This window comes from Amycolatopsis sp. NPDC114484, from assembly GCF_055633755.1.
On record NZ_JBVKDQ010000004.1, the window covers coordinates 227,017 to 284,231 of the forward strand.

A 57,215-nucleotide genomic window follows, 5' to 3' on the forward strand; every position below is an offset into this window, starting at 1 on the left:
GATTGACGGGTGGGGGATGAGTTGGTTGCTGGGGTTCCGGCTGGGCGTGGTGGCTCGGGGTTGGTGGGCTGGGCGTGGAGTTTGTGTGCTGGCGTTTCGGGGTTCGGGCCGGGTGTGGCGGCTCGGGCTTGGCGGGCGGAACGTGGAGCTGTTGTGCTGGGGTTTCGGCGTTCCGGCTTGATGCGGCGGCTTGGGGTTGGCGGCGGGGGATGGGTTGGTTGCTGGGGTTTCGGCTGGGCGTGGTGGCTCGGACTTGGCGGGCTGGGCGTGCAGTTGTTGTGCTGGCGTTTCGGGGTTCGGGCCGGGTGTGGCGGCTCGGGCTTGGCGGGCGGGAGACGAGTTGTTGTGCTGCCGTCTCGGGGTTCCGGCTGGCCGCGGCGGCTTGAGCCTGGCAAACGGGGAGAGGCGTTGTCGTCCTGGTGCATGGCGGGCTGCGGGGCCGGACGGAGCGGCTGAGCCGTTGTGATCGCAGGGTTTCCGGGCGAGGCGAGACGGCGCGGTGGACAAGCCGGGGCGAGGAGCGGCCGGATCGCCCGGCGGACAAGCATGCGGAGATCGGGAATCCGCCGCACCGCAAGGGGTGGCGCGGCCTCGATCCGGAAGAGCTTGCGGCAGCGGGAAGACAGCGTTTCCCGAGGTAGGCGGGCTGTGAAGGCGGCGAAAAGAACCCGCCGGATTGCTGATAAGACAGCAGTTCCAGGCCGTCCTGACCCGCGCCGAGACGGGCCGGGAAGGCAATCGAATACGGCCCCGAGAGCTAATCGACGCCCGGAGATAAATCCCCGCCGGGGGTAATTAAACCCCTCGAACCTGTCTCGGACGTCGCTTATGCCGGGACCCGGCGATAAGTCCTGAGCGCCGCTGAGCAATACCGGTCTCTATAGAATCCGAGGCTCGTCGAATGGAGACGAGAAGGGCCCGGCGCGGCCGAAGCGACGCCGGGCCCCGCGAAAAGATCAGCCTGCCGCAGGCACCGGGGCGGGAAGCGGGCTCGGGTAGTAATCCGCGCCCACCAGAACCGGTCCGTCGTCGCCGGGAGAGAACGACAGGACCCACAGCGAGCCCTTCTTGCTCGGCACCACCCCGTCGCGGGCGGCGGGCAGTTCCAGGCCGTCCCGGTCCGCCAGTGCGCTCACCAGGTCCGGGATCACCCCGCCCTGGCTGCTGATCAGCGGAGTGCCCCCGTCGGCCGCGATCGCCAGCAGGCGGCGGATTCCCAGCAGCGGGTCGGGCCAGTAGCCCTCCTCCGACAGCAACGGCTCGTGCCGCACCTCGACGCCGAGTGCGTCCGCGACGCCGCCGACGGTCTGCACGCACCGCAGCCGCGGCGCGGAGAACACCCGGTCGGGGCCGAAGAGCGGCAGCAGGTCCCGCAGCGCCGCCGCTTGGCGCTGACCGGCCTCCGACAGCGGACGCAGGTCGTCGTCGCCGGTCCAGTCTTCGCGTTTGCCTGCTTTGGCGTGGCGCACCAGCAACACGGTCGTCGGCGCGGGCGGGAGGGCGCAGAACTCGCGCAGCACCCGGACATCAGCCGGCCGGGTCAGCAACTGCTCGGCCGCGATCGGGTCCAGCCAGCGCAGTTCGTCGACCTCTTCATTGGGCTCGAAGGCCCCGGAAACGGCTTCGCCGCTGAAGTAGTCGACGCTCTTGCGCAGCAGCCGCCCGTTGTTCTTCGCGGGCACCTCGTACCTCGTCTGCGCGACATAGCGGCCCAGCACCGCGCGGAACCCGGTCTCCTCGGCGATCTCGCGCACCGCGGTGGCCGCGATCGTCTCGCCGGGGTCGACCTTTCCCTTCGGCAGCGACCAATCGTCGTAGCGGGGCCGGTGCACGAGGGCGACCTCGAACCCGGCCCCGGCGCGGCGCCACAGCACCGCGCCGGCGGCCCGGACGTCCACGCTCATCCGACGGCCCCGTGCCGCTTCGCGAGTTCGAGCTGATGGTCGCGCACCTGCGAACCGGCGGCCGGGAACGGCTGCCATTCGCCCGAGGAACTGAGCACCCAGCAGCGCGTGTGCGGGTCGAGCGCCGAATCGAACACGTCGTCCAGCTGCCGCGTCAGCCTCGGGTCCTTGACCCGCACCAGCGCCTCGATCCGGCGGTCGAGGTTGCGGTGCATCATGTCCGCGCTGCCGATCCAGTGCGTGCCGCCCGCGCGGAAGTGGAACATCCGCGAATGCTCGAGGAACCGGCCGAGGATCGAGCGGACGCGGATGTTCTCGCTCAGTCCCTCGACGCCCGGCTTCAGCGAGCAGATCCCGCGCACCACCACGTCGACCGGAACCCCGGCCTGCGAAGCGTGGTAGAGCGCGTCGATCACCTGCTCGTCGACGAGCGAGTTGCACTTGATCCGGATGCCCGCTTCGAGCCCGGCGCGCGCGAGTTCGATCTCCTCGCCGATCGCGCGCACGATGCCGCGGCGGATGCCGTGCGGCGACGTGAGGATCGTGCGGTAGGTGTCCTGGCGCGAGTAGCCGGTGAGGACGTTGAACAGATCGGTGATGTCCGCGCCGATGCTCGGGTCCGCGGTGAGCAGGCCGAGGTCTTCGTACAGCCGCGCGGTCTTCGGGTTGTAGTTGCCGGTGCCGATGTGGCAGTAGCGGCGGATGGTCGAACCCTCCTGCCGCACCACCATCGACACCTTGCAGTGCGTTTTGAGGCCCACCAAGCCGTACACGACGTGCACGCCCGCGCGTTCCAGCGTGCGCGCCCAGGTGATGTTGGCCTGCTCGTCGAACCGCGCCTTGATCTCCACCAGCGCCACGACCTGCTTGCCCGCCTCGGCGGCGTCGATCAGCGCGTCCACGATCGGCGAATCGCCCGACGTCCGGTACAGCGTCTGCTTGATCGCCAGCACCTTCGAATCGGCCGCGGCCTGTTCGATGAACCGCTGCACGCTCGTGGAGAACGAGTCGTACGGGTGGTGCACCAGGACATCGCCTTCGCGCAGCGTCGCGAAAACGCTCTTGGGCGTCTCGCGTTCGCCGAACGCCGGATGCGTCGCGGGCACGAACGGCCGGTCCTTCAACTCCTTGCGGTCGACCCCGGCCAGCTGGAACAGGCAGGTGAGGTCGAGCAGCCCGGGCACCTCGACGACGTCCTCGGGATCGACTTCCAGCTCGCGCAGCAGCAGTTCGAGCATGTGCTCGCTCATGTCCTGCGCGACCTCGAGCCGCACCGGCGGGCCGAACCGGCGCTGCGCCAGCTCGCGTTCCAGCGCCTGCAACAGGTCCTCGTCGCGGTCTTCCTCGACCTCGAAGTCGGCGTTGCGGGTGACGCGGAAGACGTGGTGCTCGGTCACCTCCATGCCGGTGAACAGATCGCTCAGGTGCGCGGAGATGAGTTCCTCGAGCGGCAGGAAGGTGGCTGCCCGGGTGGCGCGTTCGGTTTCCACGCGCATCAGCCGCGGCACGTTGCTCGGCACCTTCACGCGCGCGAACCGTTCGAGCCCGCCTTGCGGATCCCGCACGGTGACCGCGAGGTTGAGCGACAGCCCCGAGATGTACGGGAACGGGTGCGCCGGGTCGACCGCGAGCGGCGTGAGCACCGGGAAGATCTGCTCGGAGAAGTAGCTCGACAGCCGGAGCTGGTCGGCTCCGGAGAGGTCGGCCCAGCCGACGATCCGGATGTCCTGCTCGGCCAGCTGCGGGCGCAGGTGGTCCTCGAACGCGGCGGTGTGCCGCTCGACCAGGTCCTGGTTGCGCTTGGCGATGTAGTCCAGCTGTTCGCGCGGCGTGAGCCCGTCCGCGCTGCGCACCGACAGGCCGGTGCCGTCGCGCCGTTTCAGCCCGGCGACCCGGACCATGTAGAACTCGTCCAAATTGGACGCGAAAATGGCGAGGAACTTGGCCCGTTCGAGCAGCGGCTGCGATTCGTCCTCGGCCAGCGCGAGCACGCGGGCGTTGAAGTCGAGCCAGGAGAGCTCGCGGTTGAAATAACGGTCGTCGGGAAGCGACTCGACGGCGGTGGGCGCGGACGTGACGGCGGGAGGGGCCGAGGGAACGGAGCGGAATTCCTCGCCGCTCTCGGTCGTGGTCCGGCGCGATCGCACGGCGGCGGGCGGCGCGGCGGGCTTCTTCGCGGTGGTGCGCAGCGCGCTCGAAGCGGAGGTCTTGCGCTTGGCCGGTTTGGCGTTGTCTTCCGAAGCCGCCTTGGGTTTCGCCCGACGGGCCGCGGCGGCGTCGTTGTTCCCGCGCGAGGTCGCCTTCCCTCCCGCGGTGCGCGGGGCCGGGGACGAGGGGGATGCGCTGCTGCCGCTCTTCACGCGCCGCCGGGCCGGAGTGCTGCCGTCTTCTGTGCTCACGCTGCCCATTGTTCACTACGAAGCCGCGGTTTGCGCAGGCCGCGATGAAGGTCGAGTGAACACGTCAGCGCGAATGGGCCCGTTCGGCCGGGAGCAATGCCGCGGTGCGCTTCCCGAGACCGAGCTTCGCGGCGTGGCGGAGATCATCTTCGGTGTCCACGTCGCTGCGCAGCGACGGCAACGCTTGGGTGAGCGGAATCGCACCGGACGCGCGATGCAGTTCCGCGGAGCCGGAGCCGAACCGCGGGTCGAGAGGTTTGCCCGGCGCGGACAGCAACAGCGTGGTCCCGGTGCCCTGCCGGTCGAACACCACCGCGCGGCGGCCCGCGGCTTCGGTCAGCGCCTGCTCCAGATCCACCGCGCGCAACGCGGGGAGATCCGCTTGGATCGCGCCGACTACTCCGTCCGGCGCGTCCGCGCGCAGCAGCTCCGCGCCGTGCCGCAACGCTTCGTTGAGCCCGCCGCCCGCGGGCTCGGCGACCAGTTCGACGCCGAGACCGGCCAATTCGGACAGCGCGGCAGGCTCGGCGGTGACGACGAGCACGCGCCGGACCCCGGCGACCGACGTGACCGCGGCCAGGGTGTCGCAGGCCAGCGCCAGCACCAGCTCCGCGTGCCGGTGCGCGGCGACCGCCCCGCGCAGCCGGGACTTGCCCGTGCCCGGCGGTTTCAGCGGCATGACCAGGTCTGCGTCCACCTGTCCATCTTTACCCGAAACCGGCCGCGCGCGCGGGTGAGCGCACCCTCCCTGGACTGCGCGAACCGGCGCGCGGCAGGATCACCCGGAGCAGAGGCGACCCGAGGAGGAGAACTGTGGCACGGCGTGAGAAGGGCGGATTCTGGGTGGGGCTGGCCGCCGCCGCGTTCTACCCGATGACCGCGATCGGCAAGCGGGTGTACCTCGGAGCGGAGAAAATCCCCCGGCAAGGGCCCGCGGTGCTGGTGATGAACCACATCTCGCACCTCGACCCGCCGGTCGACGCGGTGTTCGTGCACCGGCAGAAGCGGGTGCCGCGGTTCTTCCTCAAGGCGAGCCTGAAGGACGTGCCGGTCTTCGGCCGGATCGTGACCGGGTCCGGGCAGATCCCGGTGGCACGCGGGTCGAGCGCGGCGGGCGACAGCCTCAAGGCCGCGCACCAGGCGCTCGAAGACGGCAAGGTCATCGTGATCTACCCCGAGGGCACCATCACGAAGGACCCGCTGGGCTGGCCGAAAGAGGCCTACAGCGGCGCGGCGCGGCTGGCGCTGCAGAACGACGTGCCGGTGATCCCGATCGCGCGCTGGGGCACGAACCAGATCTTCAACGGCTACACCAAGAAGTTCACGCCGTTCCCGCGCAAGACGGTGACGCACCTGGTCGGGGATCCGATCGACCTGTCGCGGTTCCGCGGCGGGAACCCGCGCAGCGCCTCGACGCTGCGCGAGGTCACCGCGGTGATGATGGACGAGGTCACCCGTCTGCTGGCGGAGATCCGGCACGAGGAACCGCCCGTCAAGAAGCCGGAAACGGACACCGGGACCGAGACGAAGAAGCCGGAGGACGGTGCCTGATGGCGGGTTTCGCCGCTGACGTGCAACGGGTCACCGTGCTCGGCGCGGGTTCGTGGGGCACCGCGTTCGCGAAGGTGCTCGGCGACGCAGGCCGGGACGTGACGATGTGGGCGCGGCGGGAAAGCGTCGCGGAGGAGATCCGGGAGCGGCACACCAACGAGTCGTATCTGCCGGGAACGACGCTGCCGGAGCGGATCACCGCGACGGCCGACGCGGCCGCGGCGCTGGACGGCGCGCAGGCCGTGGTGCTCGGGGTGCCGAGCCAGAGCCTGCGCGCGAACCTCACCGGCTGGCAGCCGCTGCTGCCGCCGGACGCGATCCTGGTCAGCCTGGCCAAAGGCGTGGAACTGGGCACGCTCAAGCGGATGAGCGAGGTGATCGCCGAACTCGCTCGCGTCGCGCCGGGCGAGATCGTGGTGGTGTCCGGGCCGAACCTGGCCCGCGAGATCGCCGAGGGACAGCCTGCCGCCGCGGTGCTCGCGTGTGCCGATCACGAGCGGGCGAAAGCGGTGCAGCAGGCGACGTCGAACCAGTATTTCCGGCCCTACACCAACACCGACGTGGTGGGCTGCGAGCTGGGCGGCGCGTGCAAGAACGTGATCGCGCTCAGCTGCGGGATGGCCGCCGGGATGGGCCTTGGCGCGAACACGATGGCGACGCTCATCACGCGCGGCCTCGCCGAAATGGCGCGGCTCGGCGCGAAACTCGGCGCGGACCCGCTGACCTTCGCCGGTCTCGCCGGGCTCGGCGACCTGGTCGCGACGTGCTCCTCGCCGTTGTCGCGCAACCGCACCTTCGGCGAACGGCTCGGCCGCGGCGAAACGCTGGCCGAGGCGCAGGCGGCGACCGGCGGGCAGGTCGCGGAGGGCGTCGCGTCGTGCTCGTCGATCCGCGAACTGGCGCAGCGGCACGGGGCCGACATGCCGATCACGGAAGCGATGTACCGGGTGTGCCACGAGGGCGTCGACCCTCGGCAGGCGGGCGCGGAGCTGCTCGGACGGTCGCGGAAGCCGGAGTGGCGCTGAGCCTCGTGCGTGGCGGCGCCGGTTAGCACCGGGATTGCCGCTCACGAGGTCGGGACGGGCCTGGGCGGGCACCGGGGAGTGTGAACCCGCGCTCACCGGAGCGGTCCAGGGGATGAGACGGGTTGACCGGGCGGTCCGGGGCTGGTTCTCTGTGCGGCATGCTGACGTGCCAGATGACGATGCGGCCGGGGTCTTCCGACCTGCGCCCCGTCATGGGCGTGTCGTGTCGCTGTTGTCGGTGAACCTAGCCCCGGCCCAGCTCGACACCCATCTTCTTCCCGTGAGGACTTCTTTTCATGTTCGCCGTTCCGGACAACACCCTGCTTCGTCCCGAGAACCCCGCCCTGCGCCACCCGGTCCGCGTCGCCGTCGACGTGGCCGCCGACCGGGAACGCTGGGGAGCCCTGTTGCGCTACGACCCCGACGAGCGGTTCTCGGCGCTGGTCGAACGCACTGAGGACCAGGAGATCTGGCTGCTCAGCTGGCTTCCCGGCCAGTACACCGACCTGCACGACCACGCCTTCTCGACCGGTGCGTTCACCGTCGTCTCGGGCAGGCTGACCGAAACCGTCTCGCGGCGCGCCCCGGGCGGGCGCGCGGTGACCGAGGTGCACGGGCTGTCCGCCGGGCAGTCGCGGGTGTTCGGGCCGGGCTACGTGCACGAGGTGCGCAACGACGGCCCGGACCCGGCGATCAGCGTGCACGTCTACCGCCAGGGCGGCCGGCAGATGCGGTCGTACCAGGCGAATCCGGTGGACGGCCCGTCCCGGCTGTGATCAGCGGTCGAGGTCGCCGCGCAGCCTGAACTGCCGCTCGATCTCTTCCCGGCCGACGCCCGCCGCCAGCAGAACCTGCAGCAGGATCCGCGATTTCCGCGGGCACAGCCAGCCCGCCATCGTCGCGCCCATGCGGATCAGGCTCGATTCGGAGCCGTGGAACCCGTACGTGCTGCGGAAAGTCGGGCCCGCGCCGGTCCGGGACGCGACGACGACCGGCACCTCAGCGGCCGCGATCACGTCCGCCGTCGCCGTCGACACGTGCCCCACGCCGTTGGCCGCGACCACGACGCCGCGCGCACCGCCCTTGAGAACCATCGACAGCAATTCGCCCGAATCGTCGAGCCCTGATTCCAGCAGCGGAACGAGATCGACCTTCTCGGCTCCCGGCAGCACCGGCAAACGCGGCGGCGACGGGTGGAAGTAATGCACCGCTGCTTCCGCGACCATGCCGAGCGGACCCGCGGGCCGCGACGAAAACGTTTCGACGTGGCTGGAATGCGTTTTCCGCACCCACCGCGCGGCGTGCACGTCGTCGTTGAACGCGACCAGCGCGCCCCGGCCGCGGCTGCGCGGATCGGCGGCGACGGTGAGCGCGGCGAGGATGTTCGCCTGGCCGTCCGGGCTGGGCAGGCTCGGATTCCGCATCGCGCCGGTGATCACCACCGGCGCGTCGGACGGCCACGTGAGGTCGAACAGGTACGCCGTTTCCTCCAGCGTGTCCGTGCCCTGCACCACCACGAAACCGTCCGCGCCCGCCTCGATCTGCTCGAGGCCCCATTGCCGGGTCCGCGCGAGCGTCGCGTAGTCCATCGACGAACTCGACAACCCGGCGAGCGTCGCCGCGGTGACCTCCATCGGCAGCCGGGAACCGAGGTCTCCCAGCAGGTCCTCGGCGCTCAGCCGCGGCACGACGCCGTCTTCGATCGAACGTCCGGGAGCCATCGAGATGGTGCCGCCCAGCGCGGCGACGGCGATGCGAGTCATGCCCCGCACTCTATGCGGGGCGCCGCGCCTGCAGGGTGTAGCTCGCGGCGATCCGGCGCGGGTTGCCGCGCAGCCGCCATTCGCCGTTCCCGGCCTCTTCCATCTCGTGCGGCAGCGCGTTCCACGCCGCGGTGTCGTGCTCGGTCAGCCCGGTCAGGATCAGGTCCTGGTCGAGCAGCGCGGTGACGATCTCGCCGAGCGAATGGTTCCAGCTGTGCGTGGTCGTCGTCTTCACCGGTTCGTCCGTGTCGACGTAGGTGGTGTCGTCGCTGAACACGAGGGGTTCGTCGTGCTCGAAGTAGTCGTACTTCGGCCACGCGCGTTCGGATTCTTCGTCGAGCGTCCACAGCATCGGGTGGCCTTCGCGCAGGAAAAGCCGTCCGCCCGGCCGCAGCAGCCGCGCGACGACCTCCGCCCACGGCGCGATCTTCGGCAGCCAGCAGAGCGCGCCGATCCCGGTGTACACCAGGTCGAACTCGTTCTCCCCGAAGACTTTCACCGCGTCGTAGACATTCGCCTCGTGGTAGTCGATGTCCGCGCCGGTGGCGTCCGCGAGCTTGCGCGCCTCGGCGAGCGACGCCGGGGAAAGGTCCAGACCAGAGACCTTGGCCCCGAGCCGGTGCAGCGACAGCGTGTCCGTGCCGATGTGGCACTGCAGGTGCACGGTGCGCAGCCCGGAAACGTCGCCGAGGCGCGGCTGGTCGAAGCGCACGATCTGGCTCAGGTGCGCGGGATCGGCCTTGAACTTGTCGAACTCGTAGTACGCCGAGCGCGCGTGGATCGGCGCCCGGTCGTCCCAGTTGGCGCGGTTGATCTCGAACGAATCGGTCACGCCATCTCCGCCGCGCTGCGCTGCACGCAGAACTCGTTGCCTTCCGGGTCCTGCAAAACGACCCAGCCGCTGCCGTTCTCGCGGCGATGGTCGGAATGCAGCGTCGCGCCGAGCTCGAGCAGCCGCTGCACCTCTTCGTCGCGGGTCCCGTCGTCCGGCTTCAGGCAGACGTGCAGCCGGTTCTTGATCGTCTTGGGCTCCGGAACGGCGATGAACAGCAACGTGACGCCGGAATCGAGCGTGACGCCGATCTCCGGGTCGCCTTGCCGGTCGTCCTCGCCGACCGGGCGGCCGGTCACCTTGGTCCAGAATTGAGCCAGTTCCCACGGGTCGGCGCAGTCGACGGTGATGTTGTCCACGTACGAAGTCATCGGGCTCCTTGTGCCAGGGTTGCTGCCGGTTCGGAGTCTGCCCGGATTGCCCGAAGCGCGCGAGCGCTTTCCTGTCGAGTAGCTGTCAGCTGGGGGTTCGGCTCGCGCGCCCGCGCGGACGTCGCGGAGGATGGCAGGGTGGAGAACCCGAACCCGGTGCGGCTGCTCGTCGTGGACGACGAGCCGCACATCGCCGACCTGGTCGCGACCGTCGCCCGTTACGAGGGCTGGCAGGCCGTCACGGCCGGGTGCGGCGCCGACGCGCTCGCGCGCGCCGCGGAGTTCGCTCCCGACATCGTCGTACTCGACCTCATGCTGCCCGATTTCGACGGTTTCACCGTGCTCGACAAGCTGCGCGAGAAGCACGACACGGTCCCGGTCGTTTTCCTGACCGCGAAGGACGCGACCGCCGACCGTATCGCCGGTCTCACCCGTGGGGGTGACGACTACCTCGTCAAGCCGTTCTCCGTCGAGGAATTGATGGCGCGGCTGCGCGCGGTGCTGCGACGGACGTCCGAAAAACCGGAGACCCGCACGGTTGTACTGCAGGTGGGCGACCTCACGTTGGACGAGGAGACGCACGAAGTCCGCCGCGGCGGTCAGCTCGCCGAACTGACTCCGACCGAGTACGAGCTGCTGCGTTACCTGATGCGGCGCTCGCCGGCGGTGCTCACGAAGGCGCAGATTCTCGATCACGTGTGGGAGTACGACTTCGGCGGACGGTCCAATGTGGTCGAACTCGCGATCTCGCGGTTGCGGCGCAAGCTCGACACCGAGGCGGAACCGCTGATCCACACCGTGCGCGGCGTCGGGTACTCCGTGCGACAGGCGGAGCGGTGAACCGGATCGGGCGCTGGGCTCGCCGGTGGTACCGGGCTTGGCGCGCATCGAGGCTGGGCACGCGGCTGGCGTTCGGGCTGGGCGCGCTTTCGCTGGTGGTGTTCGCGATCGTCGGCGCGCTGACCGTCGAGCTGATGCACGACTACCTCAACCGGCGCCTCGACGAGCAGCTCAAGACCAGCCAGGTCGCGCAGGTGCCGCATCTGCGCGAATCGAAGGACAATCCGGAAGCCGTCTACTCCTGGTACTCGGCGGTTTTCGACGTGCGGGAAGGACATGCCGTCCCGCAGCCGGGCAGCACGCTGCCCAACGACGTCCGGCCGCTGGCGCAGGTCGCCGAAGAGGCGGTCGGCGGCGACCTTTTCCGCACGATCGCCTTGCCGGGCCAAGGTTCTTACCGCGTGCGGGCCTGTCCGGTGGCCACCTCTCAGACCGGGACCGGCACCGTGCTGCTGAGCGCCGCGCCGCAGGCCGACCTCGACAACACTGTGCAGCAGTTGATGTTGATCGAAGTGCTCGCGTTCCTGATCGCGCTGGCGATTCTCGTCGTCGCCGGGCGAGTGGTGCTGCGGCGTGGATTGCGTCCGTTGTCGGACATGGCTGGTACCGCGCACGACATTGCTTCGCACGACCTCACCGCCACTGCGGATTTGCCAGTGCGCGCGTCCGGCACTGGCGGCGGTGCGGAGGTGGAGGAGCTGCGGACGGCGTTCAACTTGATGTTGAGCCACATCGAGTCCTCGCTGGCCGCGCGTACCGAGGCGAACGATCGGCTGCGCCGGTTTGTCGCTGATGCTTCGCATGAACTGCGCACACCGTTGACGTCGATCCGCGGCTACGCCGATCTTTTCCGTTACGCCGCCGCGAATGAGCCCGAGGAGCGCGAGGCACACCTGGAGAAGATCCGGGCCGAGACCGCGCGGATGAGCGTGCTGGTGGACGATTTGCTGCTGCTCGCCCGTCTTGACGCGCGTGACGTCGAACCGCCGGTGCGTCCGCGGCGAATGGATCTCACCGAGATCGCCGCGGCGGCCGCGGACGCGTTCCGGGCCGGTCGTCCGGGGTATCCGCTGACGGTGTCGATTCCGGAGGAACCGGTGCTGCTGCACGCGGATCCGGCGCGGCTGCGGCAAGTCCTGGACAACCTGCTCGCGAACGCTGCGGTGCATACGGCCGAAGGAACTCCGGTCGAGCTGGCGGTGACGGTGACCGGCGGAATGGCCGTCGCCACCGTCACCGATGCCGGGCCGGGGATTTCGCCGGAGGACCAGCAGCGGATTTTCGACCGGTTCTACCGCGTCGACAACTCCCGCACCCGGGCCGCTGGCGGCACCGGGCTGGGGTTGTCGGTGGTGCATTCGCTGGTGGTCGAGCACGGTGGGACGGTTTCGCTGGACAGCCGCCCCGGCCGGACGGTGTTTATCGTGAAGTTGCCGCTGTCTTCGTGACGCGTGCGGTGACGTGTTCGGGCACGGTCCAGTCCGAGGGCAGGTCAGCGGACGGTTCCGGTTCGCCGAACACCGTGCGCACCGGCAACACCCCAGCCCAAGCGGCGTTCGCCGTGACGTCTTCCGGTTCGTCGTCGGGTCCTTCGGCGCGAAGCTTCACCGACGCTTCGGTCAGGTCGAGCGCGATGACCGAAACCGCGGCGAACTCCTTCTTGTTCACCGCGCGCGCGTGTTCCCACGAACCGGGGGAGAGGTGGTCGGTGAGCACGTGCAGGCCGCGCATCTTCTCGTCCGGGTCGGTCACCAGCCGGGCCCGGCCGAGGATCACCGCGCTGCGGTAGTTGACCGAGTGGTTGTTCACCGAGCGGCAATAGACGATGCCGTCGAGCAGGGTCACCGTCACGCAGACGTCAGTTTCCCCGGCGGCGGCTCGCAGACTGGCCGCGCCCGTGGAACCATGCAAGTACAGGGTGTCGCCGTCGCGGCCGTATCCGGTGGGCAGCACCAGCGGGACGCCGTCGCGGACCACGCCGAGGTGGCAGATCAGCGCCTCGTCGAGCACAGCGTGCAGCGCGGCGCGCTCGCTGGCGGCGCGGTGGCGTTTGCGGCCGAGCGTGGTGCGTTCGGTGGGCGAAAGGCTGCTCATGCGTTCAGTGTGCGGCGGGCAAGTGGCTACGTTGAATGTCCACTTCTTCTACACTTGAGAAGTCCACTTCGCTGTTACGGAGGTCCGCCGTGTCCTACGCCGACACCGCCCTGCCGGTCAGTCTCGACCGCGACGCGGCCACCCCGCTGGCCGTGCAGCTGGCCGACGCGCTGCGCGAAGCCGCGGCCGGCGGGCACCTCCGCGGCGGCGATCGGCTGCCGTCCACGCGCGCGCTGGCCGAACGGCTCGGTGTCTCGCGCACGGTCACTTCCGCCGCGTACGAGCAACTTCACGCGGAGGGCTGGATCGCCGGGCGACACGGCTCCGGCACCTATGTGACCACTCCGCCGACCCGTGCCGCCGCGTCCGTCACGGTGCCCGGTTCGCTCCTCGCGGAGCCGGAATCGAGCCCGGTGCTCGACCTCACGCCGGGCGCGCCGTGGGCTGGCGGACTCGACCGCGCGGCGTGGCGGCGAGCGTGGCGGGCAGCCGCCGATCCCGAGCCGCTCACGCGCGCGCATCGCGCCGGGCTGCCGGAATACCGCGCGACTGTGTCGGAACACCTGCTGCGCCACCGCGGTCTGGCCGCGGGCTCGGTGCTCGCGACCGGCGGTACCACCGCGGCTGTCGTGGAACTCGCTGCAGCGGTGTTGCGCCGAGGCGCGGTCGTCGCCTTCGAAGAACCGGGTTATCAGCGTGCGGTGCAAGCGTTCCGGCAGGCCGGGCTCACCGTCGTGGGTGTGCCGGTGGACGAGGAAGGCCTGCGTCCGGACGCGATTCCCGCCGGTGCGCGCGCGGTTTACTGCTCGCCCGCGCATCAATACCCGATGGGCAGCCGGATGAGCGCGGCCCGGCGCGTGCAGCTCGTGGAACGTGCTCGGGCGGAAGGCATGCTGGTCATCGAGGACGACTACGACGGCGAGCTGCGCTTCGACGTCGCCCCGCTGCCGATGCTGGCCGCGCTCGCCCCGGATGTCGTCGTGCACCTCGGGACCACCAGCAAAATCCTCACCCCGACGCTCGGCGCGGGCTGGCTCGTCGCGCCCGCCGCGGTGGCTGATTCCGTTCTGGCGTACCGAGATCTCACCGGCACGCGTCCGTCGCCGGCGGGACAGCGGGTGCTGGTCGAACTGGCCCGGACCGGCGATCTGGGACGGCATCTGCGGAAGCTGCGCCGGGAAATGGCCGAACGCCGGACGGTTCTGGTGGCCGCGCTGTCGACCGCCGGGATCCCGTTCGTCGGCGACGACGCCGGTGCGCATCTGGTGGTGCCGACGGAAAGCGCGGAGGCGGAGGCACAGTTGATCGCGGCGGCGGAACGGCATGCGATCCGGCTCGACGGGTTGGCGCGCCATTTCGCCGGAACGCCGACGGTGCACGGCATCGCGCTCGGGTACGCGGGCTGCTCGCGAGAGGCGTTGATGGCCGCGGTGCCGACGCTGGTCGATCTTCTCCGCTGAACCGGGGGCCAGCCTCACCTTCGGTCCGCTGGTCAGCTTCATGGTGCCGGATCCGCTGCTCCGCGAGGCTTTTGCCAATCAGTTCGGAGCGGCACTGTGACGACCGGCGCGGTCGGCTCCGACGTGACGCCGCAGTCGCCGTTTCTCCTTGGCTCGCTGAGCAAATCGTTCACCGCACTGGCCGTGATGCGAAGCGCACCGTCGACCTCTACGAGCCGGAAACCACGCTGGAGCACGGGGTCCGCGCACTCGCCGACGCCCGCCGCGAGGGCCTGATCGAGGGCTCGTCGGCGCTGTTCGGGCTGAACGTGCCGATGGAAACGCCGGATTTCCCCGGCGCCCGGCCTGACAGCTACCTGGTTTCCACCGCCGAGGACCTCAGCCACTACCTGACCTTCCAGATGACCGGCGGCTACCGTGGCATCCGCCCGCTGTCCGCCGACAGTCTGCGGTTGATGCACAGCACGGCGGTCCCGACCGGCGAAGACCACGCGATCGACGGCATCGACCACTACGGATTCGGCTGGGGAACCGGCACTCTCCACGGCCAGCCGGTGGTCCGGCACGACGGTGATCTGACCCGCACCCTCGCGATGCTCGCGGGCACACCGGCCCCGGAAGTCGGCAACGGCTTCCTGCTGACCCACGGCGTCATCGACGGCGTCGCCCTCCTGGCCCTGGTCGCGATGGTCTTGGCGACCCACCGACAGCTCCGCCGCGCTCGGAAGCTGCCGGACCTCCTGCGCGACAAGGGTTTCCGCCGGGCGGCAGTGCGCCCGCTGGTCGGACATCTGGTGGCAGCGGCGGCGGTGTTCGTCGGCTCAGCTACGGCGGCTGGTTGCCGTTGGACGTGGCGTTCCAGACGCTGCCGAACTTCACCGTCCTCGTGCTGGCCGCGATGACGTTCCTGGTGGTGTGCGGGACGGTGTGGTTAGCACTGGCCTCGGCCCGCCGGACTCGCCGACCAGCGGCTCGACCAGCGCAGACACCCCCGGCGCGCGCTGACGGCGAGGCTCACCCGGTACGGTGACCGGCTATGAGCGCTGAAAAGATCCGGGTCGCGGTCGTGTTCGGTGGCCGCAGCAGCGAGCACACCATCTCGTGCCTGTCCGCGGGCAGTGTGATCTCGAACCTGGATCCGGATCGCTTCGAGGTGCTCCCGGTCGGCGTCACGCCGAGCGGCGGCTGGGTGCTCGGCACCGGCGACCCGAAGCAGCTCAGCATCCAGGGCCGCGAGCTGCCGACGGTCGAGTCCGGCCGCGCGCTCGTGCTCGCCGGTGACCCGACCAGCCGTGAACTGCGCACCGTCGACCCGGGCCAGGCCACCGAGGTGCTCGGCACCGTCGACGTCGTTTTCCCGGTGCTGCACGGCGCCTTCGGCGAGGACGGCACCATCCAGGGCCTGCTCGAACTCGCCGACATTCCCTACGTCGGCCCCGGCGTGCTCGCCAGCGCGGCGGCGATGGACAAGGAATACGCGAAGAAGCTGCTCGCCGCGGAAGGGCTGCCGGTCGGCACCTACGCCGCGCTGCGCCGCGGACAGTCCACTTTGGCCGAACCGGACCGGGAACGCCTTGGCCTGCCGGTGTTCGTGAAGCCCTCGCGCGCCGGTTCGTCGGTCGGCATCTCCCGCGTCGCGGACTGGGCCGGCCTGGACGCCGCGATCGAGCTGGCCCGGCGCACCGACCCGAAGGTGCTCGTCGAGGCCGCGGTGCGCGGGCGCGAGGTCGAATGCGGCGTGCTGGAGTTCCCGGACGGCCGCGTCGAGGCGTCGCTCCCGGCCGAGATCCGGGTGCTCGCCGAGGGCGAGGACGCCTGGTACGACTTCGAAACCAAGTACCTCGGCGAGGACGCCGAGCTGGACATCCCGGCCAAACTGGACGACGCGCTCACCGACCGGCTGCGCGCGATGGCCGTCGAGGCGTTCCGCGCGCTCGACTGCCAGGGGCTGGCCCGCGTCGACTTCTTCGTGACCGAGGAGGGCGACCTGGTGATCAATGAGGTCAACACGATGCCCGGCTTCACCACGAAGTCCGCCTACCCGAAGATGTGGGAGGTGACCGGGGTGGACTATCCGACGTTGTTGTCGACGCTGATCGACACCGCGCTCGCCCGGGGCACCGGCCTGCGCTGACGATCGAACCCGGACCCCTGGCCCGGGAGGGAAAGGGAACCAGCGCGTGCAGATCGCATCCCGGCTCGACCGGCTCCCGGTCACCCGGCGGCACCGGTACTTCGTGGCAGTGGTCGGCATCGCCACCTTCTTCGACCTCTACGACCTGTTCCTCGCCGCGACCATCAGCACCGTCCTCACCAAGGAGTTCGGCGTCACCCCGACGACGCTGAAGTACGTCCTGGCGTCGGCGTTCGTCGGCGCCTTCGTGGGCGCGGTGTTCCTCGGCAGGCTGGCCGACCGCTTCGGCCGGCGGCGCGCGTTCCTGCTCACCCTCGGCCTGTACTCGGTGTTCACGCTGCTCGGCGCGTTCAGCACCGACGTGTGGATGCTGGTGATCTGCCGTTTCATCGCCGGGATCGGCATCGGCGCGGAACTGCCGGTCGCCGACGCTTATCTCGCCGACCTGCTGCCCGCCCGCGCTCGCGGCCGCGCGACAGCCTGGGCTTACACGATCGGCTTCTGCGGTGTCCCGGCCGCCGGATTCCTCGCCCGCGCGCTCGTCGGCCACGCACCGCTCGGCATCGACGGCTGGCGCTGGCTGTTCGTGATCGGCGCGTTGGGCGCGGCGGTCGTGTGGGCGTTGCGGTTCACGCTGCCGGAATCGCCGCGTTGGCTTGCCGCACAAGGCAGAATCGGCGAAGCGGACGAGGTCGTGCGCAAGCTCGAGGCGAGCGCGCCGCAGCCGTTGCCCGAACCGGAGCCGGAACCGCCCGCGCCCGAACCGGTGAGTGCCTCGGCGTTGCTGCGGCCGCCATGGTTCCGCCGCACAGCGATGCTGTACGTGTTCCAGCTGCTGCAGTCGTTCGGCTACTACGGTTTCGGCTCGCTGGTGCCGATTGTGCTGGCGGCCAAGGGTTTCGGCCTCGTCAGCTCGCTGACCTTCGCCGCGCTCACCTTCCTCGGCTATCCGATCGGCTCCGCGCTGTCCATCCCGATCATCGAACGGCTGGAACGCAAGTGGCTGATCGTCGCGAGCGCGGCGGCGATGGCGGTGTTCGGGCTGGCGTTCGGCTACGCCACGTCCGGTGTGCTGATCGCGGTGTTCGGGTTCTGCTACACCGCGGTCAGCAACGTCTTCTCCAACGCCTTCCACACCTACCAGGGCGAACTGTTCCCGACGTCGCTGCGCGGCACCGCGGCCGGCTCGGCCTACGCGCTGTCCCGGCTGGCGACGGCCGCGATGCCGTTCGTGCTGCTGCCGATCCTGCACTCGGCGGGCGCGACGACGATGTTCGCCGTGGTCGCGGGTGCGATGGTGCTGCTGATGATCGACGTGGCGGTGCTCGGGCCGCGCACCACCGGCGAATCGCTGGAGACGATCGCGGCTAGAACTTCAACGGCTTGACCGGCAGCTTCGCCGCGATCGCGTCCGAAATGGCCTGCAGCGGACCCGTTCCCGCGCTCGCCGGGACGGTCAGCGCCAGGTAGACCGGCCGGTCGACGGCGTACCAGGTGGCGGAATCGCCCTGCTCGATCTGCAGCCACTGCACCTTGTTGACCACGCGCAGCGGCGAGGTCTGGGTGAGGTCCGGCGGGCGTTCGAGGCCGCAGCGCAGCACGACCGGATCGGGTTCGCCCCACGCGACGGTGGCCTTCGGCGCGGGTTCGGCGAGCGTGCGCGGCGACAGTTCCTTGCCGTTCGACGTGAGCGTGGCCGGGATCCCGGCGATCAGCTTCGCGCAGTCCGGCGACCCGGCCTGCGGCGCGGGAACGGAAACGAGCGCGAGCGGCTGGTTCGGGCCGGGCTGTCCGGAGGAGCTCTTCGTCAGCGCGACGACCGCGACCGCGACCGCCAGCGCGGCCACGAGCAACGACGCGGTGACGAGGACGACCTTCGGCGGGGCCCCGGTGTCGGTGTCTGCCACCGCCTCAGTGGACCACGGCTCAGAGATGGACGACCGGGCAGGTCAGCGTGCGCGTGATCCCTTCCACGTTCTGCACGCGGGCGACGACGAGCTGGCCGAGCTGGTCCACTGTGTCCGCGGCGGCGCGCACGATCACGTCGTACGGGCCGGTGACGTCCTCGGAGCTGGTCACGCCCGGGACCCCGGCGATCTCCGCAGCCACCGCGGCCGCCTTGCCGACCTCGGTCTGGATGAGGATGTATGCGTGGACCACGGCGTGCCCTTTCGTCGGTGGCGATCGAGTCGAGGTAGGAACGGTGTAGGCAACGTAGCGCCAGCCCTGGGAAAAACCTAGGGGATCCGATAGTCGGTGGCCGATCCGACACAGGCGAGGGAAACAGGAGGTGACCGGTGTCACCGGACGAGCACTCGGTGGCCGGGACGGGCGAATTCGGCCTGATCCGGCGGGTCACCGAAGGACGCGCGCAGCCCGCGTCGACATTGCTGGGCCCCGGCGACGACGCGGCGGTCGTCGCCGCGCCGGACGGCCGCGTGGTCGTGACGACCGACGTGCTGGTGCACGGCGTGCACTTCCGGCTCGACTGGTCGAGCCCGGAACAGGCGGGCCGCAAGGCGGTCGCGGTGAATCTGTCCGACATCGCGGCGATGGGAGCGAAACCGACGTCGGTGGTCGTCGGGCTGGCGTGCCCGGCCGACACCCCGGCGCGGGTCGTGACCGAGATCATGGACGGCATGTGGGCCGAGGCGAAGACGGCGGGCATCGGGGTGTCCGGCGGCGATCTCGTGAGCGCGGACCAGCTCGTGATCAGCGTCACCGCATTGGGCGATCTCGAGGACCGCGAACCGGTGACCCGCTCCGGCGCGCGCCCCGGCGACGTGCTCGCGGTGTGCGGACGGCTCGGCTGGGCCGCGGCCGGGCTCGCGGTGCTGCGCCGCGGATTCCGGTCGCCGGTCGGCGTGGTGAACGCGCAGCGCTGCCCGGAACCGCCGTATGCGGCCGGTCCGCAGGCCGCGCTCGCCGGCGCGACCGCGATGATGGACATCTCCGACGGCCTGCTCGCCGATCTCGCGCACCTGGCCGCGGCGTCCGAGGTCGGGCTCGACGTGCAGACCGCGTCGCTGGAGGTGTCGACGCGGCTCAAGGAGGTCGGCAGCGCGCTGGGCGCGGACCCGCTGCAGTGGGTGCTGACCGGCGGCGAGGACCACGCGCTGGTCGCGACGTTCCCGCCGTTCGACGACCTGCCCGAGGGCTGGCGCAAGATCGGCGTGGTCACCATGCCCGGCTCCGGGGTCACTGTGGACGGCAAGGAGTACGACCAGCAAGGCGGCTGGGAGCACTGGCAGCAGTGATCCTTCATTAGGCTGATCGCGTGGACATCCGTGCCGTCGCCTTCGACCATCCCGACGCCGTCAAGCTGATGGCCGAGGTGCAGCTGGAGTACGTGCGCCGTTACGGCTCCGAGGACGAGACCCCGATGGACCCCGCGCAGTTCGCACCGCCGCGGGGCCTGTTTCTGGTCGGGTACCTGGACAACGTCCCGGTGGCGTCCGGCGCGTGGCGCGCGCACGACGGTCCCGCGCCGACGTTCCGGCCCGGCGACGTCGAGCTGAAACGGATGTACGTGGTCGAATCCGCGCGGGGCCGCGGGTTCGCCCGCGCGATGCTCGCCGAACTGGAACGCACCGCGATCGCCGCCGGACGCCGCCGCGTCGTGCTGGAGACGGGCACCGAACAGCCGGAGGCGATCGCCCTCTACCGTTCGTCGGGTTACGTCGAGATCCCCGCTTTCGGCTACTACGAGGACATGCCGGAAAGCCGGTACTACGGCAGGGATCTCGTCCGCGACTGACTGGCACCCACGACCCGGAGGCGGCATTGGCCATCTACGCGCTCGGCGACCTGGTCCCGACCATCCACCCGGACGCCTACGTCCATCCCGACGCCACGGTGATCGGCGACGTCCGGATCGGACCGCGCGCGTCGGTCTGGCCGCAGACGGTGCTGCGCGGCGACCACGGGTACATCGAGATCGGCGAACGCTCGAACGTGCAGGACGGCTGCGTCATCCACTGCACCGCGCGGCATCCGACGATCGTGGGCCCGTCGTCGGCGGTCGGGCACGCGGTGCACATCGAGGGCGCGAGGATCGGCACCGGCTGCCTGATCGCGTCGGGTTCGGTGGTGCTGAACGGAAGCGTGATCGAGGACGGCGGCATGGTCGGCGCGGGCGCGGTGCTGTCGTACGAGTCGACGGTCGGCACCGGCGAGATCGCGCTGGGAGTTCCGGCGAAAACGCGGCCGAACAAGTCGTTTTCGGAAGACCAGATCGCTGCGGTGGTGGATTCCTATGTCCGGCGCGGGGCCCGGTTCCGGGTCGAGTTGCGCAGGCTGGACCCGCCACAGTGACCCCGGGCATGTGCCGCTAGGCTCGCGGGCCGTGACTGGACGACCGCTGGACGAAATCGTCGAAGCCGGCTGGGCGAAGGCCCTTGAACCAGTGGCCCCGCAGGTAGCCGCGATGGGGGAGTTCCTCCGCGCCGAGATCGCCGCGGGCCGCACCTATCTTCCCGCGGGCGAGCACGTGCTGCGCGCGTTCAAGCAGCCGTTCGACGACGTTCGCGTGCTGATCGTCGGCCAGGACCCGTACCCGACGCCCGGGCACGCGGTCGGGCTGAGCTTCTCGGTGGCCCCGGACGTGCGGCCGATCCCGAAGAGCCTGATCAACATCTACCAGGAGTACTGCGAGGACCTCGGCCACCCGACGCCCGCCAACGGCGACCTGACCCCGTGGGCGGAGCAGGGCGTGCTGCTGCTGAACCGGTCGCTCACCGTGCAGCCGCACAAATCCAACTCGCACCAGGGCAAGGGCTGGGAGCAGGTCACCGAGCAAGCGATCAAGGCGCTCGCCGCGCGCGGCGGACCGCTGGTGGCGATCCTGTGGGGCCGCAACGCGCGGAACCTGCGGCCGATGCTCGGCGACGTGCCGTGCATCGAATCGGCGCACCCGAGCCCGCTCTCGGCGCGCAACGGCTTCTTCGGGTCGCGTCCGTTCAGCCGGGCGAACCAGCTTCTGGTCCAGCAGGGCGCGGAACCGCTCGACTGGAAACTTCCCTGACGCGGCGTGTCCAGTTCCGGCGATCGGCGCCGACCACCAGGGTAAGCAACGACTGAAACCCTGGAGGAACGCCATGACCGCCACCGTCACGTCCGCCGACGGCACCCCGATCGCCTTCGACACCTACGGCTCGGGTTCGCCGGTGCTGCTGGTCGGCGGCGCGGTGAACGACCGGACGACCGTCGCCGCACTGGCCGCCGTGCTGGCCGACGCGGGATTCACCGCGATCGCTTACGACCGGAGAGGCCGCGGCGACAGCGGCGACGCGCCGGTCTACGCGGTCGAGCGCGAGATCGACGACCTCGAGGTGCTGATCGAGGCCGTCGGCGGATCGGCCGCGCTGTTCGGCCACTCGTCCGGCGCGATCCTGGCCCTGGAAGCGGCGGCGCGCGGCCTGCCGGTCACGAAGGTGGCGGTGTACGAACCGCCGTTCATCGGCGACGACCGCCCGCGTCCCGCCGAGGACCTGGTCGACCGGGTCAGCGCCCGCCTCGCCGACGGCGACCGGGACGGTGCGGTCGAGCTGTTCCTGGTCGAGGGCGCCGGGACCCCGGCGGAGATCGTCGAGTCGATGAAGGCCGCGCCGGTGTGGGGCTGGTTCGTCGGCCTGGCGCACACGCTGCCCTACGACCTGACCGTCTGCGGCCGCGGCAACCGCCTGCCGACGGACCGGCTGGCGGCGATCACGGTGCCGGTGCTGTCGCTCGCGGGCGGCGAGGGGGAGGCGTGGATGCGGTCCTCCGCGAAGGCCGTCGCCGGTGCTGTCGTGCATGGCCGGTTCGAAGAGGTGCCGGGGCAGGATCACGGGGTGCTGAACGCGCCGGAGTCTCTGCGGAAGGTCCTGACGGACTTCCTGCGGTGACGAAAAAGGGGCGGGTGCCGAAGCACTCGCCCCTTTCCGAAAGCCGCTGAACTCAGCCGCGGACGACCTTGCCAGCCTTGATGCACGAGGTGCAGGCGTTCAGGCGCTTGCGCTGGGACACGCCGACCTTCGCGTGCACAACCTGGATGTTCGGGTTCCACCGGCGGTTGGTACGCCGGTGGGAGTGCGAGACCGACTTGCCGAAGCCGGGTCCCTTGCCACAGACGTCGCACACGGCAGCCACGTCGAACTCCTCTGGATATGGGACAAAGAATGCGCGCCTGAACTTGCCAGGCAACTCGACCATAGTAACGACTGGTCTCGGGGGCCTCGCCGCGGGGTCGTTACCCTCGCGGGGACCGGCTAGGAGGTTACGGGGTGCGGGTGCTGGACGCGGCGGCAGTGTCGGGCTGGGCGGCGGCCTCTGTGCGCAGCTTGGACAGGCTGCGCACGGCCATCGACGGCATCAACGTCTACCCGGTCGCGGACTCCGATACCGGCTCCAACCTGCTGTACACGATGACCGGCGCGCACGAGGCGCTCACCAGCGCGGAACCGGCCGATGCCGCTGAGGCGCTGGCGGTCCTGGCGCGCGGGGCGGTCGCGCACGCGCGGGGCAACTCGGGCGTGATCCTGTCCCAGGTCGTGCGCGGGATGGCCGACTGGGCTTCCACCGGCGGGGATCTCGACGGCGCTGGTCTCGCCGCCGCGCTCGGGCACGCGGACCAGGCCGCCACGGGCGCGGTCAGCAGGCCGGTCGCCGGGACGATGCTGACCGTCCTGCACGCTGTGGCCGCCGCCGTCCGGGGGACGTCGCGGACGTTGCCCGAGGTCGCGCGCGAGGTCGTCACCGTGGCCGCGGCGGCGCTGGAGGAGACGCCCAAGCAGTTGCCCGCGCTGGCCAAGGCCGGAGTCGTCGACGCGGGGGGCCGCGGGCTGGTCGCGGTGCTCGACGCGCTGGCCGGCGTGATCACCGGCGAAACCGAAGAACCCGGGCACGACCTGCGGGCCGTCGCTTCGCTGCCGGAGCGGGCGCCGTACGCGTGGGAGGTCATGTACTTGCTGGACGAGGTCGACGAGGCCCGGCTGCCGGCGTTGCGGAAGGAACTGAGCGGGTTCGGCGACAGCGTGACCGTGGCCGGCGACGGCTCGGGCAGCCACGCGGTGCACGTCCACTGCGCGGACATCGGCGCGGCCATCGAAGCCGGGCTGCAGCTGGGCAGGCCGCGGAAGATCCGGGTCGAACCGCTGCTCACACCGACGCCGATCGAACCGGGAGGCGGCATCGACCGGTCCGTGGTCGCGGTGGTGCGCGGCGGCGGGCTCGCAGAGCTGATGCGGGCCGAGGGCGTCGCCGTGCTGGCGGTCGCCGACGGCGAGCTTCCCAGCGTCGAGGACATGATCGGGCTGTTCAACGAGGCGGCCGGGCAGCACCTGAGCGTGCTGCCGGGCGGGCCCGACCTCACCGCGGCCGCCGACGCCGCCGCCGGGCATCCGATGGCGGGCGAGCGCGACGTCGTGGTGATCCCGTGCGCGTCGCCGGTGCAGGTGCTGGCCGCGCTCGCGGTGCACGACGGCGAGCGCCGGGTCAACGACGACGTCGTCGCGATGGCCGAGGCGGCGGCCGCGACCAGGCGTGGCGAGCTGCGGATCGCCCGCGAGGAGTCGCTAACCTGGGTGGGCCGGGCCCAGTCCGGCGACGTGATCGGTCTGGTCGACGACGAGGTGGTGCTGATCGAACCCGCCCCGGCGTCGGCGACGAATCTCGTCGCGGCCGCGGTCAGCGTGCTCAACCGGATGCTGGCGCTCGGCGGCGAGCTGGTCACCGTCCTGAGCGGGGCGGACGCCCCGCCGAGGGTGGCCGCGGAACTCGCCGAGCAACTGCGGCTGGAGCACCCCGAGGTGGAGTTGACGAGTTACGCCGGCGGTCAAAGCGACGCTGTGCTGCTGATGGGGGTCGAATAATCATGGCCGGGCTTCGCGACAAGCTCCCGCTGCTGCTGGGCGCGAAAACGGCGAAAGCGCTCTCGAGTTCGCTCGACATCGAGACGGTTTCCGATCTGCTGCGCCACTATCCGCGCCGCTACGCCGAACGCGGCGAGCTGACCGACATCGCCGGGCTGGAGCTCGGCGAGCACGCGACCGTGCTGGCGCGGATCGAGAAGATCAGCAAGCGCCGGATGAAATCCCGCAACGGCACCATCCTCGACATGGTGATCACCGACGGCAAGCGACGGCTCGCGTGCGCGTTCTTCAACCAGGCGTGGCGCGAGAAGGACCTGGCCCCCGGCAAGACCGGGCTGTTCGCGGGCAAGGTCACCGCGTTCCGGGACACGCTGCAGCTGGCCAACCCGGAGTACGAACTGCTCGACGCCGAACGCGAGGCCGAGGCGGTCGACAACTTCCTCGCCGAGATCATCCCGGTCTACCCGGCGGCGCAAGGCATGCCGACCTGGTCGATCGCCAAATGCGTGCGGCAAGTGCTGGACGTGCTGGAGGTCGGCGAGGACCCGATGCCCGACGAACTGCTCAAGCGGCACGGGCTGCCCGGCCTCGAGCGGGCGTTGCGCGGCATCCACCGCCCGGAGGACTGGGCGCACCTGGAGTCGTCGCGGCACCGGCTCAAGTGGGACGAAGCGATGGCCGTGCAGCTGATTTTCGCGCAGCGACGGCATTCCGCGGTGTCTCGTCCGGCGAAGGCGAGCCCGCACATCGACGGCGGCCTCCTCGACGCGTTCGACAAGCGCCTGCCGTTCGACCTCACCGCGGGCCAGCGCGCGATCGGCGACGAGATCGCCGCCGACATGTCGACCGAGCACCCGATGAACCGGTTGCTGCAGGGCGAGGTCGGTTCCGGCAAGACGGTGGTCGCGCTGCGGGCGATGCTGCAGGCCGTCGACTCCGGACGGCAGGCGGCGATGCTCGCGCCCACCGAGGTTTTGGCCGCGCAGCACGCGCGCTCGCTGCGCGAAATGCTCGGCGACATCGGCATGGCGGGCGAGCTCGGCGCGGCCGAGAACGCCACCCGGATCACGCTGCTCACCGGGTCGATGGGCGCGAAGGAACGCAAGAAAGCGTTGCTGGAGACGGTAAGCGGCGAGGCGGGCATCGTCGTCGGCACGCACGCGCTGATCCAGGACACCGTGCAGTTCGCCGACCTCGGGCTCGTGGTCGTGGACGAACAGCACCGGTTCGGCGTGGAGCAGCGGGATGCGTTGCGCTCCCGCGGTGCCGATTCGACGAGCCCGCACGTGCTGGTCATGACGGCGACGCCGATTCCGCGCACGGTCGCCATGACGGTCTACGGCGACCTGGAAATCTCGGCGCTGCGCGAAATGCCGGTCGGACGCTCACCGATCAAGACGACTGTCGTGCCGGTCGCGGAGAAGCCCGCGTGGTTCGACCGGGTGTGGCAGCGGGTCAGCGAGGAAGTCGGCAAGGGACACCAGGCGTACGTCGTGTGCCCGCGAATCGGCGACGAACCGCCGTCGGACAAGAGCGACAAACGGCCGCCGCTCGCGGTGCTGGACGTCGCGCCGGATCTCGCCAACGGTGCGTTGAAGGGCTTGAAGATCGCCGCCCTGCACGGCCGGATGCCGACTGACGAGAAGGACGCCGTCATGCAGGCGTTCGGCGCGGGGAAGGTCGAGGTGCTGGTCGCGACGACCGTGGTCGAGGTCGGCGTGAACGTCCCCAACGCGACGGCGATGGTCATCCTCGACGCCGACCGCTTCGGCGTGAGCCAGCTGCACCAGCTGCGCGGCCGCGTCGGACGGGGGAGCGTGCCCGGATTGTGCTTGCTGGTGACGGAAACCCTGGACGGGACTTCCACGCGCGAACGGCTGGCCGCCGTCGAGTCCACCACGGACGGTTTCGAACTGTCCCGATTGGACTTGGAACTGCGCAGGGAGGGCGACATCCTCGGGGCGGCTCAGTCGGGCAAGCGGTCCGGGCTGAAGCTGTTGTCGTTGCTGCGCGACGAGGACGTGATCACTGCGGCGCGGGCGCAGGCGCAGGAGATCGTGGAACGGGATCCGTCGCTGGCCTCGTCCGGCGGGTTGAAGCAGATGGTGGCCGACGTGGTGGACATGGAGCGCGCGGAGTACCTCGAGAAGAGCTGAGCGGCGCGGCGGTCGGCTGGGGGGAGTTGGCCTTGGCGGGAGGCGTGGCCCGGGTGGTTTCCGGGCCACGCCTTTTCGCTTAGTTGCTGCTGGGGTCCTTGCGGCGTCAGGCGTCAGGCGTCGTAGATGTCGTCGTCGGAGTCGTAGCCGTGGTTCCTGCCGCTGCCGCTGCGTCCACCGCCGTAGCCGCCGCTGTATCCACCGCTGCCGTAGCTTCCGCTGTATCCGCCGCCATGGCTGCTGGAGCCGCCGCCGTAGCCGCCACCGCTATATCCACCGCCGTGGCTGCTGGAACCACCACCGTAGCTGCCGCCGCCGCTGTAGCCGCCGCCGTGGCTGCTGTAGCCACCGCCGCTGTAGCTTCCGCTGTAGCCACCGCCGCTGTAGCTGCCGCTGTATCCGCCGCCGTGGCTGCTGGAGCCGCCGCCGTAGCCGCCACCGCTATATCCACCGCCGTGGCTGCTGGAACCACCACCGTAGCTGCCGCCGCCGCTGTACCCACCGCTGCCGCCGCTGTATCCGCCGCCGTGGCTGCTGTATCCACCGCTGGAGCCACCGCCGTAGCTGCCGCCGTGGCTGCTGTATCCGCCGCTGCCGTAGCTGCCGCTGTATCCGCCGCCGTGGCTGCTGGAGCCGCCGCCGTAGCCGCCGCCGTGTCCGCCGGAGGGCCTGCTCGGCTTCGGAGGCGCCAGCTTCCAGTCGGCGTCCGGGTTGCCGACGTAGCCGGGATGGTTCGGGTCCCAGTAGACGCGATTGCCGCGCTTCGGGTTCGGGGCGTCGAATCTGGGTTCCTGGGATCCGCTCGCGGCGGACGCTTTCTTCGGCTCGAGGTGCTTGAAGATCCTGACGTCGGAGTTGTGCGCGAAGTTCTGGTCGGGCGTCTGGTGGATGCCCGTCCGGTTGAAATGGGTTCCGGCCGACGGGTTGTGGCCCATCACGACATTGCTGTGACCCCGGACGATCCCGGTGGGATTGCCCAGGTAGTCGTGCGTCTGGTAGCGCCGCTTCGGGTCCATGTACCACTTCGTGTCGTCACCGCGCTTGCGGAACTTCGGCGGCGGCGAAACCGCGTTCCGCTCGAACAGCGGCCGCATCTTGGAGTGCTGGTGCGACAGGTTCTTGTAGCCGTAGTGCTCGCGCCTGCGCGCCCCGGCCGCGATCGTGGGCGGTCCCTCCTGGTAGACCCGGCCGCCGGGGGAACGCATCCGCCGTTCCCCGTTCGGGCCGGGGCTGGGCGAGCGGGTGCGGCCCCGGCCGCGCTGGGAGCCGCCGGAGCCCTGCCCGCTTCCGGAGCCTCGGGGGGTGTTGCAGGAGCCCCCGACGAGGCCGAGCGGGTCGACCGAGACGTGCGGGTTGCTGACGTAGGCGTGCGGGTCCAGTCCGCCGCCGAGACCGAGCGGGTCCGGGCTGAGGTACCGGGCGAGCACCGGGTCGTAGTACCGGTGGAAGTTGTAGTGCAGCCCGGTTTCCTCGTCGAAGTACTGGCCCTGGAATCGGAGCGGCGTCCCCTCGCCGCCGGACTCGTCGACCACGACGCCGAACAGGCTGCTGCGGGCCTGCCAGGCGATTTCGCCGCGATCGTCGATCAGTTCGGTCGGCGTGCCGGACGGTTCGGCGACGATGGCGAAGAACTGCTCGTCGATCCGGTCCTGGCTGGCGCGGTCCGCGGAACCGGTGCGCCGGCGCTGCAGCAGCGGCACGAAGGTGCCCGGTTCGTAGTCCCAGACCGTGGTTTCGGCGGCGCCGGGGCCGGAACGGGTCGCCTCGGCCAGGGTTTCGCCGTCCCACGCGAAGTCGACGCGTTCGAGCGACGTCGTTCCGTCCGCGGCGAAGTGTTCCTTGCCGATCCGGCGGCCCAGCGGGTCGTAGGTGTAGCGCCACGTCGTGCCGTCCGGGACCTCGACCGCGACGAGCCGGTTCAGCGGACCCCAGGTGTAGGTCCAGGTCCGCCCGTCCTCGTGCTGGCGGGTGCGCATCCGGCCGGCCTGGTCGTAGGTGTAGCGGGCGCCGCCCGCCTCGGTGATCACCGACGCGGGTCCGGACCGCCTGCCGCGCCGGTCCTCTTCTTCGGGAGCCGGCCAGTCGGCGTCGACGAGCCGTCCGGTCGGGTCGTAGGCGTACTGCTCGTTCCAGCCCTTGGCGCGCACCGAGATCACCCGGCCGCGGACGTCCATGGCGAGCCAGCGCGATCCGGCCGACCCGTCGTCGATCCGGGCGGGCAGGCCGTCGGGCCGGTAGTGGTACTGCCGGTCCTGGCCCAGTTCGCCGGTCGCCGACCGCACCGCCTGCCTGGCGAGCCGTCCCCCCGGGTTCCAGCTGCGGGCGATCGCCGCGCCCTGGCCGAACGTGCGGAGGGTTTCGCGGCCGGCCCGGTCGTACTCGAACCGGGTGGTCCGGCCCGCGGCGCGCATCGCGGCCGGGACGCCGGCTTCGCTGTATTCCCAGGCGCTTTCCGCCCCGGACGGCGTCTGCCGCCGGATCTGGTTGCCCGAGGCGTCGAATTCGGAGCGGACGGTCCGCCCGTTGACCGTTTCGCCGACGATCCGGCTCGCCGCGTCCCTGGTGTACTCGATGCGGGTCGTCCCGTCGTCGAGGGCGATGAGTTCGCCGAGGACGTCGTACTCGAAGCGGGTGCGCAGAGTCCCGGACGGTCCTTCGACGATCTCTTCGACGATGTTGCCGCGGACGTCGCGGCGCAGGGTGACGACCTCGCCTTCCTCGTTGCGGATTTCGGTCAGTTCCCCGGCGGCGTTGTAGCCGTAGACGGAGGAAGCCCCGCCGAAATCGGTCTCGCGGGCGAGGTTGCCCGCCAGGTCGTACTCGTAGCGCCAGACCTGGCCCTGCTCGTTGGTCACCGCGGTGAGCCGCAGTTCGGTGTCGTAGGCGTATTCGAGCCGGGTGCCGTCCGGCCGGATCTCGGCCGAGACCAGGTCGAAGTGGGTCACCTCCTGCTGGGTGATCGCCGAGGAGGCGTCGGCGTGCAGGCGGTTGTTGCCTTCGCCGTCGTAGCGCCATTCCTCCAGCGATCCGTCCGGCCGGCGGTGCCAGGCGAGCGCGCCGTCGACGGTGTAGCCGAATTCCTCGGCCGCGCCGTTCGGATCGACGATGCCGGCGAGCCTGCCGAAGCAGTCGTAGGTGTAGGCCGTCGTCGCGCCGTGGGAGCCGGTGATCGTGATCGGGTTGCCGGAGTCGTCGGACACCACGGTCAGCGTCAAGCCGTTCGGGTCGCGGACCGTCGCGACGTGTCCCCACTCGTCGTAGGTGTAGTCGGTGGCCCCGCCGCCCGGTTCCACGACGCGGGTCAGATTGCCGCGATCGTCGTATTCCCACCGGGTTTCGACGCCCGGCGCCTCGACCATGCGGACCGCCTGGCCGAAGTCGTTGCGCTCGATGGTCAGTTCGGTGCCGTCCGGCCGCTGGAGGGCGACCAGGTTGTTCATCTCGTCGTAGCGGTAGGCCCGCTGCCTGCCCAGTTCGTCGGTTTCGCGGACCAGCCGGTCCAGTGCGTCCCATTCGTAGGCGCGCGTCGCGCCCGCCGGGTCGACCTCGCGCACGACCCTGCCGGTTTCGTTCAGGTGGAAGGCGCTGCGGCGGCCCAGCGAGTCGACGACGTGGGTGACCCGGTCGCCGTATTCCATGGTGACGGTGAGGCAGTCGCCGGAGCCTTCGGTGCGCACGACCCGGCCCTCGCGGTCGTAGTGGAAGCGGTACCACTCGCCGTTGCGGTCCGTCCACTCGACGATCCGGCCCATGGTGTCGTAGGCGTAGCGGAACGGGAGACCGGATTCGTTCGTGATCTCGGTCAGGTCGCCGTTCGTGTAGCCGTAGCGGACCAGGGGCACCTCGGTCCCGTCCCCGGTTACGGTGGACAGCCCGGTCACGAGCCCGTTTTCCGCGGTGATCCGGATGATCTGGCCGCCGCTGTGCCGGATCGCGGTCGGCGTGCCGTGCTGGTCGCGCTGGAAGTGGATGTGCTCCTCGCCGCGGTTGCTGATCGATCGGATCGGCCGGACCGTGCCGGTGCCGCGTTCGAAGGTCAGGACCCGCTCGCGTTCGCGGTCCTCGAGGACGAATCCGCCGCCGGGTTCCTCGGCCAGGTACCGCGCGGGCCCGTGCTCTGCCGCGACCCACTGGTCGCCGACGGGCCGGGGGAAGACCTGGACGATCCCGTCCGAACCGGCGAACCACACCTGGTCGCGGTACACCTCGACCCGCTCGTCCAATGTGGACACCCAGGCGGAGCCGAGCCAGCCGCCCGCGCGGAACGACGAGAAGTGCGAGCGCTCGAAGACCATCGGCAGCGAACTGAGGAAGGTCGCGTCGATCTCGGTCAGCACCATCTGGCCGCTCGCGACGTCGATCGGGTCGCCAGTGGTGCAGATGTTGTCGAGGGTGCGCGGATTCTCGCCCTGTTTGTCCAGCGAGCGGACGGTGTCGCTGTTGCCCCTGGGCTTGTCGGACGACGAACTGGCCGACGTCGACGTGTGGCCGTCCTGGCCGCCGCCCGGATGCTCGCCGCCGTGGTTGCCGCCGCCGTCCGGGCTGCCGCTCTTGTGGGTGTTCCCGGTGTCGCCGCGGTGCCCGCCGCCGCCTTCCGCGCCGGAGGTGTGCGTGCCGTCGTCACCACCGGGGTGGGACCTGGTGCCGCCCTCGGATTTGACGTTGAGGTCCTTGGGCGTGTGTGTCGGGGCCGATTTGCCGCCCTTGAGCCCCTTCAGCGCCTTGCCCGCGTCGCCGAACAGCGTCCCGGCCTTCTTCAGCAGCGGGATCAGCGCCTTGAGCGCCTTGACCAGCTTCGTCGTCACCTGCGTGATCTTCGAAGCGGTCTTCGCCACCGCCGACACGACCTGCGGCACCACCCAGGCCATCCCGATCCCGAGCGTGAACAGCACCTGCAACGCCCAGGAGATCAGGTGCCCGACCAGATCCGCGATAGTGTCCCGCACCAGCGACCGGACCGCCGCCACGATCTCGCCCGCGGTCTTGACGCCGCTGGCCGCGCCCTCGCTGCCCTTCTGCGCACTGGCGATCAGCGCGGAGGTGTCTTCCGCCTTTTTGCGGTAGGTGTCGGCCGCTTCGCCTTGCCAGTCCTGGAGATCCTTCTTGACCAGCTCGGTCAGCTCGGCCGAAACGCTCTCGAGTTCTTTGGCGACGTTCGTCCAGGTCTCGGCCTGGGACTTGATCTCGTCGGCCTTGCCGGTGAGCGCGTCGAGCGCCTCCTTCAGCGGCCCGACATGCTCCATCAACCAGCCGACCCCCGCGGCGAAGATCGCGCCGAACGGATCCATCACCGCGGTGAGCACGTCGAGCGCGGTCCCCACCGCCCCGATCGCGACGGCCGCCCAGTTCTTGCTCTCGATCGCGGTCTTGAGTCCGGTCGCGTCCTCCAGCAGAGGAATCCCGGACATCGCGGTCGTGGAGTCCTTCACCGGCGCGATCAACGGGTTGGTCATCGGTTGTCCCATTTCCTGGTACGCACGGGCATGACGAACGAGCGGAGCCTGATCCGCCAATCTGTCGAGGCTATCGGCTGGGCGACCGGGGTGCCGCCGGGGAGCGGCGGTGATGCCTGAACTCCCGGAACCCTTGCCCGAACACACTCGCTTGTTCTGGGCCCGCCTGCTCACTGGTCGTTTTTCGGTGACTTTGCCCGGCTCCGCATCCGCTGACTGTCCTTTGTGGTCACTCAGCTAAACCGCATGCGGGCCCGCTGTCTTCTGTGCTGAACTGCCCGCGGCCGATGATCGCCAGCCGCTGGAGGAATGGTGCCCGAACTCGTGATCCGCCCCGCGACCCCGGAGGACGCGTCCGGCATCGCCGCCGTCCACGTAGCTTCCTGGCAAGCGGCCTACGCGGGTTTGCTGCCGGACGAGTTCCTGTCCGGCCTGTCGATCGAAACGCGGGAAAAGTTCTGGGCTTCGAGCCTGGCGGACACCTCCCGGCCACACACCGTCCTGGCGGCGAGCGCTGCCGAGACGATCACCGGTTTCGCGGTCTTCGGTCCCAGCCGAGACGACGATGCGACCCCGCGGACCGGCGAACTGTCGTCGCTCTACCTCCTGCCGTCAGAGTGGGGCCAGGGGATGGGCCGAGCGCTGCACGAGGCGTGCGTACGCGGCCTGTCGGCTCAGTTCGAGACGGCGACGCTGTGGGTGCTGTCGACGAACACGCGGGCTCGGAAGTTCTACGAACGGGCTGGGTGGGTCATGGATGGAAAGACCAAGGTGGAGACGATGTCCGACGGGGCGGTGACCTTGGAGGAGGTTCGGTACCGGGTGTCGTTGGGGAGTTAGGCTTCGTGGCTTTGCTCAGACTCTCCTCGCCGTCGCCGACTTGCTGCCACGTCGGCAGCCGTCAACCGGCGCTCGCTGCGTCGGCTGGTGGCAGACGGCCCGAGCCCTGCTCCCGCCATTGTCGCCAAAACGATCGCGGACCCGCAGGTTGCCGCTGAGCGGCGGCTATCTGCTCAACCCGGCCCCAGCGGTGCATTCGCCGATTGGCGGCGAGAGCCAGCTCATTTGCCAGGTTTCTCATCGTCGCCGTTTGGCGGCGAATACCCGGTCAGCTCCTCTCCACTGTCACCGTTTGGCGACGGATGCCGAAGCCAGCCCGTCTGCCAGCTTCGCTCGGGCGTCGTCTTTCCGTAGCGAGCGCCGAGCCGACCCGCCTGGCACTCCCGCATCGCCCGTTGCCGTTTGGCGGCGAATGCCGAGCAGCCCGTCTGCGCCCTCGCGCCACCGTCGCCGTTTCGCGGTGAGTGCCGAGCCGACCCGCCTGGCACTCCCACATCGCCCGTTGCCGTTTGGCGGCGAATGCCAAGCAGTCCCTCTGCGCCCCCACCCTACCCGTAGCCGTTTCGCGGCGATTGCCAAACCAGCCCACCTACCAACCCCGCTCCACTCGTAGCCCCCTCACTCCACCCGTAGCCGTTTCCGGGCAAAAGGCCTCCTCACCCCAGCCAGGAATCAACCCCCGTCGCCCCTCCCCGGCAACCGCCTGCCCAGCACCCCCGCCCGAGCCGCCGCGGCCCCCGCCTCCGCCGCGACCTCGGCTGTCTCCTCCGACACCGGTTCCCGCGACACGAACAACCGGTAGAACACCGGCCCGCACACCGTTCGCGTCACCTCGTCCGGATCGGTGTCGGCTGGCACCTCTCCGCGCGCCACCGCCCGCTCCACGATCACCGCCGCCCGGGCGTGCCGGTCCTGGTAGAACTCGCGCACCGCCTCGGCCGCCCGTTCCGAGTGGAATGCCGCCAGCACCGCGGCCGTCGGCAGCTCGCGTTGCCCCGGAGAGGTCAACGCGAGCACCACGTCCAACGCCATTTGCCGCAAATCGGCAACAAGCGAACCGGTGTCCGCCGGAGCCCACGGTTCGTCTCTGCCGAACCTCAACGCGGCCGCGACCAGTCCTTCGCACGACTCCCATCGCCGATAAACCGTCGTCTTGTGCACGCCTGATCGTTCGGCGACGGCCTCGACCGTCAGATCGGTGAACCCGACCTCCGCCAGCAGATCGAGGGTTGCCCGCAAAACGGCGACGCGCGTGCGTTCCGTGCGCCCGCCCGGCCGGCTGGACCCCGGTAACTCGGTTGCCAATCGCTACCCCTGTTGCATTAGTGTCCCCCAGTATGACACCGCTGAGCACCCGTTCGCCGCTGGACGGCGACGTCGCCTCGATCACCGATCTGATCGGCGACGCGCGCATCGTCGCGATCGGCGAGAACAACCACCACATCCGCGAGTTCGGCGAACTCCGCGCCCGGTTGCTCCGCCGGCTCGTCGAGGACCACGGGTTCACTGTGCTCGGGTTCGAATCGGGATTCGCCGAGGGCGACCTGGTGCAGCAGTGGCTGAGCGGCGGCGCCGGCACCGTCGCCGATGTCGGGCGAGAAGGATTCACCTTCTCCCTCGGCGATTCGGCCGAGGTGCACGAAATGCTGACCTGGATGCGCAGCCGCGGCGGCGTCCGTTTCTCCGGCCTCGACTTGCCCAGTTCGAGCGGTTCGCCGCAACCGGCGTTGCAGGTTGTCCGCGCTTTCGTGGAGGAAGTCGATCCGGAGGTGCTTCCGCTGGTTGACGCCGCGATCGCCGCGTCCGAGCCATACTCCGCGGTCAGCAGCGCGGTCGCGCCTGGCCGTTATGCGGCAACGGCCGCAGCGGACCGGGACGCGGCGACGGCTGCGTTGACGACTCTCGTGGCGCACCTTCGTTCCCTGTCGCCAGTTTATCGGCAACGGAGCGAGTCGGCCCGGTACGCGATCGCCGAGCATCACGCGGTCGGCGCGCTTCGTGTCGACACGTACCTGCGCGAACTCAGCGCGATGATGGCGGGAACAGCACCGTCGCTCCAGGGGTCGTCTCGCGACACGTACATGGCCGCAACCGTGAAGCTGCTTCGCCAGCTGTACGGCGAAGGCGAGAAGATCGTGGTGATGGTCCACAACGGACATCTGCAGCGAGTGCCTTTCGCCGCCTTGCCGACCATGACGTTCCCTTCCGCTGGCACGCACCTCGCCGCGGAGTTCGGCGACGACTACTTCGCTCTCGGCCTGACCGCGGGCACCGGCATGACCACCGGTCTCGAGCCAGACGAGACCGAGCGTCTCGGGTTCCGGGTCTATGAGCAGGAGTTGGAGCCACCGGTCGAGGGCAGCGTCGAAGCGGCTTTGGCTGGCGCGGATCCGTGTGTGGTCGATTTGCGGCAAGACCGAGCGCAGGGACTGACCGGACCGTCGAGCCTGCGGCACGCGCACATGTTCACGAAGGTCGACGTCGCGCAAGCCTTCGACGCGCTGGTCTATCTGCCGACGATGTCGGTGAGCGCGCACGTCCCGGCCGCGAAGCAGAAGTAGCTGTCGATCGGCCGACGGCTCGCCACTTAGTGGCGAAACCTTCGGGCGGTCAACGTTTGGCCATCCACCGGCGAAACCTGTCGGCTGGCCAACAGTTGGTCGCGCAGCGGCGAAACATCGGTAGGTGCGGTTCATCGTCCCCCTAGCTGTTCGCTTACTAGTGCGTCCGGGCGGGCGGACACTGGACGGGGACCAGCCCATCGTGTGACGTCGAGTTGCCGCTCGGTGGCGACCGGGATACGACCGCAGGCATGCGGAACCGAGCGGCTCGTGGCCTTTTTTCGGCAACACTGACATTCCTGCTGGTCGGCGGCGTGCAACCGGCCGCGCTGGCGGCGAGCGGGACTCAGGCCAATCCGCCGAGCTGGGCGCTCGACCGGATCGACCAGCGCACCGGCCTCGATCAGAAGTACCACTACGACTCGGACGGCTCCGGCGTCACGGTCTACGTGATCGACAGCGGTGTCGACGCCAAACACCCGGATCTGCAGGGACGGGTCGTGCCTGGCAAGGATTTCCTCACCACCGGTGCCGACACGTCGGACACCAACGGCCACGGCACCCGAGTCGCGGGAATCGTTGCGGGACACAGCTACGGCGTCGCCAAAGGCGCTCAGATCTTTCCGGTCCGGGTGCTCGACAAGGCCGGCGGCGGCGCGACCGACACGATCATCGCCGGCCTGAACTGGGTCGCCCAGAACGCACACCAGCCGGCGGTCGCGGTGCTGGGCATCGGCGGAGTGCCGAACGAGCAGCTCGACAACGCGGTCAAGGGCGTCGCCGCGGTGATGCCGATCGTGGTTCCGGCGGGGGAGGGCAGCACCGACGCCAGCCAGACCTCGCCCGCCCGAGTTCCCGACGCACTCACCGTGGGCGCGACTGACGTCCAGGACCAGGTCGCGCCCTTCTCGAACTTCGGCACGTCCCTCGACCTGTACGCGCCGGGCGTCGACATCCCCGCGCCGATCGCGGGCACCGCCGACGTCGGGACCTTGTCCGGCACCTCGATGGCAGCCGCGGTGACCGCCGGAGCGGTGACCCTCTACCGGTCCGCGCACCCCGATGCCGCGCCCAATGCGGTCAGCGAAGCAATTGTGCAGGACGCAACGCAGAACGTGGTCAAGAATGCGCCCTCCGGAACTGCGAATCGGCTGTTGTGCACACTGCCTGCGGGAACGCCCTGACGGTTGCGGCTCGGCGCCTCGGCCATCATCATGCATGCAGGTCGGCGTGCATGATGTCCATCACCTGGACTACGGCTCCCGCACCGCGGGACGAACCGGGTAACGTGCCTTCGATACCGATCCGAAAAGGGAAGGACCGGGCATGTTCCGCAAAGTGCTGGTGGCCAATCGCGGCGAAATCGCGATCCGGGCGTTCCGCGCAGGCTACGAACTGGGCGCGGGCACAGTGGCTGTGTTCCCGCACGAAGACCGCAACTCTCTGCACCGGCTGAAGGCCGACGAGGCCTACGAGATCGGCGAACCGGGCCATCCGGTCCGCGCGTATCTCTCGGTCGAGGAGATCGTCAAGGCCGCCAAGAAGGCGGGGGCGGACGCGGTCTATCCGGGCTATGGCTTCCTGTCGGAGAACCCCGACCTGGCCAGGGCCTGCGAAGAAGCGGGGATCACCTTCGTCGGCCCGAGCGCCGATATCCTCGAACTGACCGGCAACAAGGCGCGCGCGGTCAAGGCGGCGCGCGAGGCCGGTGTTCCGGTGCTCGGTTCGTCGCAGCCGTCCAGCAACGTCGACGAACTGGTCGCGGCGGCCGACGAACTCGGCTTCCCGGTGTTCGTCAAGGCGGTCGCCGGTGGCGGCGGGCGAGGCATGCGCCGCGTCGAGGACCCGGCTTTGCTGCGCGAGTCGATCGAGGCCGCCGCGCGCGAGGCCGAGTCCGCGTTCGGCGACCCGACCGTGTTCCTGGAGAAGGCCGTGGTCGAACCGCGGCACATCGAGGTCCAGATCCTCGCCGACGGCGAGGGCAACGTGATCCATCTCTTCGAGCGCGACTGTTCCGTGCAGCGTCGCCACCAGAAGGTCGTCGAGCTGGCCCCCGCGCCGAACCTCGACCCCGAACTGCGCGACCGCATCTGCGCCGATGCCGTGAAATTCGCCCGGCAGATCGGCTACCGCAACGCGGGCACGGTCGAATTCCTGCTGGACCGCCAGGGCAAGCACGTGTTCATCGAGATGAACCCGCGCATCCAGGTCGAGCACACGGTCACCGAAGAGGTCACCGACGTCGACCTCGTCCAATCCCAGCTGCGGATCGCTTCCGGGGAAACTCTCGACGACCTCGGCCTGTCGCAGGACAAGATCTACCTGCGCGGCGCGGCGCTCCAGTGCCGCATCACGACCGAGGACCCGGCCAACGGTTTCCGCCCGGACATCGGCATGATCAGCGCCTACCGCTCGCCCGGCGGTTCGGGCATCCGGCTCGACGGCGGAACCGCTTTCTCCGGCACCGAGATCAGCGCCCACTTCGACTCGCTTCTGGTGAAGCTCACCTGCCGCGGCCGCGATTTCCGCACCGCGGTCGGCCGGGCCCGCCGCGCGGTCGCCGAGTTCCGTATCCGCGGAGTGGCGACGAACATCCCGTTCCTCCAGGCGGTGCTGGACGACCCGGACTTCCGCGCGGGCAACGTCACCACGTCGTTCATCGAGGAACGGCCGCATCTGCTGACCGCACGCCACTCCGCCGACCGCGGCACGCGCTTGCTCACCTACCTCGCCGACCAAACGGTGAATCGTCCGAACGGCGAGCGTCCCCGCACTCCCGAGGCCGCGGCGAAGCTGCCGAAACTGCCCGCGGACCTCACTCCTCCGGACGGCTCCAAGCAGCGGCTGACCGAACTCGGCCCGGAGGGATTCGCGCGCTGGCTGCGGGAAACGCCGCAGCTCGGCGTCACTGACACCACCTTCCGCGACGCACATCAGTCGCTGCTCGCGACGCGCGTCCGGACGAAGGATCTGCTCGCCGTCGCCCCGGTCGTCGCCGCGACTGTGCCGCAGCTGCTGTCCCTGGAGTGCTGGGGCGGCGCGACCTACGACGTCGCGCTGCGCTTCCTCGCCGAGGATCCGTGGGAACGGCTGGAGCGGCTGCGCAAAGCCGTGCCGAACATCTGCCTGCAGATGCTTCTGCGCGGCCGAAACACCGTGGGTTACACGCCTTATCCGACCGAGGTCACCACGGCCTTCGTCGAAGAGGCCACCGCGACCGGCATCGACATCTTCCGCATCTTCGACGCGCTCAACGACGTCGAGCAGATGCGGCCGGCCATCGAAGCCGTCCGCGCCACCGGCACCGCGGTCGCCGAGGTCGCGCTCTGCTACACCTCCGATCTGTCCGACCCGAACGAAAAGCTCTACACGCTCGACTACTACCTCAAGCTCGCCGAGCAGATCGTCGGTGCCGGGGCGCACATCCTGGCTATCAAGGACATGGCCGGCCTGCTCCGCGCGCCGGCCGCGGCCCGGCTGGTGACCGCACTGCGCAAGGAATTCGACCTTCCGGTGCACATCCACACGCACGACACCGCCGGCGGTCAGCTCGCCACCTACCTGGCCGCCATCCAGGCCGGTGCCGATGCCGTGGACGGTGCCGTGTCGTCGATGGCGGGCACCACGTCGCAGCCGTCGCTCGGGTCGATCGTCGCGGCGACCGACCACTCGGACCGCAGCACCGGCCTCGACCTGCACGCGATCGGCGACCTGGAACCGTACTGGGAGAGCGTCCGCAAGATCTACGCTCCGTTCGAGGCTGGGCTCGCCTCGCCCACTGGACGCGTCTACGACCACGAGATCCCCGGCGGTCAGCTTTCCAACCTGCGCACGCAGGCGATCGCGCTGGGCCTCGGCGACCGGTTCGAGGACATCGAGGCCATGTACGCCGCGGCGGACAAGATCCTCGGCCACCTCGTGAAGGTCACGCCTTCGTCCAAAGTGGTCGGCGACCTCGCGCTGCACCTCGTCGGAGCGGGCGTTTCCCCGGCGGACTTCGAGGCGGAGCCGAACAAGTTCGACATCCCCGACTCGGTGATCGGGTTCCTGCGCGGCGAACTGGGCGACCCGCCCGGAGGCTGGCCGGAACCGTTCCGCACCAAGGCGCTCGAAGGCCGTTCGGCGGCCAAACCGGTCGCCGAACTATCCGAAGAGGACCACAAGGAACTCGCCGACAACCGCCGCGGCGCGTTGAACCGGCTGCTGTTCCCCGGGCCCACCAAGGAATTCCTCGCGCACCGCGACGCGTACGGCGACACCAGCGTGCTCCCGAGCAAGGACTTCTTCTACGGTCTGCGCCCGGGCGAGGAGTACTCGGTGGACCTCGAACCCGGCGTCCGGCTGCTCATCGAGCTGGAAGCCATCGGCGAGGCCGACGAACGCGGCATGCGGACCGTCATGTCCACGCTGAACGGCCAGCTGCGGCCGATCCAGATCCGCGACCGTTCCATCGCCTCGGACATCCCGGCCACCGAAAAGGCCGAGAAGGGCAACCCGAAGCAGATCGCCGCGCCGTTCGCGGGCGTGGTGACGCTGCAGGTGGCCGAGGGCGACCAGGTGGCGGCCGGAGCGACCGTGGCGACGATCGAGGCCATGAAGATGGAAGCGTCGATCACCGCTTCGGCGGCGGGCAAAGTCGGTCGGCTGGCAATCACCTCCGTTCAGCAGGTCGAGGGCGGAGACCTTCTCATCGTGCTCGAATAACCCGCTCTCGCGCCACTTTTTGCCGCACGAGGGGTCCCCTCGCTCCAAAACGGAGCGAGGGGACCCCTCGCACCATTTGCGGCTCGCCTTTTCCGGGGTGTTCGCGCTAGCGTCGATGCATGCTGATCAACGCGGTGCCGCAATGGCAGGGCGCGCTCAGCCCCGGGGCAAGGGGGCTGATCGAGGGCTGCCGCGCACTTTCCGAACTGGCCGGGCACGTGCTCGGCAAGCCGGTGCACCACGTGCGCCAGGACGTAGCGACGTCCGACGTCGTGACCGGGATAGCCAACCGGGCCGTGCTCACGGGCACGAACCGGCAGTTGCAGCTCGCTGCGCTCGAAGCACCAGTTGGCCCGGTGCTGACGATCGGCGGCGACTGCGGCGTCGAGCTGGTCCCGATCGGCGTCGCGCGTTTCCGTTACGGCGCAACGCTTGGCGTCGCGTGGTTCGACGCGCACGCGGACTTGAACACGGCGGAGTCTTCACCCTCGGGCGCCTACCATGGCATGGTGCTGCGGTCGCTGCTCGGCGAGGGCGACAAGGATTTCGCCGCGAGCCCGGCGCTCGAACGGGGGCGGGCGGTGCTGTTCGGCACCCGTTCGCTCGATTCCGCGGAAGAAGAAGCGATTGCCGACGGTCTCGCGGTGCGCTCCGACGACGTCGCCGGAGCGCTGAACGCCGCGGGAGCCGACCGCGTTTATCTGCATGTGGATTTGGACATTCTCGATCCCGAAGAGTTCCCCGGAGTGAATTATCCGGAGCCCGGCGGGCTCACAATTGCCGAATTGGCCGAAGCAATCGAAGGACTTTCCGGAATGGACGTTATCGGAGCGGGCATCACGGAATGCGCCGGCACGGAAGTCGCCGCGCTGGAACCCGTGCTGGCCGCGGTGGGGAGGGTGCTGATGGAGGGCTGAACCTCCGCATCGAGGCGGGACGATCCGCGCCTCGTCCGGTGAGTGGACCACGGGAACGCACGGGCACTAAGGAGGTGCGCCCAAGACCGTGCGGAAGACGGTTCACAGAACGGCGAAACCGCGCCGGCCGGACGAGAGCCCGATTCACCGCGACGGTGCGTCCAGACTCGCCAAAGCCACACGCACGGCGTCGACGGCTTCCTCCGGCGCGACCCCGAGTTCCCGGCTGTGCCGGGCGTATTCGGCGGCCGCGTTGCGAAGCAGCGTGCCCGGATCCGGCCGGTCGGCCGGGCCGGTCACGACGGTTCCGCGCGCTCGTGCGGTGGTGACCCAGCCGGCGGCCTCGAGCTCGCGATACACGCGGGCGACGGTCCCGGAGGCGAGCCCGAGGTCCCTCGAAAGCTGACGGATCGGCGGCAGACGGGCGTCCCTGGCGAGGGAGCCGGTCGTGATCGCGCGGACTATCTGGTCGTGCACCTGACGCCAGGGCGGGACTCCGCTTTCGGTGTCGACCACTACTCGCAGCGGCATTTACCGCGCTGCCGTGGTTGTCGCGCGCTGCTTCGGCGGCGGGCCGACGATCGCGAGGAACGCGGCGACGGTGAACACGAACGCGAGGAACGAGGTGAGGTCTCCGACCGTCCAGCCGAGCGTGGCAGCCGTTCCGGTGCCAAGCCCCAGAGCGACGCGGGCGCTGCGAACGCGCAGTGCCAGGTCGACCTCGGGGTCGCCGGCGGCCGGACGCCGCACCGCTAGGAGCACGATGATCCACGACACCGCGGCCGCGCCGACGGTCACCGCCAGCGGACCCCATTGCCGCAAAACGGCGAGATGCACGACGGCGGCGACGGTGGCCAGACCGGAGACGATGACCGTCCACAACGGAGCGAAATCGAGCACGCCGCGAGGTGCGAGTACGGCTTCCCTGCGGGGTTCCCGCGAGGGGCGCTGCGCGAGGATTTCGGCGGCGAGTCCGCCGAGCAGCACCACGAGCACCAGCGAGCTCGCGTTCCGTTCGCCGACGAGATCCGTCGCGCCCGGGATGAGCGGGAGGCTGAGGAACAGCCAGGGATACCAGAATCGCCGACGGCGCAGGTAGCGCACGGCCACCGACACCTGGTCGGCGGCCGGGTTCCGCACGCCCCATTTCGCGAGCAGCCGAGCGCCTTGCTTCTCGCCCGGCCACAACGCGACGAGGATGATCAGCCCGAACAGGCCGGTGATGCCCGCGACGGCGATCGCCGAGTCGAGTTGCATCGTGGACCCCTCCCTCTTGTATCAAGTATATGTTACAAGAGGGCAGGTGGTGCTGCCGGGTGACGCTCTGTGGTCGTTTTCGTTGCCCGCTGGGTCACCGCTGAAGGCAGGCACCCAGGTTCGTCCGTTCGTACGCACGGCGTGGCGCGCCTGGTGGTGTGTTGTCGCGATGTGCCGTTGTGACCTCGTGAACTTGTCACAAAGGTGACAAGAAATCGGTTTCTTCGGGGATTCGTGACACATTTGGCGTTGGTTTTTCGATGTGTCGGGTGTCACCCCTCAACGGATGCGGGGGCTTCCGGCGGCGCTGTGGCGCAGCCGGGGAACCGGGGCGGAGCGAAGGAGCTGCGATGTCGGTGGAGCGGGGACTCGATCACGCTGTGCCGCCGGCCGCGCTGCCGCGCAAACTCGCCGAGATCCTGCGGCCCGAGCTGGCGAGTCTGTCCGCCGAGATCGTCGACGAAATCCGCGCGACGATCCCCGCCTACGCGCGGCCGCTCGACGGTCCGTACGGGAGATCGATCCGTGCGGGCGTCGAGTATGCGATCACGTTGTTCGTCGCGCAGATCGCCGACCCGCGGGCGTCGAAGGAGCAGTCGCACGAGGTGCATCACCGCCTCGGGCAGAACGAGATGCGGGAAGGGCGGAGCCTCGACACCCTGCAGTCGGCCTATCGGGTGGGCGCGCGCGTGTCGTGGCGCCGGATCATGCGCGTCGGACGGCGGGCTGGTCTTTCGTCGGCAGTGATGTCGCAGCTGGCTGATGCCATGTTGGCGTTTATGGACGAATTGGCGTCTGTCGCGCTGGATGGCTACTTGGAGGCGAAAGCCCGCACCGCCGGCGCATTGGACACTTGGCGGCGACGGCTGCTCGGCGTCTTGCTGGAGGTACCGGCCGCTCCGCCGAAGGCGATTGCGGAGCTGGCGCAGCTCACTGGTTGGGCCGTGCCGGAACAGGCGTCGCCGATTGCCGTCCATTCGCCGCTAAACGGCAGGGCCCGCCGGCACGCGACGTTGGATTCGGACGTCCTGGCGGAGCTGGACTCCGCGGAGCCGTGCATCGTCGTACCCGGCGCGGTCAATGGTGCCCGGCTGGCGACTCTCCAGGCAGCGCTGCCGAATTGCCGACTGTCCGTTGGGCCGTGTGTGCCGCTCGCCAGTCTCGCCGATTCCCTGCGCTGGGCACGCCGGACGCTGGTTCTCGCCGATAGGGGGCGAATCCCTGGTGAACGGGTGCTCCGTGCGGAGGAACACCTCGCTGCCTTGCTGGTTCATTCGGATGGTGCGCTGACCGAGCTCCTCCGGGCCCGGCTTTTCGCCCCCCTGGCGGACATGACCGACAAGCAGCAGGACCGTCTGCTCGAAACGCTGCGCGCCTGGCTCGACAGCCAGGCGAACGTGGTCGAGATCGCCGAGCGTCTGCAAGTCCATCCGCAGACGGTGCGGTACCGCATGCGCCAATTGCAGGCGACGTTCGGCGAGCTGTTGCGCGATCCGGCCGCGCGGTTCGAAATGGAACTCGTCTTGCGTGCGGCTGCGGACGACCAGCCACGTTCGGGACTGCCTTGGCCGCCGCATCTCACCGGGACGAACGTGGTGCCGGCCACCCGTCGTCCTACTTCGCTCGAGGGCTCGCCCAGTCGCCGCTGAATGGCGAATCCGCCGTGGCCTGCGTGGGGACCGGAGAGCCGTGTGCCGCGGGTGCCGATGCTCGTTGGCTGCCTGCGGCGGTCGGCCATCCCCGCGACGTCCCTTCGCGGCTTACGAGATCGTCATGTTCGGAGAAAAGTTGGGTACTTCGCTTGTCGGGTTGCACTGTGTGAGGAGGTCTTGCCAGCCGGAATTTCGGTAGTAAGTCTGGAGGCGAAAGGTAAAGTTCTCGATGTTGGAAATGTTTCCTGTGGTCGAGAACGAAACGCTTCCTGGACTGTCGGTGGCGGTGCAGGAGACGGCCGACGATGCCGTCGACCCGATCGGCAGCGCGATGGGATCGTTTCCCTTGCCTGCCGAGGTAGTGGTTTCAGGGATCGTGAACCCGGTGACAGAAGGCGGCGACAGCGAGCCTGCGGAGGCCGATAGCGGCAGGTCGAAGGTGTCTCCGTCCGCGGGGCCTCGTAATTTGTCGATTCCTGCGGCTTGGAGGATTGCGCTAACGAATCCGGTAAGGGTGAAGGTTCCGCCGAACTCCCTCAACGCGACGGTGTCTCCCCGTCCGGTGGAAGCTGGTCCCGTGAACGGCACTGAGCAGGCAAGACAGCTGCACCGGGTGATTCGCTCCGAGCGTGTACGTCGTTCCCCCGGAGGCCGAGGCCGGTTGGGATCCAGCCAGTATTGCGGCACCGAGCGCCGACCCGGTTGCTGTCGCGCATAATTTTCCGATTGAGGATCGCGCAGGTTTTAGGTCCTTCACCAATGTTGCGCCGTGGCTGTGCGTGCTTGGCCGGGATCGTCATGGCCTGTGATCGCGCATCGCATTCCGGTGCTTTGCGGGGCGTCGCAGGTTCCGGCAGCCGGTGCGGTGTTCGTTCAGCCAGGAGGCGGTGTGCTGGGGATGGGCTTGCACTTGGTGTGATCCGGATAGTCCTTCGCGGGGCACGAGCCGAAGTTGACGTTGACCACCTTGGCCTGGTTGACGTTCGTCGTGGTCGAGGCCATGCCGGTGAGCAGCGGGCTGAGCGGTTCGGCAGTGCCGCAGTGGACGAATGGCGGCAGGGCGAAACCGCGGTAATCGGGGTCGGGCGAATTCGGGTTCGTGCTGAGGATGCCGCCCTTCAAGGCGCTGTACGCGCCGGACAGACTGAGGGAGATCGGCTTGGCGGTGACGCAGTCCGGGCCTAGGTCCAGCGGCACGCCGTTGATTCTCGCGTTGCTCATCCGGGCCATGACCTGGATGTGGGTGGTCAGGAAATCGCCGGCGAGGACGAGTTTTCCGGTGAATTCGATCAGCTTCGAGTTGTGGTAGTCGACGGGCAGGAACTCGACGGTGGCGGTCACCGGCACGAAGCCGAAGCCGAGGAATGTCGCGTCGACCGGACGGAAGCCGACGTTTCCGCTGATCGTGCTCGGGTCGTGCTGGAGGTAGTCGGGCGGGATCAGCAGCACCGTCCACGTTCCGTTGAGCACCCCGGTCCGGGCGCTGGCGACGGTCGCGCCCAGCCGGTAGATGGATGAACTCGCGGCGACCTGGACGTAGTCGAGCGGGGTGATGAGAGGGTAGGGAGGGTCGTCCTGCGGTGAAGCCGCGTCGCGGTGGGCTGAGGGCGGCGGTGGCGGCGCGATGCTCGGCTTGTCCGGTTTCGGGACGGTGGTGGGCGCTCCGGTGGCGAGGACCGACGCGAGGGTCGTGGTCTGGCCCGGGAGAAGGGTGCAGGTGACCGGTGCGGCCTCGGCAGCGCCGTCGGCAGCCGGTTTCACCGCGATGGCCGGGGCTCCGACGTCGAAGCTGACCTTGCCGGGGACGGTGATCGCCTGTTCCGGCAGATCCGCGGTCGCGGTGAGCTTGACGTCGCCAGCCGGCGGCAACGGGGTCGCGTCGATCGTGAAGGGCGTGGGGATCGCGGTGCTCTTGTCGCCTTGATGTGCGGTGAGGTCGAGGGTCAGGCCGCCTCGGATGCTGTCCGGGGACACAGGGGCCAGCTGGGTGGCGACGGCGCGGGGGAGCGTGAAAGACGCGGTCAGGGAACGGAATTTCAGCGCAGACCCGACCTGCACTGTCGCGGGCACGGTCGCGGAGGCGGTGAGGGTGATCTGCTGGGAGCCCGCGGGGGCGGCGAACGGGCAATCGAGGACGATGTCCTTGCTGACCTTCTGTTCGCCGGCCGACAACGGAGGCGGGGCGGCGGGGGTGGGTGTCTCGGTCGAGGCGGAGCTGACGCCGGTGAGCGCACCAGTGCCGATCGACAGTGCGCCGAGGACTGCGAGGGCGGTGAAAGCCGCCCGGCGGCCTGGGCGGCGGAGGACGGAGCGCCCGCGTGCTTCCGGCATCATGCGCCTCCTCGCCCGGGCGGTGTCGGGAAATGGGTTCCGAGCGAAGTTACCGGTGAGTTTCGCCAGTGCGCAAGCATGGGTGGCCGACGGTGGTTTTCCGTTGCCAGGAAAGGGTTTTCTTATGTTCGGTAGCTAGTTCGGGGCCGGTTTTTCATCGGATTCTGACAAAGAATTCGCGCCTTCCCCGAAGGGGCCGCGGGGCTGGGAACATCTCTGCGGGAAGTTCGGAGGAAGGAGCTGCGATGGCGGCCGGACGCCGGAGATGGGGCAAGGTCGCGACGGCGGTCGCCGCCGTCGTCGTGGTGGGGGCAGGGACCTCGTCGAGCGGTCCGACAGTCGCGACGCACGTGCCGCAGCCGACGCCTCTGAAGGCGGCGGGGACGCAGACGGGCAGTGCGGCCGGCGCGGCGAACATCCCGCAATTGACGGCCGCGGGCGGGCTTTACCAGTGGGGGACGCAAAAACCGCCGGCGCCCATGCCGCCGGTCCTGACCTCGGGTCTGTCCGCGGTTTCGGCCGGGGGAGAGTTCGCGATGGCGCTCAAGAACGGTGCCGTGCTCGCCTGGGGCGACAACAACTTCGGCGAAAGCGAGGTGCCTGCGGAACTGTCGTCCGGCACCGCGCAGATCGCCGCCGGCTGGACGCACGGCCTTGGGCTCAAGAACGGCAAGGTGTACGCGTGGGGGAACGATTGGTACGGCCAGACTGAGCTTCCGGCGTCGGTGTCCAGCGGGGTCACGGCGATTTCCGCCAGTGCGGTGCACAGTCTCGCGTTGCTGGCGAACGGCCGGGTGGTGAGCTGGGGGAGCCGGTCCGACGTGCCGGATTTCGCGCAGTCCGGCGTCAGCGCGATCTCGGCGGGCGGGGATTACAGCCTCGTGCTGAAGAACGGTTCCGTGTTTGCCTGGGGGAGCAACACTTTCGGCCAGTCGACGGTCCCCGCGGCGGCGCAGTCCGGGGTGACGGCGATTTCGGCCGGGTATGAGCACGGTCTCGCGCTGAAAGACGGCGGAGTGATCGCCTGGGGGCACGATAACGACGGCCAGGTGGACGTGCCCGCCGCGGCCAAGAGCGGGGTCGTCGCCATCGACGCGGGGTGGAACCACAACCTGGTGGTCAAGGCGGACGGGTCGATGGTCCTCTGGGGCAACAACACCTACAGCCAGGCGACGGTGCCGAAGCCCCCGGTGTGCGGGCCGGTCACCGGTGCGTCGGCGGGTTACGAGTTCAACCTGGTGATCACGGATCTGTCGATCCGCTGCCGTCGTTGAAGTGGCGGCCAGGCGGTGAACGATGCTCGGGCGGGTCGCGTTTCTGGCCTGCTGGAACGAAGTCGCGACTGCTTGTGTCGCGTCGAGCCGGTTCTCTGACGCTGAGCAGAGCCGGTTTCTGGGGTGCTGCTCGGGTTCGTATTGAGCCGCCTCTCGTTCGCTGTGTCGGGGGATCGTTGCCTGCTGTCTGAAGAAGGTTGCTTCACGGGGTCTGGATGGAAGCGGTTCTCCGGTGCCCGAACGGGTTTCGTGACTGGCAGCACTTTCACCGGCGGAGCCTGGAAACGGCAACGGAGGGGCGGCATTCGGCCGCCCCTCCGTCGCGAATGGGTCAGGAAATGGTGCCCGAGGGGCTGAAGCTGGTGCCCGACGGAGCGCTGCACTGCATGGTCCAAGGAGTCCAGCTGCCGTCCGACGCCTTGTGGAACTCCAGTTGCGCGGAGAGGCCCGTGTCGAGGCCGAACGTCACCGTGCCGGGGCTGCTCGGCGCGGTGTAGGTCGGGATCGACGAGGTCGACGTCTGCGCGATGTTCACCGTGATCGGGCCGCCCGCCGGGTAGATCTGCTCCGGGATCTGCAGGCCGGAGGCGTCCGACGGGGAGAGCGAACCGTTGTCGACGGTGATCGGGACGTCGGCGGTGCCGCGGATCCCGTCGTAACCCGCGGCGGTGAGCAGCGCGTGGACCAGCGCGGAGATGGTCGCGGTGCCGGACACGTTGGTGGGGGTCGTGGTGCCGTTCACGGGGATCGTGTCCGGGCCGTTGAACTGCGCGGTGACCGCCACGTTCTGTGCCGGGATGGCCGGGAACGTGCAGCTGTAGGTCGCGGGGCCGGCCTGGTAGGTCGCGGTGGCGGCCGAGGCCGTGCCCGCGGTCAGGACCGCGATCGCGCCTACGGCGACACCGGTCACCACGCCCGTGGACAGTTTGCTGAGCCGGGGCATACCATTCTCCTTAGATCGGACTGCAGTTTTCGCGGCGATCCTGCGCAGTGGGGACGGAGGTTTCCGCGGATTCCGTTCCGGGACATTCGCCGGGAACGGGGATCGGCTCGGTAGGGAATCCCGGCCGCGAGCCCAAGGTTACCCGTGAGTTCAGTCGGCAACAACCCTGGTCCGCGCCTGGTTCGCGGGCCGGCAACTGGACCGATTCTTTTGTCAGCGGCGGCGTAAACAGTATCGGCGTTTCGTGCGAGTGTGACAATTCCCGGAAGATCAGGTATGCGAAAAAGGGGCACCGGAACAGTTTCCGGTGCCCCTTTTTCCTGGTGTTGATCAGTTCTTGGAGGTCAGGGTGAGGGAGATCGTGTTGTCCGGTCCGGACACCAGTGCGCCGAGTGCGAGATCGGCGATGAAGCAGTTCTTGAAGTCTGGAATGGTGTAATTGCCGGTGAGGTTGATCGGCTTGGTGATGTCGACGTTCGCCGCGCTCAGGGTCAGGTCGATCGGCTTGACGGTGGTGCAGCTTCCGGGCACGGTCGGCACCGGGAAGACCGGCACGATCGGGCCCGCCCAGATGTCGCTGATCTCCATGTTCGCTGTTTCGTGGGTGGTGAGGGTGCCGTTCGCGAGGCTGCCGGTCGCGGGCGCGGTCGGGGTGACGGTGACCGTCGCCTTGATCTTGAAACCGCCGGCGAGCAGTGAAATATGCGCGGTGGACGGCGGCAATTGCAGGTTGGCGTTGAGGCCGACGGCTCCGGTTTGGTCGTCGACCAGGAGATTTCCGGCGAGAGTTCCGGGGCCGAGGTCGAGCGTGCTGCCGGTCTTCTTCACGACCGTGCTGCCCGTTACCGAGTAAGAGATCGGAATGGGTATTTCGGTCGCCGACGCAGGAACGGCGGAGGCGAGGCTGACCGCGGTCACGGCGGCCGCTGCGAGCACGCCGATTCGGGCGATCCGGGAAATGGGCATGACGGTACTCCTTCGGCGGTGAGGAAACAGAATTTCATCGGGGTGCGAGATCGGTGACGTACCAGTTTCCGTCAATTCGCTGAGCGGTGACGGACAGTTGTGCGGCAGCCGTCTCCGGGGTGGCGGAATTCCCCCTCGCGGCGGATTGGTCCAGGAAAACGAGCAACTGTGCGTGGTCTTCGGCGAGCTGCTGGACGGAGGTGGCGGAGACTCGGGAGGTGAGGGTCAGCCGTTGTTGCGGGGCCATGGTGCGGACCTGGGCGAAGAGTTTCTCGTAGGAATCGCGGGCGTGGCCGCGGAGCAGGGTCGCGGCGGCGTTCTCGGTGACGTCGGTTTTGTCGTAGGTGTAGGAGAAGATCTTGTTGAGGGTGAGGCTGATGGCGGAGGTGACTTCGGCGGTGGCGGGTTGATCGGTCAGCGCGTGGTTGGAGGCGGCGGCGGACGCGGAGGTGGAGCGGGCTTCGACGGTGCACCAGACGCCGGCGGCGGTGAGGAGGGCGGTCAAGGTCAGGAGGAGTGCGGGGAGGCGGCGGGCGTTGGCGGGGGTGGAGGTGGTCGCGGATTGCTCGGGGGTTGAGCCGATGGATTCCGTGGCGGTGGGCGGGGGCGGGGTTGTGTTGGCTGGCGGAGTGGCTGCGGCAGTGGACGGGTACTGGGCTGGGTTGGCTGGCTGGGTGATTCCGGCGGTGGACAGGTGCGGGGTTGTGTTGGCTGGTTGGGAGGCTGCGGCGGTGGGCGGGTGAGGGGCTGTGCTGGCTGGCTGAGTGGCTCCGGTGGTGGGCGCGTGCGGGGCAGTGTTGGCTGGTTTAGTGGCTGCGGCAGTGGGCAGATGCGGGGCTGTGCTGGCTGGTTGAGTGGCGTTGGGCGGGGGCGGGGCTGTGCTAGCTGGCGGAGTGGCAGCGGCAGCGGACGGGTGGGCGGATTCGGTTGCGTCCGCCGGGTCGTCGGCGGGGGCGGTGCGGGACTTCGACCAGCGCGGGGTGAGCTTCATGATCCGGCTACCCCCAACTGCTCCAGGGAGCTGAGTTTCCAGCCTGACGCCGTGCGGGCCAGGGTCGCGGCCAGGCGGGTCCGGCGGATGGGCTGGGCGGCACCGTCCTTGGTGACGGTGATTTCCACTGAGGCGAGGAGTTTCGCGGTGCCGGCTTCGGCGTCGAGGTCGGAGAGGCCGGCGTCGAGGACGTGGCCGGTGGTGGCGGAGCCGTCGGGTGGGATGTTGCTGGGCAGGGTTGCTTGGAGCGATCCGGTTGTCGCGGCTTGCCAATGGGCTAGGTCTTGGTCGCGGTGTTGGGGGTCGAAGGTGGTGACGGTGGCGATCAGGGTGCGGCCGGCGGTGGCGGCCTCGTCTCTGGCCTCGCCGGCGGTTGCGGTGGGGGCGGTTGCGGCGGCGTGCCAGGACCAGGCTGACCAGGCGGCGAAAGCGGTGGCTGCGGTCAGGGCGATTCCGGCGGCCCACGTCAGGGTGCGGCGGGGTTTGGCGGCAAGGGCTGTGGTGGAGGGATCGGCGGTGATTGAGGCTGGGTCGGTGGAGGGATCGGCAGCGGTCGAGGCGAGGCTAGCTGAGTCGCTGGTGGTTGAGGCGGGGCTGGTTGAGTCGCCGGTGGTTGAGGCCGGGCCGGTTGAGTCGCTGGCGGTTGAGGCCAGGCCTGTTGAGCCGTCGGTGGTTGAGGCCGAGTCAGCTGACTCGTCGGCGCGTGAGGCAGCGGTGTCAGTGGACTCAGCGGACTCACCAACGGCAGAACGCCCGGAACCGCCAGCACCGGAACGGGAATCGGCAGCCTCGCCAGCACGCGGCAAAGCGACACCACCGGAAGAAGCAGCCCCCGGCGACACCCTCAGTTTCCCCGGCGTAGCCACAGCATCTCCTCCAGATCAGTCGACGTCGGAAGCCCTCCGACCGCCCCCGGAAGGCCGCCGGGTTTGGCTGGTTCCGGGACTCCGCGATGCGGCGCGTTCTGCGATCCGCGCACCGAAGACGGGTCCCCGGTGGGCAGGGTGCAGGCCGCGGAGGTGTTGAACGGGAGCACCGGCAGTTCCGCGCTGCTGCGGTATTTCGTGCTCTCATACCCCTTCCGGCACGGCGGCGGGTCGAAGAACGTCAAGGCCAGCGACAGCTTCCCGCCGTCAGGGGTGATGGACGACGACGTCGCGGCCACGGTTTTCGGCAGGGTCACCAGCAACTGCTCCAGACCGTCGGTGCGGGCGCTGAAGACGTCGGCCGTCGTCAGCAGGTTTGCCATCAGGATCGGCAGGCCTGGGCTGGTGTCCCGCAGCAAACCGGTCACTTGGGAAGCGGCGGGCGGGGCGGTCGCGATCAGTTTCCGCAGGTCGCCGTCCGAGGAGGCCAGTTGGGAGGCGAACAGTCGGGCGTTTCGGCTGAAGTCTCGCCACTCCGTCGAGGAGGCGGCTTGGGTTTTCAGCACCGTCGAGCCGTCATCGATGAGTTTTACTGTCTCGGGCAGGTGGGCGGAGGCGGAGTTCGTGAAGGATCTCGCGGTGTCCATCAGCAGTTGCAGATCTGGACCGCTGCCTTGCAAAGCGTTGTCCAGTTCGTTCACCACCGTGCGCAGGTCCGCGGTCGGGACCGAAGCGGTCAAGGAGTCCACATCGGACAGGAAAGTTTGCACGGGGAGCGGCAGGCTGGTCGCGCTGCGCGGGATTACGCTGCCGTCCTCCAGATAGGGTCCGCGGTCGGTTGACGGTTGCAGGTCGACGTATTGCTCGCCGACGGCAGAGCGGTTCGCGACGATTGCGCGCGAGTTCGAAGGGATTCTCGGCGCCGAGGTGTCCAGCAGCAGATCCGCTTCCATGCCGTGGTCGGTCAGGCGCAGTGGGCCGATCCGGCCGACTGCCACGCCTCGGTAGGTGACCTCGCCGTTGGTGAAGATGCCGCCGCCTTCCGAAAGCTCCAGGCGGACGGTGTAGGTACCGGTGCCGAGAAGGCGCGCGATTCCGGCATATTTCGCGCCGACGAAAGAAGTCGCCGCCAACGCGACTATCACGAAGGCGAGGACCTGAAGCCGGATCCGTCTGGTGAGCATCAGTTGCCCCCGGACGAGAGCGGGAGGGTCGGGAGTCCTGGCGGGACGCCTTGGCCGGGCGGAGGCAGCGGGACACCGGGGCCGGGAACCATCGAGGCGTAGACGTTCACGTAGTCGCCCTTGATCGCGTCCAGCACGGGGTCGGTGAACGGGAACGAGGGCAGGATTTCCAGCGCCTTGGGCAGGTTTTGCCCGGCCTCGGCGAGACGGCGCAGGATGGGGGCGAGCGCGCGCAGGTCGGCGGCCAGGTCGTCGCGGCTCTTGTTCGTGACGTCGGTGGCCACTGTGGACAGTTGGTCCAGTGACTGCAGCATCGTCACCAGTTGCGGTCGCTGGTCGGTGAGGGTCTTCAACCCCGGGGTCAGGTCGGTGAGGGCGTCGGCGATCTGCGAGTTGCGGTCGGCCAGCGTCGCGGAGAGGTGGTTGAGACCGTCCAGCGCGGCGGTGATGTCGCGGCGGTGGGCGTCCAGGTTCGTCATGAGCTGGTTGACCCCGGCCAGGAAGCTGCGGATCTCTTCCTCGTTGCCGTCCATGGCCTTCGTCAGTTCGCGGTTGATCGTCTGCAGCTGGCCGATTCCGCCGCCGTTGAGCAGCAGGGACAGCGCGCCGAAGATCTCCTCGAACTCCGGGTTGCGGTTGGTTCGCGACACCGGGATGACGGCTTTGTCGCCCAGCTGCCCGGAAGGCGACTCGACCGGTGCGGCCAGTTCGACGAATTTCTCGCCCAGCAGCGACGATTGCCGCAACCGCGCGATGGCGTTCGCGGGCAGATGGATGTCGCCGTTCACCGCCAGGACGGTTTCGGCGGTCCAGCCGTCGGAGCCCAGCCGGATCGACTGGACGCGCCCGACCGGGACGTCGTCCACCTTCACCGCGGCCTGCGGGACCAGGTCGAGGACGTCGGCGAACTGGACGGTGATCTCGTACGGATGCGCGCCGAGGTCCGCGCCGCCGGGCAGCGGGAGGTCGTAGACGCCCCGGAAGCCGCCGGGTGCCGCGCAGCCGGCGAGCGTGCTCACCGCCAGCGCCAGGAAAAGCCGTCGCGCCTTCATCGGCCGCCTCCCGTCACAGCCACGTCCGTTGTCGGGATCGGCAGGTAATCCAGCAGGTCAGCGCGGCCCTGCAGCCGTCCGGTGGCCGGATCGACCGCGTTCAGCACGTTCTGGGCCGCCAGCGGGGCGACGTCCAGCGCTTCGGCCAGCGAAGCGCGTTGGTCGACCAGAATCTGTGTCGTCTTGGCCAGCTTGTCTACATTGGACTTGAGGGCGGCGCGGTTGTCCCGGATGAAGCCCTGGACGGAGGCGAGCGCGCTGCCCAGCGAGCGCAGCGCGTCGGACAGTTCGAAGCGGTTCGCGGCGAGGGTTCCGGACACCTTGGCCAGCTGCTGGTTCACGTCCGCGACCTGGTGGTCGTTCGTGGCGAGCATGGTGGTGAACTTCTGCAGCTCGTCGACCGTTCCGAACAGATCCGAGGAGTTGCCCGCCAGCGTGCGCGCGAGGCGGGCGAAGTCGCGGACGGAGGTGTTGAACGCCTTGCCGTTGCCGTCCAGGTTCGCCGCGCCGGTGCGCAAGAGATCCGACAACGCGCCTTGGGAGTTCGCGCCGTTCGGGCCGAGTGCTTTGCTCAGCGTGTCCAGGCTGGAGTACAGCTGGTCCAGCTCCACCGGCGTGCCCGTGCGGTCGGTGCCGATCACCGCGCCGTCGGCCAAGCGCGGACCACTCCGGGCGAGTTTGCCCAGCTGGACGTAGCGGTCCGCGACCACGCTCGGCGCGATGACCAGCGCGGTGGTGTCGGCGGCGACCGGGATGTGCGGATCTACCGATAAGTCGACACGGACCTGGCCGCCCTGCGGAAGAACCGCGGTGACTTCGCCGACCTTCACCCCGAGCACCCGGACGTCGGATCCACTGTAGACACCGACGGCCCGTGAAAAGTACGCCGTGACGCGGTATCGGCCGGAACCGGAGAACACCCACCACATCACGCCGCAGATCACCAAGGCCAGGACCAGCAGGAAGACGACGAAACGGTAGGTGCGCGCGGTCATTTCGCGCCTCCCTTCGGCGGGGTGCACGGATCGCGGTGCTCCGGGAGGAGGCCGCACAGGTAGCTGTCGAGCCAGCGGCCGTTGCCCGCGGTGTTGTTCAGCACGCGGAAGTACGGTCCGGCGAGCTTGAGGCTTTGCGTGAGGTTCGCGTCTTGGCGTTGCAGCAGATCGGTGACCTGGTCGAGCTGCTTTAACGCCGGAGCGAGCTGCGCGGTGTTGTCCGAAACCAAGCCGGACAGCTGCTTCGCGAGCTGCTGCGTTCCGACGAGCAGCTGATGGATCGCTTCGCGGCGGTGGTCCAGTTCGGTGAGCAGCAGATCGCCGTCCTTGACGAGTTTCTCGAAGTCGTCGTTCGAGTTGGCGAGGGTGGTGGTCAGTTTGCGCGCGTTGGCCAGCAGTTCGGCGATCTCGTTGTCGCGCGACGAGACCGTTTTCGACAGCGCGCTGAGCCCATCGAGTGCGGTGCGGACGTGCTGTGGCGAATTGCGGAAGGTGTCGCTGATCGTGGAGAAGCTGGTCGCGAGCTGTTTCGTGTCGATCGCGCCCGCGGTGTCCGCGAGGCCGTTGAACGCGTCGGTCACGTCGTACGGGGTCACCGTGCGGTCGCGCGGGATCGGCTGGTCCGGGTTCTGCTCCGCGCGGCCGGACGGGTCGAGGGCGAGGAACTTCCGGCCCAGCAACGTTTTGATCTTGATCTGCGCCGACGTCCGGTCGCCGATCCAGGCGTTCTTCACCCGGAAGCTGACCAGCACGTGGTCGTCGTCGAGGTCCACTTGGGACACTTCGCCGACCTTGATCCCGGCGATCCGCACCTCGTCGTCCGCCTGCAGCCCGGCTGCCTCGGTGAATTCGGCTTGGTAAGTGGTGCCGCCGAGGAACGGCAGGTTGTGGTAGTTCAGCGTGCCGGTGAGTATCGCGGCCAGCGCGACGCTGCCGACGACCCCCAGCACGAGCGGATTGCGCTCCCGGAACGACTTCACGCGCCGCACCTCGCCGCGGTCGCCGGCACGCCTCGCGGCGGTGTCGTTTCCAAGGTGGCGCTGCAGAGGTAGAAGTTCATCCACGAGCCGTACGACCCGAGCGTGCCGATGCCGTTCATCTTGCGCGGCAACGTGGTCAGAGCCTTGTCCACGTCGGCTTCCCCCTTGTTCAGGTTCCGGGTCAGCGCGTCGAGACCGGAGATGCTGTCCTTCAGCCCGGGCCGGATTTCGGTGAGCAGCCCGCTGGTCGACTGCGTCAGTTCGGCCAGCCCGGACACCGCGTCGCCGATCGCTGTGCGGTCCTCGGCGAGGCCGGACACGAGCTGCCGGAGGGTCGACACCAGCGTCGCCAGTGAATCTCCCTTGCCGTTCACGGTTTTCAGCACCGAGTTCAGGTTGCCGATCACCTCGCCGATCACCCGGTCACGGCTGGCGAGGGTGCTGGTGAGCGATCCGGTGTGCTGCAGCAGTTCGGCCACCGTGCCGCCTTCTCCTTGCAGCACCTGGACAATCTCGCCGGACAGGTCGTTGACGTCCTTGGGCGACAGCGCTTGGAAGAGCGGTTTGAAGCCGTTGAACAGATCGGTCAAATCGAGCGCCGGAGTCGTGCGGTCGAGCGGGATTTCGCCGCCCGGCGGCAGTACTCCGGTGTTGTCGCGGGGACGTTCCAGGGAGAGATAGCGCTGGCCGACCATGTTGCGGTACTTGATCACCGCGGTCACGTTGGCGGGCACCGTGCGGCCGTTCTCGAGCGAGAAGCTGACGTGCGCGCGGTTGTAGTCGACCACGCCGAGGTCTTCGATCTGCCCGACCTTCACGCCGGAAATCCGCACGTCATCGCCGACGTTCAACGCGGTGGCATCGACGAAAGTGGCTCCGTACCGCTGGCTCCCGCCGACCGAGCCGCCAGTGATCGACAACGCGAGAATAACCGTCGCGAGGACCGTGACCAGGATGAAGATCAAGCTTTTGACCAGGGGAGCGGCAAGGTTTCTCACTTCGCCGTCACCTCCGTTCCGCGGTAGAGCGGGCCGACGAGCACGCTGCCCCACGTCGGCACGTCAGCGGTGGGCAGGCCCAGCGACGGCGCGACCAGCGAAGCCAGGAACTGTTGCTCCTGCGGGGAATTCGCGATGCCGAGGTCGCCGGTGGACGGCATGGTCGCCGGCGTGCCGGTGGTCGGCACCACTCCGCTCGGGTAGCAGCGCGGGCCGGTTTTCTCGGTATACGCCGGATCGTCCTTGCCTGGCACGTATTTCCCGCGTGGCTTGGACACGGTGACCTCGACGTGTATTCCGGGTTCCTTCGACCCAGCGCCGAGGACCCGGTCCATCGACGGTTTCAAGTCGGTGAGCGCCTGTAGAGTGCAAGGGAAGCTGGGGGAGTACTTAGCACCGATTTCGAGCGGCGCGCGGCTGTCGGAGGACAACGCGATGATGTTGTTCCGGTTCTGCCGAAGGAACGTCGTGAGGTCCCGCGACGACGTCGTGACCTGCTGATACAGCGAGCCGAGGTCCGTGCGTTTCGCGTTGACCGTGCCGAGGGTGACCGACGAATCGGTGAGCGCGTCGAGCAGATCGGGTGCGATGTCGCCGTACATCTGGGTGACGGTGGCGAGGTCGCGCACGTTTCGGTCCAGCTGCGGCAGGTTCGGGTTGAACCGTCGCAGATAGTCCGAGGCGGTCGCCAGCGTCTGGCCCAATTGCGCGCCCCGGCCTTGCAGCGCAGTGGAAACCGCGGTCAGCGTGGTCGCGAGTTTCTGCGGCTGCACGGCTTTCAGCACCGGCAGCAGGTTGTCGAAGACGCGCTCCAGTTCGATCGCGTTCGCGGACCGGTCCTGCGAGATCACGTCTCCGGCCCGTAACGGCCG

General features: G+C 69.2%; 49 protein-coding genes (1 of these 49 running past the window's edge). 23 read left to right on the forward strand and 26 right to left on the reverse strand.

Annotated features, from left to right (window positions below; translation table 11 throughout):
* Window positions 1-956: 956 nt before the first annotated feature.
* The 3 genes from ACZ7SW_RS13465 to cofC are packed head-to-tail and all read right to left on the reverse strand — an operon-like array spanning window position 957 to window position 5,000.
* Entirely contained in the window at window positions 957-1,904 is a 948-nt protein-coding gene (locus ACZ7SW_RS13465; protein ID WP_470230677.1) for an NUDIX hydrolase, read from the reverse strand.
* Complete coding sequence (locus tag ACZ7SW_RS13470; protein WP_470230678.1) at window positions 1,901-4,312, reverse strand: RNA degradosome polyphosphate kinase; 2,412 nt, start codon at window positions 4,310-4,312, stop codon at window positions 1,901-1,903. The genes ACZ7SW_RS13465 and ACZ7SW_RS13470 overlap by 4 nt, the downstream gene beginning before the upstream one ends.
* A gap of 55 nt (window positions 4,313-4,367) precedes the next feature.
* Window positions 4,368-5,000, reverse strand: a complete 633-nt coding sequence (gene cofC, locus ACZ7SW_RS13475; RefSeq protein ID WP_470230679.1) for a 2-phospho-L-lactate guanylyltransferase — start codon at window positions 4,998-5,000, stop codon at window positions 4,368-4,370.
* Window positions 5,001-5,176: 176 nt separating this feature from the next.
* Here cofC and ACZ7SW_RS13480 point away from each other — a divergent pair, with 176 nt between their 5' ends.
* The 3 genes from ACZ7SW_RS13480 (at window position 5,177) to ACZ7SW_RS13490 (ending at window position 7,655) form a co-directional block, all read left to right on the forward strand.
* Window positions 5,177-5,854, forward strand: coding sequence for a lysophospholipid acyltransferase family protein (locus ACZ7SW_RS13480; RefSeq protein WP_470230952.1), 678 nt, complete (start codon window positions 5,177-5,179; stop codon window positions 5,852-5,854).
* A complete protein-coding gene (locus ACZ7SW_RS13485; RefSeq protein WP_470230680.1) occupies window positions 5,854-6,879 on the forward strand; it encodes an NAD(P)H-dependent glycerol-3-phosphate dehydrogenase in 1,026 nt (341 codons plus the stop codon). Before ACZ7SW_RS13480 ends, ACZ7SW_RS13485 begins: the two co-directional genes overlap by 1 nt.
* A 296-nt stretch (window positions 6,880-7,175) precedes the next feature.
* Window positions 7,176-7,655 (forward strand): cysteine dioxygenase, encoded by a 480-nt coding sequence (locus ACZ7SW_RS13490; RefSeq protein ID WP_470230681.1) that lies wholly within the window; start codon window positions 7,176-7,178, stop codon window positions 7,653-7,655.
* On the opposite strand, the gene ACZ7SW_RS13495 is transcribed toward ACZ7SW_RS13490, so the two are convergent.
* The 3 genes from ACZ7SW_RS13495 to ACZ7SW_RS13505 are packed head-to-tail and all read right to left on the reverse strand — an operon-like array spanning window position 7,656 to window position 9,845.
* On the reverse strand, window positions 7,656-8,642 hold the full coding sequence (locus ACZ7SW_RS13495; RefSeq protein WP_470230682.1) for an asparaginase: 987 nt from the start codon (window positions 8,640-8,642) through the stop codon (window positions 7,656-7,658).
* 10 nt (window positions 8,643-8,652) lie between these two features.
* Window positions 8,653-9,474, reverse strand: coding sequence for a class I SAM-dependent methyltransferase (locus tag ACZ7SW_RS13500; RefSeq protein ID WP_470230683.1), 822 nt, complete (start codon window positions 9,472-9,474; stop codon window positions 8,653-8,655).
* Window positions 9,471-9,845 (reverse strand): VOC family protein, encoded by a 375-nt coding sequence (locus ACZ7SW_RS13505; protein ID WP_470230684.1) that lies wholly within the window; start codon window positions 9,843-9,845, stop codon window positions 9,471-9,473. The genes ACZ7SW_RS13500 and ACZ7SW_RS13505 overlap by 4 nt, the downstream gene beginning before the upstream one ends.
* Window positions 9,846-9,983: 138 nt before the next feature.
* On the opposite strand from ACZ7SW_RS13505, the gene ACZ7SW_RS13510 reads away from it, so the two are divergent.
* On the forward strand, window positions 9,984-10,685 hold the full coding sequence (locus tag ACZ7SW_RS13510; RefSeq protein ID WP_470230685.1) for a response regulator transcription factor: 702 nt from the start codon (window positions 9,984-9,986) through the stop codon (window positions 10,683-10,685).
* Window positions 10,682-12,133 carry a sensor histidine kinase gene (locus tag ACZ7SW_RS13515; RefSeq protein ID WP_470230686.1) on the forward strand — a complete coding sequence of 484 codons (1,452 nt, stop codon included), beginning with the start codon at window positions 10,682-10,684 and terminating at the stop codon, window positions 12,131-12,133. Before ACZ7SW_RS13510 ends, ACZ7SW_RS13515 begins: the two co-directional genes overlap by 4 nt.
* On the opposite strand, the gene ACZ7SW_RS13520 is transcribed toward ACZ7SW_RS13515, so the two are convergent.
* Window positions 12,105-12,779: a pyridoxamine 5'-phosphate oxidase family protein gene (locus ACZ7SW_RS13520; RefSeq protein WP_470230687.1), complete on the reverse strand. Its 675-nt coding sequence runs from the start codon at window positions 12,777-12,779 to the stop codon at window positions 12,105-12,107. The two genes, ACZ7SW_RS13515 and ACZ7SW_RS13520, sit on opposite strands and share 29 nt — an antisense overlap.
* 89 nt (window positions 12,780-12,868) lie before the next feature.
* Between ACZ7SW_RS13520 and pdxR the strand changes: the two genes are divergently transcribed.
* The 4 genes from pdxR (at window position 12,869) to ACZ7SW_RS13540 (ending at window position 17,760) form a co-directional block, all read left to right on the forward strand.
* Entirely contained in the window at window positions 12,869-14,239 is a 1,371-nt protein-coding gene (gene pdxR / locus ACZ7SW_RS13525) for a MocR-like pyridoxine biosynthesis transcription factor PdxR (RefSeq protein ID WP_470230688.1), read from the forward strand.
* 71 nt (window positions 14,240-14,310) lie between these two features.
* Window positions 14,311-15,141 carry a hypothetical protein gene (locus ACZ7SW_RS13530; protein ID WP_470230689.1) on the forward strand — a complete coding sequence of 277 codons (831 nt, stop codon included), beginning with the start codon at window positions 14,311-14,313 and terminating at the stop codon, window positions 15,139-15,141.
* A gap of 134 nt (window positions 15,142-15,275) precedes the next feature.
* Complete coding sequence (locus ACZ7SW_RS13535) at window positions 15,276-16,373, forward strand: D-alanine--D-alanine ligase family protein (RefSeq protein WP_470230690.1); 1,098 nt, start codon at window positions 15,276-15,278, stop codon at window positions 16,371-16,373.
* A gap of 46 nt (window positions 16,374-16,419) precedes the next feature.
* Window positions 16,420-17,760, forward strand: a complete 1,341-nt coding sequence (locus tag ACZ7SW_RS13540) for an MFS transporter (protein WP_470230691.1) — start codon at window positions 16,420-16,422, stop codon at window positions 17,758-17,760.
* Here ACZ7SW_RS13540 and ACZ7SW_RS13545 read toward each other — a convergent pair.
* Together ACZ7SW_RS13545 and ACZ7SW_RS13550 are read right to left on the reverse strand one after the other, a co-directional pair.
* The gene (locus ACZ7SW_RS13545; RefSeq protein ID WP_470230692.1) at window positions 17,741-18,280 is read right to left on the reverse strand and encodes a DUF3515 domain-containing protein; all 540 of its coding nucleotides are present in this window, start codon (window positions 18,278-18,280) and stop codon (window positions 17,741-17,743) included. The genes ACZ7SW_RS13540 and ACZ7SW_RS13545 overlap by 20 nt on opposite strands.
* A 19-nt stretch (window positions 18,281-18,299) precedes the next feature.
* Entirely contained in the window at window positions 18,300-18,533 is a 234-nt protein-coding gene (locus tag ACZ7SW_RS13550) for an Lrp/AsnC ligand binding domain-containing protein (RefSeq protein WP_009074118.1), read from the reverse strand.
* A gap of 137 nt (window positions 18,534-18,670) precedes the next feature.
* Here ACZ7SW_RS13550 and ACZ7SW_RS13555 point away from each other — a divergent pair, with 137 nt between their 5' ends.
* The 5 genes from ACZ7SW_RS13555 (at window position 18,671) to ACZ7SW_RS13575 (ending at window position 22,258) form a co-directional block, all read left to right on the forward strand.
* The gene (locus ACZ7SW_RS13555; RefSeq protein ID WP_470230693.1) at window positions 18,671-19,630 is read left to right on the forward strand and encodes a thiamine-phosphate kinase; all 960 of its coding nucleotides are present in this window, start codon (window positions 18,671-18,673) and stop codon (window positions 19,628-19,630) included.
* A 20-nt stretch (window positions 19,631-19,650) separates the two neighbouring features.
* Entirely contained in the window at window positions 19,651-20,130 is a 480-nt protein-coding gene (locus ACZ7SW_RS13560; RefSeq protein WP_470230694.1) for a GNAT family N-acetyltransferase, read from the forward strand.
* Window positions 20,131-20,156: 26 nt separating this feature from the next.
* Window positions 20,157-20,687 carry a gamma carbonic anhydrase family protein gene (locus ACZ7SW_RS13565; RefSeq protein ID WP_470230695.1) on the forward strand — a complete coding sequence of 177 codons (531 nt, stop codon included), beginning with the start codon at window positions 20,157-20,159 and terminating at the stop codon, window positions 20,685-20,687.
* A 31-nt stretch (window positions 20,688-20,718) separates the two neighbouring features.
* On the forward strand, window positions 20,719-21,396 hold the full coding sequence (locus ACZ7SW_RS13570) for a uracil-DNA glycosylase (RefSeq protein ID WP_470230696.1): 678 nt from the start codon (window positions 20,719-20,721) through the stop codon (window positions 21,394-21,396).
* Window positions 21,397-21,469: 73 nt separating this feature from the next.
* Window positions 21,470-22,258 (forward strand): alpha/beta fold hydrolase, encoded by a 789-nt coding sequence (locus tag ACZ7SW_RS13575; protein WP_470230697.1) that lies wholly within the window; start codon window positions 21,470-21,472, stop codon window positions 22,256-22,258.
* 52 nt (window positions 22,259-22,310) lie between these two features.
* Here ACZ7SW_RS13575 and rpmB read toward each other — a convergent pair whose 3' ends face one another.
* Window positions 22,311-22,502, reverse strand: coding sequence for a 50S ribosomal protein L28 (gene rpmB / locus ACZ7SW_RS13580; protein ID WP_009074135.1), 192 nt, complete (start codon window positions 22,500-22,502; stop codon window positions 22,311-22,313).
* A 134-nt stretch (window positions 22,503-22,636) separates the two neighbouring features.
* Here rpmB and ACZ7SW_RS13585 point away from each other — a divergent pair, with 134 nt between their 5' ends.
* Both ACZ7SW_RS13585 and recG read left to right on the forward strand, forming a co-directional pair.
* Window positions 22,637-24,223 (forward strand): DAK2 domain-containing protein, encoded by a 1,587-nt coding sequence (locus ACZ7SW_RS13585; protein WP_470230698.1) that lies wholly within the window; start codon window positions 22,637-22,639, stop codon window positions 24,221-24,223.
* A gap of 2 nt (window positions 24,224-24,225) precedes the next feature.
* The gene (recG, locus tag ACZ7SW_RS13590) at window positions 24,226-26,379 is read left to right on the forward strand and encodes an ATP-dependent DNA helicase RecG (RefSeq protein WP_470230699.1); all 2,154 of its coding nucleotides are present in this window, start codon (window positions 24,226-24,228) and stop codon (window positions 26,377-26,379) included.
* 113 nt (window positions 26,380-26,492) lie between these two features.
* On the opposite strand, the gene ACZ7SW_RS13595 is transcribed toward recG, so the two are convergent.
* Window positions 26,493-31,832, reverse strand: coding sequence for an RHS repeat-associated core domain-containing protein (locus tag ACZ7SW_RS13595; protein WP_470230700.1), 5,340 nt, complete (start codon window positions 31,830-31,832; stop codon window positions 26,493-26,495).
* 312 nt (window positions 31,833-32,144) lie between these two features.
* Between ACZ7SW_RS13595 and ACZ7SW_RS13600 the strand changes: the two genes are divergently transcribed.
* Window positions 32,145-32,672, forward strand: a complete 528-nt coding sequence (locus ACZ7SW_RS13600) for a GNAT family N-acetyltransferase (protein ID WP_470230701.1) — start codon at window positions 32,145-32,147, stop codon at window positions 32,670-32,672.
* Between the two features lie 672 nt (window positions 32,673-33,344).
* Here the strand turns inward: ACZ7SW_RS13600 and ACZ7SW_RS13605 are convergent.
* Window positions 33,345-33,977 (reverse strand): TetR/AcrR family transcriptional regulator, encoded by a 633-nt coding sequence (locus tag ACZ7SW_RS13605; RefSeq protein ID WP_470230702.1) that lies wholly within the window; start codon window positions 33,975-33,977, stop codon window positions 33,345-33,347.
* A 32-nt stretch (window positions 33,978-34,009) separates the two neighbouring features.
* Between ACZ7SW_RS13605 and ACZ7SW_RS13610 the strand changes: the two genes are divergently transcribed.
* The 4 genes from ACZ7SW_RS13610 to ACZ7SW_RS13625 all read left to right on the forward strand — a co-directional run bounded on the left by ACZ7SW_RS13610 (window position 34,010) and on the right by ACZ7SW_RS13625 (window position 40,854).
* Window positions 34,010-35,233, forward strand: a complete 1,224-nt coding sequence (locus ACZ7SW_RS13610) for an erythromycin esterase family protein (RefSeq protein WP_470230703.1) — start codon at window positions 34,010-34,012, stop codon at window positions 35,231-35,233.
* 251 nt (window positions 35,234-35,484) lie between these two features.
* Window positions 35,485-36,417 carry a S8 family peptidase gene (locus ACZ7SW_RS13615; protein ID WP_470230704.1) on the forward strand — a complete coding sequence of 311 codons (933 nt, stop codon included), beginning with the start codon at window positions 35,485-35,487 and terminating at the stop codon, window positions 36,415-36,417.
* 142 nt (window positions 36,418-36,559) lie between these two features.
* On the forward strand, window positions 36,560-39,937 hold the full coding sequence (locus tag ACZ7SW_RS13620) for a pyruvate carboxylase (RefSeq protein ID WP_470230705.1): 3,378 nt from the start codon (window positions 36,560-36,562) through the stop codon (window positions 39,935-39,937).
* 119 nt (window positions 39,938-40,056) lie between these two features.
* Window positions 40,057-40,854, forward strand: a complete 798-nt coding sequence (locus ACZ7SW_RS13625; protein ID WP_470230706.1) for an arginase family protein — start codon at window positions 40,057-40,059, stop codon at window positions 40,852-40,854.
* A 144-nt stretch (window positions 40,855-40,998) separates the two neighbouring features.
* Here the strand turns inward: ACZ7SW_RS13625 and ACZ7SW_RS13630 are convergent, their stop codons facing one another.
* Window positions 40,999-41,385 carry a GntR family transcriptional regulator gene (locus ACZ7SW_RS13630; RefSeq protein ID WP_470230707.1) on the reverse strand — a complete coding sequence of 129 codons (387 nt, stop codon included), beginning with the start codon at window positions 41,383-41,385 and terminating at the stop codon, window positions 40,999-41,001.
* Window positions 41,386-42,111: a hypothetical protein gene (locus ACZ7SW_RS13635; RefSeq protein WP_470230708.1), complete on the reverse strand. Its 726-nt coding sequence runs from the start codon at window positions 42,109-42,111 to the stop codon at window positions 41,386-41,388.
* A 350-nt stretch (window positions 42,112-42,461) separates the two neighbouring features.
* On the opposite strand from ACZ7SW_RS13635, the gene ACZ7SW_RS13640 reads away from it, so the two are divergent.
* Window positions 42,462-43,760, forward strand: coding sequence for a PucR family transcriptional regulator (locus ACZ7SW_RS13640; protein ID WP_470230709.1), 1,299 nt, complete (start codon window positions 42,462-42,464; stop codon window positions 43,758-43,760).
* A gap of 111 nt (window positions 43,761-43,871) precedes the next feature.
* Here the strand turns inward: ACZ7SW_RS13640 and ACZ7SW_RS13645 are convergent, their stop codons facing one another.
* Both ACZ7SW_RS13645 and ACZ7SW_RS13650 read right to left on the reverse strand, forming a co-directional pair.
* A complete protein-coding gene (locus ACZ7SW_RS13645) occupies window positions 43,872-44,303 on the reverse strand; it encodes a hypothetical protein (RefSeq protein ID WP_470230710.1) in 432 nt (143 codons plus the stop codon).
* A gap of 333 nt (window positions 44,304-44,636) precedes the next feature.
* Entirely contained in the window at window positions 44,637-46,094 is a 1,458-nt protein-coding gene (locus ACZ7SW_RS13650) for a DUF6801 domain-containing protein (protein ID WP_470230711.1), read from the reverse strand.
* 245 nt (window positions 46,095-46,339) lie between these two features.
* Here ACZ7SW_RS13650 and ACZ7SW_RS13655 point away from each other — a divergent pair, with 245 nt between their 5' ends.
* Complete coding sequence (locus ACZ7SW_RS13655; RefSeq protein WP_470230712.1) at window positions 46,340-47,368, forward strand: RCC1 domain-containing protein; 1,029 nt, start codon at window positions 46,340-46,342, stop codon at window positions 47,366-47,368.
* Window positions 47,369-47,699: 331 nt separating this feature from the next.
* Here the strand turns inward: ACZ7SW_RS13655 and ACZ7SW_RS13660 are convergent, their stop codons facing one another.
* The 10 genes from ACZ7SW_RS13660 to ACZ7SW_RS13705 all read right to left on the reverse strand — a co-directional run.
* Window positions 47,700-48,311 (reverse strand): DUF6801 domain-containing protein, encoded by a 612-nt coding sequence (locus ACZ7SW_RS13660; protein ID WP_470230713.1) that lies wholly within the window; start codon window positions 48,309-48,311, stop codon window positions 47,700-47,702.
* 330 nt (window positions 48,312-48,641) lie between these two features.
* Complete coding sequence (locus ACZ7SW_RS13665) at window positions 48,642-49,277, reverse strand: hypothetical protein (RefSeq protein WP_470230714.1); 636 nt, start codon at window positions 49,275-49,277, stop codon at window positions 48,642-48,644.
* 34 nt (window positions 49,278-49,311) lie between these two features.
* Window positions 49,312-49,782, reverse strand: coding sequence for a hypothetical protein (locus tag ACZ7SW_RS13670; RefSeq protein ID WP_470230715.1), 471 nt, complete (start codon window positions 49,780-49,782; stop codon window positions 49,312-49,314).
* Between the two features lie 482 nt (window positions 49,783-50,264).
* Window positions 50,265-51,134 carry a hypothetical protein gene (locus tag ACZ7SW_RS13675; RefSeq protein ID WP_470230716.1) on the reverse strand — a complete coding sequence of 290 codons (870 nt, stop codon included), beginning with the start codon at window positions 51,132-51,134 and terminating at the stop codon, window positions 50,265-50,267.
* Window positions 51,113-52,318 (reverse strand): MCE family protein, encoded by a 1,206-nt coding sequence (locus tag ACZ7SW_RS13680; RefSeq protein WP_470230717.1) that lies wholly within the window; start codon window positions 52,316-52,318, stop codon window positions 51,113-51,115. The genes ACZ7SW_RS13675 and ACZ7SW_RS13680 overlap by 22 nt, the downstream gene beginning before the upstream one ends.
* Window positions 52,318-53,370 carry an MCE family protein gene (locus tag ACZ7SW_RS13685; RefSeq protein WP_470230718.1) on the reverse strand — a complete coding sequence of 351 codons (1,053 nt, stop codon included), beginning with the start codon at window positions 53,368-53,370 and terminating at the stop codon, window positions 52,318-52,320. Before ACZ7SW_RS13685 ends, ACZ7SW_RS13680 begins: the two co-directional genes overlap by 1 nt.
* On the reverse strand, window positions 53,367-54,365 hold the full coding sequence (locus tag ACZ7SW_RS13690) for an MCE family protein (RefSeq protein WP_470230719.1): 999 nt from the start codon (window positions 54,363-54,365) through the stop codon (window positions 53,367-53,369). Before ACZ7SW_RS13690 ends, ACZ7SW_RS13685 begins: the two co-directional genes overlap by 4 nt.
* Window positions 54,362-55,345 (reverse strand): MCE family protein, encoded by a 984-nt coding sequence (locus ACZ7SW_RS13695; RefSeq protein WP_470230720.1) that lies wholly within the window; start codon window positions 55,343-55,345, stop codon window positions 54,362-54,364. The genes ACZ7SW_RS13690 and ACZ7SW_RS13695 overlap by 4 nt, the downstream gene beginning before the upstream one ends.
* Window positions 55,342-56,343 (reverse strand): MCE family protein, encoded by a 1,002-nt coding sequence (locus ACZ7SW_RS13700; RefSeq protein WP_470230721.1) that lies wholly within the window; start codon window positions 56,341-56,343, stop codon window positions 55,342-55,344. The genes ACZ7SW_RS13695 and ACZ7SW_RS13700 overlap by 4 nt, the downstream gene beginning before the upstream one ends.
* Window positions 56,340-57,215: the 3' portion of an MCE family protein gene (locus ACZ7SW_RS13705; protein WP_470230722.1), read on the reverse strand. It continues 366 nt past the right edge of the window; 876 of the gene's 1,242 nt are visible here — the last part of the coding sequence; its start codon lies off the right edge, out of view; it ends in the stop codon at window positions 56,340-56,342. Before ACZ7SW_RS13705 ends, ACZ7SW_RS13700 begins: the two co-directional genes overlap by 4 nt.

What these genes read in the sequence shown, in the direction of transcription:
- ACZ7SW_RS13490 (WP_470230681.1), top strand. Translation starts at nt 7,176, where the DNA reads ATGTTCGCCGTTCCGGACAACACCCTGCTTCGTCCCGAGAACCCCGCC.
- ACZ7SW_RS13680 (WP_470230717.1), bottom strand. Translation starts at nt 52,318, where the DNA reads ATGCTCACCAGACGGATCCGGCTTCAGGTCCTCGCCTTCGTGATAGTC.
- ACZ7SW_RS13620 (WP_470230705.1), top strand. Translation starts at nt 36,560, where the DNA reads ATGTTCCGCAAAGTGCTGGTGGCCAATCGCGGCGAAATCGCGATCCGG.
- ACZ7SW_RS13465 (WP_470230677.1), bottom strand. Translation starts at nt 1,904, where the DNA reads ATGAGCGTGGACGTCCGGGCCGCCGGCGCGGTGCTGTGGCGCCGCGCC.
- ACZ7SW_RS13495 (WP_470230682.1), bottom strand. Translation starts at nt 8,642, where the DNA reads ATGACTCGCATCGCCGTCGCCGCGCTGGGCGGCACCATCTCGATGGCT.
- ACZ7SW_RS13535 (WP_470230690.1), top strand. Translation starts at nt 15,276, where the DNA reads ATGAGCGCTGAAAAGATCCGGGTCGCGGTCGTGTTCGGTGGCCGCAGC.
- ACZ7SW_RS13595 (WP_470230700.1), bottom strand. Translation starts at nt 31,832, where the DNA reads ATGACCAACCCGTTGATCGCGCCGGTGAAGGACTCCACGACCGCGATG.
- ACZ7SW_RS13655 (WP_470230712.1), top strand. Translation starts at nt 46,340, where the DNA reads ATGGCGGCCGGACGCCGGAGATGGGGCAAGGTCGCGACGGCGGTCGCC.
- ACZ7SW_RS13625 (WP_470230706.1), top strand. Translation starts at nt 40,057, where the DNA reads ATGCTGATCAACGCGGTGCCGCAATGGCAGGGCGCGCTCAGCCCCGGG.
- ACZ7SW_RS13505 (WP_470230684.1), bottom strand. Translation starts at nt 9,845, where the DNA reads ATGACTTCGTACGTGGACAACATCACCGTCGACTGCGCCGACCCGTGG.
- ACZ7SW_RS13685 (WP_470230718.1), bottom strand. Translation starts at nt 53,370, where the DNA reads ATGAAGGCGCGACGGCTTTTCCTGGCGCTGGCGGTGAGCACGCTCGCC.
- ACZ7SW_RS13520 (WP_470230687.1), bottom strand. Translation starts at nt 12,779, where the DNA reads ATGAGCAGCCTTTCGCCCACCGAACGCACCACGCTCGGCCGCAAACGC.
- ACZ7SW_RS13615 (WP_470230704.1), top strand. Translation starts at nt 35,485, where the DNA reads ATGCGGAACCGAGCGGCTCGTGGCCTTTTTTCGGCAACACTGACATTC.
- ACZ7SW_RS13665 (WP_470230714.1), bottom strand. Translation starts at nt 49,277, where the DNA reads ATGCCCATTTCCCGGATCGCCCGAATCGGCGTGCTCGCAGCGGCCGCC.
- ACZ7SW_RS13650 (WP_470230711.1), bottom strand. Translation starts at nt 46,094, where the DNA reads ATGCCGGAAGCACGCGGGCGCTCCGTCCTCCGCCGCCCAGGCCGCCGG.
- ACZ7SW_RS13635 (WP_470230708.1), bottom strand. Translation starts at nt 42,111, where the DNA reads ATGCAACTCGACTCGGCGATCGCCGTCGCGGGCATCACCGGCCTGTTC.
- recG (WP_470230699.1), top strand. Translation starts at nt 24,226, where the DNA reads ATGGCCGGGCTTCGCGACAAGCTCCCGCTGCTGCTGGGCGCGAAAACG.
- ACZ7SW_RS13660 (WP_470230713.1), bottom strand. Translation starts at nt 48,311, where the DNA reads ATGCCCCGGCTCAGCAAACTGTCCACGGGCGTGGTGACCGGTGTCGCC.
- ACZ7SW_RS13690 (WP_470230719.1), bottom strand. Translation starts at nt 54,365, where the DNA reads ATGACCGCGCGCACCTACCGTTTCGTCGTCTTCCTGCTGGTCCTGGCC.
- ACZ7SW_RS13575 (WP_470230697.1), top strand. Translation starts at nt 21,470, where the DNA reads ATGACCGCCACCGTCACGTCCGCCGACGGCACCCCGATCGCCTTCGAC.
- ACZ7SW_RS13610 (WP_470230703.1), top strand. Translation starts at nt 34,010, where the DNA reads ATGACACCGCTGAGCACCCGTTCGCCGCTGGACGGCGACGTCGCCTCG.
- ACZ7SW_RS13640 (WP_470230709.1), top strand. Translation starts at nt 42,462, where the DNA reads ATGTCGGTGGAGCGGGGACTCGATCACGCTGTGCCGCCGGCCGCGCTG.
- ACZ7SW_RS13480 (WP_470230952.1), top strand. Translation starts at nt 5,177, where the DNA reads ATGACCGCGATCGGCAAGCGGGTGTACCTCGGAGCGGAGAAAATCCCC.
- ACZ7SW_RS13630 (WP_470230707.1), bottom strand. Translation starts at nt 41,385, where the DNA reads ATGCCGCTGCGAGTAGTGGTCGACACCGAAAGCGGAGTCCCGCCCTGG.
- ACZ7SW_RS13485 (WP_470230680.1), top strand. Translation starts at nt 5,854, where the DNA reads ATGGCGGGTTTCGCCGCTGACGTGCAACGGGTCACCGTGCTCGGCGCG.
- ACZ7SW_RS13470 (WP_470230678.1), bottom strand. Translation starts at nt 4,312, where the DNA reads ATGGGCAGCGTGAGCACAGAAGACGGCAGCACTCCGGCCCGGCGGCGC.